The following is a 42,110-nucleotide window of genomic DNA, read 5'->3' on the forward strand; positions in this document are numbered from 1 at the left end:
CGGCCGGGCCGTCATCGACCGGATCTGCGCCAGGGCCCCGGCGCTGCTACGGGCCGGCGGCTCCCTGCTCATGGTGCATTCGGGGATGTGCGGGGCCCAGGAGACGGTGGACCGGCTGTCCGGGGCCGGCCTGACCGCCGGGATCACGGCGCGGACCGCCGTGCCGTGGGGTCCCGTCCTGCGCGGGCGGCGCGCTTGGCTGGAGCGGCGGGCGCTGGCGTCCCCGCACGAGGAGTGGGAAGAGCTGGTGATCATCCGTGCCGTGTCCGTCTGACAGCGCCGCGACCCCCGCCCGGCGGGTGTCCGTGGACCCCCGGGGCCCCGTACTCGTCGAGGGCCCGGTCGAGGTCGTCCTCGACGACGGGACCGTCGTGCGGTCCGACCGCTTCGTCGTCGCGGTGTGCACCTGCCGTCGCAGCCGCACCTACCCGTGGTGCGACACCAGCCACCGGCCCAGGGGACGAGCCGTGCCGCCGACCGAGGACGGGAACCCGCGATGACAGGCCACGACCGGAACATCCCGACGGCTACGGCTACGGCTACGGCTACGGCTACGGCTACGGCTACGGCTACGGCTACGGCGACGTCTGCGGCTACGGAGACTGCTGCGGCGGCCGGACCCGGCCTGGTCGAGGCGCGCGGCGAGCTGTCCCGGGCCGTGACCCGGGCCCTGCGCTCGGACACCGCCCCCGCCTGCGCCCCCGGTGCCGTGCTGCGGGCCGACCCCTGGGGCGAGGACCTGCACCTCGCCCTCTACCTGCTCTACGAACTGCACTACGCGGGCTTCGACGGCGTCGACGACGAACGGGAATGGGACCCCGACCTGCTGCGGCTGCGCCAGGCGATGGAAGCCCGGTTCCTGCACGCCCTGCGCACCGAACTGGCCGACGGCCCCCGCTCGGTCGAGGACGCCTTCGCCCCGCTCCTCGTCGAGCCCGTCGACCTCTCGGACAGCCTCAGCCACCACCTGGAAACCGAGGGCGAACTCTGGCAGTTGCGCGAGTACGCGGCCCTGCGCTCCCTCTACCACCTCAAGGAGGCCGACCCGCACGCCTGGGTCATCCCCCGGCTGACCGGCCGTGCCAAGGCCGCGATGGTCGCCATCGAGTACGACGAGTTCGGCGCCGGCCGCGCCGACCGCGTCCACGCGCGGCTCTTCGCCGCACTCATGGCCGACCTCCGGCTGGACCCCGCGTACGGCCGGTACCTGGACCGGGCGCCCGCGCCCCTGCTGGCCACCGTGAACCTGATGTCCCTGTTCGGCCTGCACCGGGCGCTGCGTGGCGCGCTCGTCGGGCACTTCGCGTGCGTCGAGGTCACCTCCTCACCCGGCTCCCGCCGCATGGCCCGGGCCATGCGGCGCTGCGGGGCGGGCCCGGCCGCGGAACGCTTCTACACCGAGCACGTGGAGGCCGACGCCGTCCACGAACAGGTCGTACGCCACGAGGTGATCGGAGGCCTGCTGGCCGACGAACCGCACCTGGAGGCGGACGTCGCCTTCGGCTGCGCGGCGACCGTCCTGCTGGAGGACCGGCTGGCGACGCACATCCGCAGCGCATGGACCCGCGGCGACAGCGCCCTGCGTACCCCGCTGCGGCTGCCGTGAGGCGCCGCGGGCCCGCCAGGACCTGCCTTCGGCCGCCGAGGCACACGCCTTCGGCCGCCGAGGGACACGCCTTCGGCCGCCGAGGGACACGCCTTCGGCCGCCGACCGGTCCCGGTCGGCGGCCGCTGTGCGTTCCGGCGAGAACCGGTCGGCGGGTCAGCCCTTGAAGGTGTCCTTGATCTTCTCCTTGGCCTGCCGGGCGTTGCCCTTGGTCTTCTCGGCGCGACCCTCGGCGGTCAGGCGTTCGTTGCCCACCGTGCGACCGGCGGTCTCCTTGACCTTGCCCTTGATCTGTTCGGCCTTGGCCTGGCTCTTCTCCTTGTCGGACACGGCTGATCACTCCCTGGAGATCGGGGTGGAGATGCGTCGTACAAGGGGGCTTCTGACCGCGATCCCGGGCGGCAAACGCCGCGAGCTCTTCGGCAGCAGGACCGGTGACGACACCGACAAGTTCGAACACCTGGCCACGCCACCCGCCCGAACCACCCCTGATTGCGGCCCGCACCGACCGCGCCGAGACTGGATCCGCGTGTGATCGGCAGCCGTGTGTGAGCGGCCTCCACGCGTGATCAGCCAAGCAGCGAACGGACGACGGGAGCAGACATGTCTGGATACGAGAACGGATTCGCCTGCGAAGCCGGTGCTCAGGACTTCACCGCCACGGCCCACCGGTACGGCAAGGGCAGGCGCACGGTCACGGTGAAGGGCACCTGCCAGTGCCGGACCCCCGGCTTCGAACTCAAGCTGGCGCCGGCGTCCCCACCGCTCGTCCCCGACGAACTCCACCTGGATCTGGTCGAAGTCGCGCCGAGCGGCACCGTCGCCCAGGTCATCACACCCACGGATGTGGAGGGCGAGTTCGAGGTCGGTGACGAGGTCGAACGGGTCCTCATCGTCAACCGGAACATCACCGTGCTGGTCAAGGAAGGCTGATGAAGGCCGACCGGACCGCCGTACCGTGACCCCGCCTCACCGCTGACATCCGGTCAGGCGGGACCACCACCATGCCGCGCCGGCTTCCGAATTCACCCGCACGGGTGAAAATGGGGGCCGGCCACGGACGTGTGTGGGGGGCGGCATGCCGGTGTTGCTCGTACGGGAGAACAGCCGCGTGCGCGGCTGGCCGGCCTACGTCGGGGCCGTCGGCCTGGGCGCCGCGGCCCTGGCCCTGGCCTCGCTGTGGACCAGCGGGGCGTGGGCCACGGGAATCGGCGCCGCCGTCACCACGTTCTCCGGGCTGGTCGCCGAGCGGCTGCGACCGCAGCGCGGTGCGGCAGGAGACGGGGACGCCGCCCCGGCCGGAGCAGCCGCCCTGCTGCGCACGGCGGCGGGCCGGATCCCCACACTGCGGCAGGTCGACCGCCCCGAGTCGGCCGGCGCCCATTCCGCGGACGGACACCTCGCGGACGGACACCCCGCGGACGGCGGCCGGACCCCCGGCGCGCCTCCCGCCTACATCCCCCGCGACGTGGAGCCCCGGCTGCGCGAGGCCCTCGGCCGGGCCGGGTTCGTCCTGCTGGTGGGGGAGTCCACCGCCGGCAAGTCCCGGCTGGCGTACGAGACGGCCCGCACGCTCTTCCCCCGTCATGCCTTCGTCCGCCCGCTGGGCCGGGCCGCGCTCCCGCAGGCGCTGCGCGTGGCCGGCACCCGGCGGCGGGCCGTGCTGTGGCTGGACGACCTGGAGGAGTTCCTCGGCGCGGGAGGGCTCACGACCGCCATGCTGGCCGCCCTGTCGGGCCCCGCGCCCGGGCGCCGGGTGGTCCTCGCGACCATGCGCACCCAGGAGTACCGGCGTTTCGACGCCCGCGAGGAGAGCCGGCTGACGGGCTCCGACCGGGACGCCTGGCGCACCCAGCGGGACGTGCTCCGGATGGCGGAGGTGGTACGGCTGGCCCGGCACTGGTCGGCCGGGGAGCGCCGGCGGGCCGCCGCCCACGTGCAGGACCCGCGGATCGTCGCGGCGTTACGGGCGGGTGAGCGCTTCGGCATCGCGGAAGTCCTCGCGGCCGGGCCTGAGTTGCTCGCCTCCTGGCACAACGCCTGGACCCCCGGCGCCAATCCGCGTGGCGCGGCCGTGGTCGCGGCCGCCGTGGACTGCCGACGGGCCGGACTGCGCAGCCCGGTCAGCCGGGACCGGCTGCGCGAACTGCACCGACCGTACCTAATGGAGCGCGGCGGCGGCGACCTCCAGCCGGAACCCTTCGACGAGGCGATGACCTGGGCCTGCACGGCGGTCTACGCCACCAGCGGCCTGCTCGTCGGCAACTACACCCAGGGCTATACGGCCTTCGACTACCTCCTCGACGCGCCGGGCCTGGCCCCCGTACCGGAGCACCTGTGGCAGGGGCTCGTCGGCCGGGTGACACCGGCCGAGGCGTATGACATGGGCCTGCTGGCCCACCAGGTGGGGCGGCCGAGGCGGGCCGCCGAGGCGCTGTCCCGGGCCCGGCTCGGCGGCGTCCCCGGCGCGGACTTCCTGCTGGCCATCACGATCGGCGACGCCGGGCGGCCGCGCCGGGCCGCCGCCGACCTCGCCGGGATCGTCCGGCGGCGCCAGGACCGGCTGGGTCCCGGCCATCCCGACACCCTCGCCGCCCGCCACCAGCTGGCCTTCTTCACCGGGGAGGCCGGCAACCCGCACGCCGCGGCCGGCCGGTTCGCCGCCCTGGCCGCCGACGCGGCGACCGTCCTCGGTGCCGACCACCCCGACACCCTGGCCGCCCGACACGAACTGGCCTACTTCACCGGCGAGTCGGGCGCCCCGGCCGAAGCCGCCAGGCAGCTGGCCCGGCTGCTCGCCGACCGGCTGCGGGTGCAGGGCCCGGACGACCCCCAGGTACTGGCCACCCGGCGCAGCCTGATCTGGTACCGGGCCGGTGCACCCGCCGGCACCGAGGCGCAGTTGGCCGAACTGCAGGCCGACGCGGAACGCTGCCTCGGCCCCGACGACCCGCACACCCTCGCCGTCCGCAGCAGCCGCGCCGCCTTCGCGGCCCGGGCGGGCCGGACCGCCGAGGCGGTGACGGCCTGGGAGTCGCTGGTGGCCGACCGCACCCGGGTCATGGGCCCCGACCACCCGCACACGATCTACGCCCGGCTGGAATGGGCCCGGGCGCTGGCCTCCTCGGCCCGTACCGAGGAGGCCAGCTCCCTGCTGACCCGGACCCTCGGCGACGCCCGCGCCCTGCTGGAGCCGGGCCACCGCCATCTGCGCCTGGCCCGGGAGCTGCTGGCCGCCCTCCCGCCGGCCGGCCGGCACCCGGGGTGACCCGGGGCCGCCCGCGCCGGGGAAGGCCGGCCAGCCGGGGACGGCCACGGCAGGACGGGCGTGGCCGCCGCCGCGGAGAAGCGGCAGGAAGGTGCGTCCGGCCCGGTGCGGGCTCGCATGCTCGGGAAGAGGTGGTGCTCGATCTGGTGGTTCAGGCCGCCCAGGACGGCTCGGTGGCGCGCCGGCCCCGTACCTCGCGGGAGGTCAGCCCTGGCGGCGCGGGAAGTCCGGGCGGTCGGCGTCCCTCAGCCGAGCATCGCGGATGCCTGCTGCAGGGGGGTGAGGAGGCGAGCGGGCGCGGCGGCCCGGGGAACGGCGTGGCAGGTGAACCCGAGCTGGGTCATCGCGCGGACGACTTCGCCGGCGCTGAAGTCGCGGCGGTCCTGGCGGGTGATGACCTGGCCGACCTGCTTGACGGGGTAGGTGCGGCGGCCGACGGTTACGGACGCGCCGAGGACCGGCTCGGGTTTGATGCCCTTCATCGATTCCAGGACACCGCTCTTGGTGAGATCGAACGGGAAACGGGCGATGACGCAGCGCATGGGACCTCACGGGGAGAAGGAGGGGACGGTCGTGCCGCAGGGGAAAGGAGGCGGTCAGCGTGCGAGGGCGAGGACGCCCGGAGCACCCTTCTGTCCGTCGGCGACGGGGAGGGCGTCACGTCGGCGGTGGCGCGTCCCGGCCCCGGCCGTCATCGCCACGGGGGAGGTGGCCGGCGCGTGGTCACCGAGGACGTCGCGGAGCCGGACCCGGTCCGTGTACGCGTCACCGTCACGGACGGCGGCGAGCTGGGCCGGGGTCACCAGGCCGGTGCACAGGCCGTCGTCGTCGCAGACCAGCAGATGTCGTGCACGGGCGCTGGCCATGACGGACAGGGCCACTTCCACCGTCATGTCGTCGGAGACCTGGGGGGAGGCGGTCTCCGGGGCATCGTCCGCCGTCCGGTGCCCGGAATCGGCGACGGCCGCGCGGGGTTGCATCTGGACCAGCGTCAATAGGTGCCTCCTGCAGAGATGGGTCAGTGTGCGGATCACGTGGGGTCAGGCCGCCGCGCCGCTGGGGCTCCGGCGACCGCCCACGCGCCGGGCGGCCGAACCGGAGCCGCGCCGGCCGCGGGAGGCGGTGCCGCGCCTGGGCCGGTCGGACGCCGGGGCGGTGATGACCACGGGGACACCGGAGGGGGTCTGGGCTCCGGTGATCCTGCTCAGCGCCGCCTCACCGGAGCGGACCTGGGTGGTCCGCGGGGTGATGCCGGCAGCGGCCATGAGTCGGGTCATGTCACGGCGCTGGTTCGGGGTGACGAGGGTGACGACGCTGCCGGACTCCCCCGCGCGGGCGGTGCGGCCGCCGCGGTGGAGGTAGTCCTTGTGGTCGGTCGGCGGGTCCACGTTGACGACGAGGTCGAGGTTGTCGACGTGGATGCCGCGGGCGGCGACGTTGGTGGCGACCAGGACGGTGACGTGCCCCGCCTTGAAATGGGCCAGGGTGCGGGTGCGCTGGGGCTGCGACTTGCCGCCGTGCAGCCCGGCCGCGCGTACTCCGCTGCCGAGGAGGTCCTGGGTGAGGCGGTCCACGGCGTGCTTGGTGTCCAGGAACATGATCACCCGGCCGTCGCGTGCCGCGATCTCCGTCGTCATCCGGTGCTTGTCGGCGCCGTGGACGTGCAGGACGTGGTGTTCCATCGTCGTGACCGCGCCCTGGGAGGGGTCCACGGAGTGCACCACGGGGTCGGAGAGGTAGCGGCGGACCAGCAGGTCGACATTGCGGTCGAGGGTGGCGGAGAAGAGCATCCGCTGGCCTTCGGGGCGGACCTGGTCCAGGAGGGCGGTGACCTGGGGCATGAAGCCCATGTCGGCCATCTGGTCGGCCTCGTCCAGGACGGTGATCGCGACCTGGTTCAGCCCGCAGTCGCCACGGTCGATGAGGTCCTTGAGCCGGCCGGGGGTGGCGACGACGACCTCGGCGCCGCCCCGCAGCGCACTCGCCTGCCTGCCGATCGGCATGCCGCCGACGACGGTCGCCATACGCAGCCTGACCGCACGGGCGTACGGGGCGAGGGCGTCGCTGACCTGCTGGGCGAGCTCACGGGTCGGGACCAGGACCAGGGCCAGCGGCCGGCGGGGCTCGGCGCGCTGCCCGGCGGTGCCGGCCAGCAGTGCGAGGCCGAAGGCCAGCGTCTTGCCGGAGCCGGTGCGGCCGCGGCCCAGGACGTCACGGCCCGCCAGTGTGTTGGGGAGGGTCGCGCCCTGGATCGGGAACGGGACGCAGACCCCCTGAGCGGTGAGCGCGGCGAGGAGCTCGGCGGGCATGTCGAGGTGCGCGAACTCCTCGACGGGCGGCAGTGCGGGAGTGATCGTCTTCGGCAGGGCGAACTCACCCTGCACCGGGGCGGACCGCCGGCCGGGGCCGCCCGAACGGCTCGGGGCGGACGAACCGGAGCGACCGCCCCGGCCCGAGCCGGTGGCATACGCGAAACCTGTGCCGCCGGTGCGGCTTCGGTTGCGGGATGAACGGTTGTTGGTGCGTGTGGGGTTCATTCAGAACCTTCCTTGATACGGCACGCATCAAGGAATTTCCGCCGCGGAAGGACATCGCAGGGAATCGCAAGAACGGACCGAATGGAATGCGAGATCGAGCCTGGGACGCAGAGAATTCGCGTCGGGCAGGCACGGATTGAGCTGCCCTCGGGCAGATGCGAGGGCAGGTGAACCACTGCGGACGAATGTCCGCAGCTGGGGCCCGCACCCCGAGGGATGCGGGCCCCAGCTACAAATGGTGCGTGAGTGTCAGGCGGGAACGATGTTCTCGGCCGTCGGGCCCTTCTGGCCCTGCGCGACGTCGAAGGTGACCTTCTGGCCTTCGGTCAGCTCACGGAAGCCTTGTGCGGCGATGTTCGAGAAGTGGGCGAACACGTCTGCGCCGCCACCATCCTGCTCGATGAAGCCGAAACCCTTTGCCGCATTGAACCACTTAACGGTACCGGATGCCATGTCAAATCTCCTTTGGGGCAGTACATCGGCATCCGCAGCGGACGGACGCCGTGTCGCCGCGATGATGCCCCGGCCGGAAATCAACCCGGAAATGTGAAATACGGGAACCACAACTGCAACCGAGATCGACGATAGCACGCCGTAGCGGGCCGTGTACGTGAAATCAATTCACCCTGGCCGCCGCACCAAAAACCCTCTACGCGTGGACCGCTAAATCCTCGCCCCGCCGCGACAGATATCGGCGGTGGGCGCAGGCGCAGGCGCCGTCGCGGCATCGGCGGAGGAGGGCGGCAGCGGTGTGGTGCGCGCCGCCGCGCTCCGTGCACCCCGTGCGCGTCGAGCCGACCGATCAGGAGCAGAGCCCGCCAGAGCAGCACCGGCGGACTCCGGCTCCTCCGGAGCCGCGGCGCCCCGGTGGACGACCGAGCCGCGGCCACGCCGTGATCCAGGCCACCGCTTCGCCGGCGACGGCGGGCCGCGCCACGGAACGGCTCGAAAGAAGCAAGGACCCGTCGGCGCGCGGAGGGCCGTACGATGATCCCGTGATCGACCACACCTGCCGCCCGACGCACCGGCGCCCCTCGGCGCGCGGTGCGTCGCTGCTGGTGTTGGTCCTGGCGGTGCTGGCCGGGATTCTCGGCATGCACGCCCTCGGTCCGGCCCCCGCCCGTGCCGCCGTGCCCGCGGGCGCCCACCACGCGACGGCCGGGCACCACGGCGCTCCCGCCGCCGGGCAGCCGGGCGAGGACTGCTCGCACCCCGCCGGCGGCTCGGGCCACTCCGAGCACGCGGACGCCACCTGCGCCGCCACCGGAATCGCCTCGTCGTACGCGCCCCCCGCACTCGCGGAGGCGCTCGGCGGCCTCCCGGCGGTGTCCCCGGCGGACGCCGCCGAACCGGTCGCCGCGGTCGGCGCCCGCGCTCCCCCCGATCTGGCCGAACTACAGCTGCTGCGGATCTAGAGCCGCCCGCACGGCCCGTCCCACCCGGCACCCGCCGGGCGGCCGGCCGTGCTCCGGGCCCCCTCTCCATCCGTTCTTCCCGCACGCCCGGAAACGGGCCGCGGATCAAGGAGCAGCATCATCATGACCAGCACGCGTTCCCTCTTCCGTCGCGCCGCCGTCGTCGTCTCTGCGGGCGCGGCCGCCCTCGTGCTCGCCGCCTGCGGTGGCGGCGGCACCGCGAGCGAGCACGACGGCCACGCCGCCCCGTCCGCCCCGGCTTCCCCGTCCGCCCCGGCCTCGGCCCCGGCCGGCCAGGGGCAGCGCAACGCGGCGGACGCCGCCTTCGCCAAGGGGATGATCCCCCACCACCGCCAGGCCGTGGAGATGGCCGATCTGGCCCCCTCCCGCGCCCGGTCGGCGGAGGTGAAGAAGCTCGCCGAGGACATCAGGAAGGCACAGGACCCGGAGATCAGGACCATGTCCGGGTGGCTGGCCTCGTGGGGCGAGCAGGTGCCCGCCGAGGGCGCCATGGACCACTCCGCGCACGGCATGGCCGGGATGATGACCGCGGAGCAGATGGACAAGCTGAAGAACGCCTCGGGCGCGGCGTTCGACACCGCCTTCATGGAGCTGATGATCGAGCACCACGAAGGCGCGGTGGCGATGGCGAAGACGGAACAGGCGCAGGGCGCCTTCCCCGCCGCCAAGACCATGGCCGAGGCGATCATCACCTCCCAGACGGCGGAGATCGCCCAGATGAACAAGCTCCTCGGCAAGAGCTGACCCTCCGCGGCCGACCGGGCCGGGGCGCGCACGAGCGCCCCGGCCCGGTCCTGGCCCGTACCGCGTGTTCCTTCCGCAACCGTTCATTCCGATGGGGGTACGGCACACATGCAATCGAAACCGGACAGGATCCTGGTCGTCGGCGGGTACGGCGCCGTCGGCGCGACGGTGGTTTCCGCACTCGGCGGATGGTTCCCCGGACGGGTCGTCGTCGCCGGACGCGACGAGGCCCGGGCACGCAGGCTCGGCGGGGTGCGCGCCGACGTGGCCGATCCGGACGCCTTCCGGCGCACGCTTGCGGAACTGGGCGACATCGCGGCCGTCGTGCTGTGTGTGGAACCGCCCGACACCCGCGTCGCACGCGTCTGTCTGGAACGCGGCGTGCACCTCGTCGACATCGGTGCCACCAGACGGCTGCTCGACGGGGTGGCGGACCTGCACGACCTGGCGGCCGGCTCCGGGGCCACGGCCGTCCTCAGCGTGGGCGTCGCCCCGGGCCTGACCAACCTCCTCGCCCGCCGGGCACACGAGGCCGTGGGCGGCGCCGAGCACATCGACCTCACGGTGCTGCTGGGCGCCGGCGAGCGGCACGGCGCCGACGCCGTGCGCTGGACGGTCGAGGGCCTGGCCGAAGAGCCGCCCGGGGCTCCGCTGCGGACCACCCTGCCCGGCCACGGCCTGCGCACCGCGCACCCGTTCCCCTTCTCCGACCAGCACACGCTGCCCGTCACGCTCGGCGTGGAGCGGGTGACCACCCGGCTGTGCCTGGACTCCAAGCCGCTGACCGCCGCCCTGTTCGGGCTGCGGGCGGCCGCCCGCCGGCCCGCCGTGCGGCGGACCCTGACGGCCGCCTTCAGCCGCGTCCACCTCGGCGGCGACGGCTTCGCGGTCCGGGCCGACGCCCGACGCGGCGACCTCCACGCCGCTTGCGCCGTCACCGGACGGGAGCAGAGCCGGGTCACCGCGCTGGTCGCCTCGTACGTCACCCGGGAACTGCTCACCGGCTCCGTGCCGCCGGGGGTCCACCACATCGAGCAACTGCCTTCCCTGGCCGGCCTCCCGGAGACCCTCGCCGCCCACGGACTCTCCGTCTGGCAGCGCGCGGACACGCCCCGCTCCTGACCGTCGGCCCGCCTCCGGCTCCGCGCGCGGAGCCGGAGGCGGGCTGTCGCCCGGCGCATCGGCTCCCCTACAGTGCGTGATGCCGACACCGGTCCGTGACGACGCAACAGCCGCCGAACAGGAGCAGACCCGTGGCCACCCACGCCCGCCCCGGCCCCCTCCCGATCCCGCCCCGGTCGGCCCGGCCCGTCCCCGAGCTGGACCCCGCCCTCGTACGGGACTGGCAGGCCGGGGAGGGCGAGCTCATCGACCTGTTCGCCCAGGCACACGCGCGGCTCGGCGGCGTCGCCGCCCTCCGGCTCGGCTCGCACCCCACCGTCCTGGTCACCGCCCCCGAAGCCGTCCAGCACGTCCTCGCACGACGGCCCGACCTGTACGTCAAGCGCTCGCACCGCGCCCGGCTGCTGATCGGCGACGGGGTCCTGGCCGCGACCGGCGCTGCCTGGCAACGCCAACGGCGGCTGCTCCAGCCCCAGTTCACGGGGCACGGCATGCGCCGCTGGGAACGGCGGATCACCGAGGCCGCCCGGACCACCGCGGCGCGCTGGGCCGCGTACGCCCGCGACGGACAGGTCCTCGACGTCGGCGAGGAGATGCGCCGCTTCGCCCTGGACGTCATCTGGCGGTCCCTGACCGGGCATCCCCTGGACCCCGGCACGGAGGAGGAACTGGCCGCCGTGCCGGCCGTGGTGGCCGCGCTGCCCGGCCTGCCTGCCGACGGCGTCGCCGCGCGGGGGGCCGTCGCCGGTGAACTGGCCCGGATCGACGCCCTGTCGGGCCGCGCCATCGCCGCCGCCCGCTCCGCCGGGGCGGGACCTGACGGCCCCGGTCTGCTGCACGTCCTGCTGGAGGCGGCCGAAACCACCCCCGAGTACACCGACCGGCTGATCCGCGACGAGCTCGTGACCCTGCTGGTCGCCGGGCACGAGACCACCGCGGTCACACTGACCTGGCTCCACCTCCTGCTCGACCGTCACCCGCACGCGCGGGAACGGGCCCTCGCCGCCGGCCCGGACGGCTCCCCCGAACGGCGCGCGGCGGTGCAGGCCCTCGTCCACGAAACCCTGCGCTTCTACCCGTCCGCCTGGATCCTGCCCCGCCACGCCGCCGCCGACGACGTCCTCACCGGCTACGCGATCGAGGCCGGCACCGACGTCCTGGTCTGCCCCTACCTCACCCACCGGGACCCGGGGACCTGGGAGGACCCCGCCCACTTCGACCCGGACCGCTTCCTGACCCCGGGACGGCGGCCCACCCGACCGGGCAGCTACGCCCCCTTCGGCCTGGGCCCCCGTGCCTGCCTGGGCCTGCAGTTCGCCCTCCGGGAGTCGACCGCCCTCCTCGAACTCCTGCTGCCCGCCTTCGTCCCGCACTTCCACAGCGTCCCGGCCGGGGCCGCCTACGGCATCACGGTCCGCCCGGACGGCCCGACCCCCGCGGCGCTGGCGCGGTGATGCCGCGCCGGGCCTCGACCCTCGCCGATCAGGCGGTCAGGGGGGGCAGAGGGTCTGCGGTCAGCAGACCGGCACGCCCGGCACCTGGTTCTCCGGCACGCTGAGATAGATGTTGGTCATGTAGCCGCCGTACTGCGGCAGGTGGGCCCACCAGTCGTTGACGTAGGGCGGTTGGCTGACCTGCTGCCCGCGCTTCTGGCAGCCGACCAGGACCTCGACCCCGGCGGGCAGCGTGGTGATCGCGCCGGACGTGGTCGTCGCCTGGGTGCGGACCCGGACCCCGCTGCCCCAGGTGCCGACCCACGTGCCGGCGGGGCGGGTGGCGCCGGGGACGTTCAGCGAACGGGTCAGCCGCCCGATGTCCGTGTAGGCCTTGCCGTAGGACGTTCCGCCGGGGTGCAGGGTGAAGACCGCCACGACGGACCGGTCGCCCTCGCCCACCAGACCCGTCGTGTGCAGTGCCGGACGGGAGAGGTCCACGGCATCGGCGCCCGCCGGCGTCCGGGCATCCGCCACCACCTGTTCCCCGGCGGCCCCGGCGGCCCCGGCGGCTCCGGTGTCCTTCGCGGCCGCAGTGTTCGCTGCTGTGCAGCCGCCCGAACTGAAGCCCGACCAGCCCTGCTTGACGGCCCAGGGGCGGTTGAAGGATCCGGCGATGCCGAAGTGCTGGTCGTATCCGTCGGTGGCGCAGCGCGTGGACTGCCGCAGGCCGCCGAGGAGGTAGTCGCGTGTCGCCGCCGGGGCGGAGTCCAGCAGATGGCGGTAGATCTTCACGGTGTCACGGGCCGAGAGAGCCGTGTAGCCCCAGTAGCCGGGGTGCGTGGACGGCGGCCGGGCGGTGTCCGTCAGGCCGAGCCGGGTGACCATCCGGTCGACGATCGCCCCCGAGCCGTTGTTCGACCAGAAGGTGCTCGCGGCCGCGTCGTCGCTGCCGCGCAGCATGGTGTCGATCCGGGCCCGGTCGGCGGCCGACAGGGCATCGGGGCTGCGGTTCCAGAGCACGTCCAGGGCGATCAGCAGCTTCACCACCGACGCGGACCTGAACTGCGTGGAGGCGTTCAGCTGTTCGGTGAAGGTGCCGGTACGGCGGTCGAAGACCGCGACACCGGCCGTCACCCCGGCGGGCACTTCGGCTTGAACCGCCGCCGGACGAGCCGCGGCGGAGGCGACGGGCTGGGCGTTCGCGGTGGTGCACAGGAGCGCGGCGAGGGCGGCGGTCAGCACACCCGCCCGCACCCCGCTCCGTGCGCTGCTCAAAGTCATCGTGGTCGTCCTCGGGATCGGTGGAAAGGGGAGGTGGCGGTGGGGCGCCGGATGCCCCCGGGACCGGCGTGGTCCCGGGGGCATCCGGTCGGTGCGGGCCGTCGTTCAGCAGGTCGGCAGCCCCGAGTCCGGCTCGTCGTTGCCGCCTCCGACGAGGAAGATCTCGCTCATGTACGCGGACCGGGCCATGCCCACTGCCGGAGTCTTGGCCCACCAGGTGTGCCAGGGGTCGCCTTACGTCGCACGACCGCCCTTGACCTGGCGCTCCACCCTGAGCACGCCAACGGAGGGCGACGTGGAGCGACGGTCAGCATGTACCGACGCCCGGCAGCCAGGCGGCGGGGTGGTCGATGTAGATGTTGGAGACGTAACCGCCGAGCGCCGGGATGTAGGACCAGGCGTCGTTGGTGTACCCCTCGGCGGTGACGGAGTCGCCGCGCTTCTGGCACTGCACGTACACCGGCGTCGGGCCGGTCAGCGTGCGCACGACCGCCGCGCCGAGCCGGGCGTCGGCGCGCACCCGGACCGACGTGCCCCAGGTGGTGAAGTTCGTGCCGGGCGTTCCGCTGCCCGGCGTGCACGGCAGGCTCACACCGCGCTCGGCCAGATAGGCGACGGGGTCCATGCCCCGGGTGCTGGCCGTGGAGGAGTGCGCCTCGAAGTGCAGGTGCGGACCGGTGGACTGGCCCTCGGAGCCCATGCGCGCGATCAGCTGACCGCTGCTCACCCGCTGGTTCACGGAGACGAGACGCTCGTACATGTGGCCGTACTCGGTGACGGTGCCGTCGTCGTGCCTGATGCGGATCCACTGTCCGTAGCCGCTGGCGGTGCCGGAGACGATGACGGTGCCGGGCCCGGTGGAGTGGATCGGCGTACCGCGGTTGTTGGCGATGTCGACGCCGTCGTGGCCGGAGTGCCACCCCTGCGTCACCGTGCCGGCCGTCGGGCAGGAACCGGCGTAGCCGGCGGCCTTGGCGGGCGGGGACGCGGCGGCCTGGCCGGCGGCGAGCGGAACCAGTCCGGCCGCGGTGACCGTGGCGACGAGCAGGCCGATGGACTTGGTGCGCTTGAGTGTGCGCATGGCGGAGTCTCCTCTGTGAGCGATGTGAAAGGCGTGAAGGGTGTGAACGGTGCGGGGGACGCGGTGGGTCAGCAGTTGGGAACCCCGGGCAGCCAGGCCGCCGCGTCGTCGATGTAGATGTTCGAGATCCACGCCTTGTACTTGGGCAGGTACGACCAGGCGTCGTTGGTGTAGCCCTCGGCGGTGACCCGCTCCCCGTGCACCTGGCAGAGCACGTCCACGGCCGTGGGGCCGGGCAGCCGGCCCACGGGAGGCCGCTGGGTGCCGGGGTCGGGACGCAGGCCCACCTGGGTGCCCCAGGTCATGAACCGCTTGGTGTTCGTGGGCGGCTGCTCGCTGCCGGCGATGCGCAGGGCGCCCGCGTACTGGGAGTTCAGCCGTACGTCGCTGACCATCACGAGCGTCCCGGACTCCCGGGCCTCGACCATCCTGCCGTTGCCGAGATAGACGGCGATGTGGTGGACGCTGCCGAGGTTGGCCGGGTCCGACCCCCACAGCAGCAGATCGCCCGGCTGCAGCGGGGCGGTCCCCTGGGAGGGCGTGAACCGGGCGGTGGCGCCGCTCCACCGGGCCTGGTTCCACGTCCCCTCGGGCAGGGCGATGCCCGCTCCCTGCCAGGCCGCGTACTGCACCAGGTGCGAGCAGTCGAAGCCCTTCACCCGGCTGTCGTGGGCGCCGGGGCCGCCACCGGGATAGTCCTGACCGTACGTCGGCCCGTGGATGGAACCGCCGCCCCATGAGTACGGCACCCCGATCTGTGAGCACGCGGCGTTGACGATCGCCTGCGCCTGGGCCGGCGCGTTCGCCAGGGGACGGCAGTCGGCGGCGGCCACGGCCGCCGAGGAGACCGGCGCCGAGGCGGCCATCGCCGTCCCGGTACAGGTCAATGCGGTGGCGAGCAGCAGCCCTCCCGCCGTCGCGAGTGTGCGGTTGGCGCGGTGCATGGTTCCCCCTCGGGTGGTCGGTGCGATGTGCGCAGGTGCTGTACGGGTCTTCGGTGGCCGGTGGCCGGTGGCCGGCCGCTCCTATGCGGCGAGCGCGGCGCGGATCTTGGCGAGGCCGCGCATACGGTTGCGCTGCACGGTGCCGCGGTGCGCGCCGAGCCGTTCCCCCGCCATGTCGTGGGTCAGGCCCTCGATGTCGACCAGGATCACGGCCGCCGCCTCCTTGGGGGACAGCCCGCGCAGCAGCGCGGCCGTCACCGCCTCGGCCTCCCTCCCGGCGAAGCCGCCGTCCCAGCCGTGTTCCGGCAGCCGGTCGGTGCACCGCTCCTGGCGCGAGGGGTGCCGCCACAGGTCGCGCAGCAGGTTCAGCGCCGCCGCGCAGGTGTAGGCGTACGGCTGCTGCTGGCGCGTCAGGGTCTGGGCACGTGCCCGGCGGGAGAGTCTCAGGTACGTCTCCTGCAGCAGGTCGTCGGCGTCGTGCGGATTGCCGGTCAGGGCCAGCAGCCGGCGCCGCAGCCTCGGCATCACGGCGGTGAACGCCTCGTCGAACTCGGCGGCGGTCATGTGGTCGGTGAATGCCGTCGTGCCCGTGCCCGTGCCCGTGCTCGTGCTCGTGCTCGGCGTCGTGATGCAGGTGTTCTCCACGGTGTTCCCCCGGGGTCCGGCTGTCTCAGGCTGTCGTTGGGCTCAGGGAGGCGGGACCGTACTTGGCCGCCGGCGCATCGGTCAGGAGCGCCCAGTACCGGTCCCCGTACGACCAGTGCCACCACTCGGTCGGGTAGTTGACGAACCCGGCGGCGGTCATGGCCCGGCCCATCGCCGCACGGTTGGCCCGGGCTTCGGCGCCGACGTTGGGCGCGGCGGTGCGGCAGCCCCCCTCGCTCTCCTCGGGGGTGGCGTTGACCTCCGTGCCGAGCGGCAGTTCGGCACCGTCGGCGGTGCACAGCGTCAGATCCACCGCACCGCCGCTGACGTGCGGGGCGACCTCCGGGGGCGAGATGTACGCGCTGGCCAGCTCGCGGATCCGGTCCGGTCCGGCGTCCGGATGCGCCGTGCGCAGCGTCGCTGCGTACTCGTCGAAGTAGCGGCGCTGCAGCGCGGGCGGCCGGAAGCCCTCCACCACCAGCAGGCGGATACCCGCGGGCAGTGCCTCCTGTGCGAGCAGGAGCCGGCGCAGCACGTCCGCCCGCAGATGTGCATACGAGCCGTCGTGGTCGGTCTGCCGCCTGTCGACCCGTAGTGCGGCGACCCCCCGGGCGTCGACCAGGGGTTCACCGTTCTCGGTGACACGCGTGGCGGCGACCCGGGGGTCCGAGAGCAGGATGATGTCCGTCACGCTCACAGCGTCGAGGCGGACGGTGCAGGATCGATGCAGATCCTCTGCAGGACCCCTGCACCGCCTGCACCGCCGGGAACGGGCCACCCGCATCGCCGGACCGGACGGGTTTCGGTCACCCCTGCGCCACATCTGGCATCCGTGAAACCGGAGGCCCGGTGCCGGACGTACACCTCAATGGGGGCCGACGCGTTGTCCCCGGATGCGGAACGTGAAATCGGGGGACGCGGTGGACGTTTGCCTTCTGGGTCCGGTCGAGGTGTTGAGCGGGGGACACCGGATCGCGCTGAAGGGTGCCAAGCCGACCGCGATCCTCGCGGCCCTCGTCGTCCATCTCGGAGAGGTGCTGTCCGCCGAGCGGCTGGTCGATCTGGTCTGGGAGGAGGAGCCGCCCGCCACCGCGCGGGCGCTCGTCGCCTCGCACGTCTCCGGGCTGCGCCGGGCCCTGGCCGGTACGGAGGGCGCGGAGGCCATCCGTACCCGCACCCCGGGTTACGTCGCCGAGTTCCCGCCCGCCGCCGTGGATGTCCGTCGTTTCGAGAAGGCGTTCGCGGCCGGCCGGAGGGCGGCCGTCGAAGGGCGGGCCGAGGAGGCCGTCGAGACCCTGCAGGCGGCGTCGCGGCTGTGGCGCGGCCGGGACGCACTGGAAGGGCTCGGCCAGTCCTTCGCCCGGGTGGAGGCCCTGCGGCTGACGGAACTCCGCCTGGAGGCGCAGGAGTTCCGCTTCTCCGCCGAACTTGACCTGGACCGCCGTACGGATCTCGTCTCCGAACTCGTCGCCCATGTCGCCGCCCACCCGCTCAGGGAGCGCCCGCGCGGCCTGCTGATGACCGCCCTGTTCCGCACCGGCCGGATGCCCGACGCGTTGCGCTGCTACGACGAGGGGCGCCGGCTGCTCCGTACGGAACTGGGCGCGGACCCCGGCCCGGAACTGCGCGCGCTGCACGAGGCCCTGCTCCGGACGGACACCACGGTGCTGGGAGCGCCGGCCGCCCGAAGGCCCGCGCCCGCCGGGAAGAGACCCCAGCCCGCACCGGCCGCGGCTGCCCCGCGCCCGGACGAGGACACCCCGGCAACCCGCCGTGCCGAGCGGCCCCACGACGGCGCCGGTCATCCGGTTCCCACCCAACTCCCGCCCGACGCATCCGACTTCATAGGCCGCACCGAACAGACGGCCTGGGCGACCGCCCTGCTGGAGAACGTGCGCAACCCGCTGCGCACCGCGCCGCCCATCGGGGTGATCTCCGGCCGGTCGGGCACCGGCAAGACCGCCCTGGCCGTCCACGTGGGCCATCGCACCGCCGCGCTCTTCCCCGACGGACAGCTCTTCGTGGACCTGCGCGCCTCGGACTCCGAGCCGGTACGGACCGTGGACGCCCTGGCCAGACTGCTGCGTGCCCTCGGGGTCGACCCGCAGACCCCGGCGCGCGACGAGGACCTCCTCGGGCTGTACCGCACGCACATCGCGCGCCGCCGGGTCCTGCTCGTCCTCGACAACGCTGTCAGCGAGGCCCTGCTGCGCCCGCTGCTCCCGCCGGGCGGCGGCTCGGCCGTGCTGATCACCGCCCGCCGCCGGCTCGTCGCGCTGGAGGGCGCCGCCCACCTCGATCTGGGGGTGCCGTCCGAAACGGAGGCGCTCGACCTGCTGGCCCGCGTGGCCGGTCCGACGCGGCCCGCGCTGGATCCCGACCGGGCCGCCGAGATCGTCGCGCTGTGCGGCCGGCTGCCGCTCGCCGTCCGGATCGCCGGTGCCCGTCTCGCCGCCCGGCCCCACTGGACACCGGCGCGGCTCGTGTCGCGCCTGGGGGACGAGCACCGTCGGCTGGACGAGCTGCAGGCCGGCGACCTGGAGGTGCGCGCGAGCCTCGGCATGGGCTATGCGGACCTGGACGAGCAGGAGCAGCGCGCCCTGCGCCGTCTGGCCCTGATGGATCTGCCCGACTTCGCCGCGTGGGTCGCCGGGCCGCTCCTGGAGGTGAGCGAGGACGACGCGGAGGACGCGGTCGAACAACTCGTGGACTGCCACTTCGTGGAGGTCGTGGGCACCGACGAGACGGGCAGAACGCGCTACCGGATCCACGACCTGGCGCGCGAGTACGCCCGGGAGCGCTGCCTGTCCGACGAGCCCCGGGAGGACCGGGAGACGGCGGTGCGCAGACTGGTCGGCCGCTGGCTGACCATGGCCCGCATCGCGGCCGCCCACGGCCCGGGCGGCGCGTCACGGCTCCTCCCCGTCCCCGCCACGGACGGGCCGGCAAAGGCCTCGGGCGGGCCGGCACGGACATCGGGCGAGCCGGTCCCGCCGGCGGACGTACCGGCCCACCTGACGGACGAGCCGGCCGCGTGGTTCGCCGCCGAGCAGCCGTGCCTGCTGGCCGCCGTCATCCACTGCGCGGACCACGGAATGTTCGACGCCGCCCGCGAACTCGCCGCCACCCTCATGGCCGCCTCCGCGGCCCTCTACAACCAGTTCGACGCCTGGTCCCGTTCCCACGACGCGGCCCTGGCGGCGGTACGCCGGGGCGGGGACGTCGAGGGCGAGGCCTGGCTGCTGAACGGCCTGGGCCAACTCCGCCTGGAGCAGGACCGCTTCGACGAGGCCTACGCGTTCTTCGCCCGCGCGCTGCGCCTGTTCGAGGAGCGGTCCGTACGCACCGGCTGCGCGGGCGCGCGGGCCGGCATGGGCGCCGCCCGCCGCGAACAGGCCCGCTTCGACGAGGCGCTGCCCCTGCTGACCTCGGCGCTCGAACAGTACCGGGAGCCGGAGGACATCTCGTCCATGGCCCATGTGCTGTACGGCATCGGATACATCCACCGGGAGCAGGGCCGCGACGACGAGGCGTGGGAGGCGCTCTCCGACGCCCACCGCCTGTACGTCACCGCCCGGGACCGGCACGGTGAGGCGCTCGCGCTGCGCTCACTGGGCCTGTGCCACCGGGCGCGGGGTGACATGGCCGGTGCGGAGGCCCTGCTGCGGGAGTCCCTCGCGATCTTCGAGGAGACGGACGACGCCTACGGCGTCATGTACGCGAGCCTGTCGCTGGCCAAGGCCGAGTTCCGGCAGGGCCGGATGACCGAGCCCCGGCAGCGGCTCGGCCGGTGCCTGGAGATCACCCGCAAGCGTCAGGACATGTTCGGCGAGGCCCTCGTCCTGCGCACCCTCGGCGAGTGGCATCTCGCCGCGTCCGAGTGGGAGGCGGCGACCGAGACCCTGCGACAGTCCCTCGGGCTGTGGGACAAGCTGCAGCTGCCGCTGTGGCGTGCCCGCACCCTGCGGGACCTGGCCCGTGCCGCACGGGCCCAGGGCGGGACCGGCACGGCCCGAGAGTGCGAACAGGAGGCGTACGAGGTCTTCCGCCGGCTCGGCACCCGCGAGGCCCTGGAACCCCCGGAGCCGGGTGGCGCTCCGGAACGCTGAGGCAGCCACCGCAGACGTCGGTGCAGAGAGAAAACGCGTGGACCCCCCCGGCGCCCGTACGGGACACTCCGACTCCTGTCCTGCTGGTCCGACAACACAGGGTTTGGGATGGGTTCGCCAAAACCGCACGAAAACATGCCGAGCAGGGGTTCGGTTCTCCTCGCACTTCGCTACTACGGACGGGAACTGGCGCGTCTGCGCCGGTTCACCGGTCCGGCCATGCTGCTCCCGGCGCTGGGCAACATCGGCATCTTCTACATCGCGCCACTGATCGTCGCGAAACTGGTCGGCCGGGTCGCCGGGGGCGGCTCCGCCGGCGTCGACGCCATGCTGCCCTACGTCCTCGGCTTCGCCGGGGTGCTGCTGCTCGGCGAGACGCTCTGGCGGATCGGGCTGCACTGCCTGAACCGCCTCGACGCCCACGGCGTCGAGCACCTCTACATCATCGGCATGGACGAACTCTTCGCGAAGGACGCGGCGTTCTTCCACGACAACTTCGCCGGGTCGCTGACCAAGCGGGTCCTGAGCTTCGCCTCCCGCTTCGAGGAGTTCGTCGACACGCTGGCCTTCTCGGTCATGGGCAGCTTCGTACCGCTGCTCTTCGCGTCGGTGGTGCTGTGGCAGTACGACCCGCTGCTCGTGGCCGGCCTCCTGACGCTGATCACCCTGACGGCGGTGTGCGTCACGCCCCTCATCCGCCGCCGCCAGATCCTCGTCGCCCGGCGCGAGGAGGCGATCGCCCGGGTCTCGGGTCACGTCGCCGACAGCCTGATGAACATGGACACGGTCCGGGCGTTCGCCGCCGAGGACCGTGAGGCGGCCGAACACCGGTCGCGGGTCGCGCAGTCGCGGCGGCTGATGCTGCGTTCGTGGGACTACGGCAACCTGCGCATCGACACGCTGGTCGCGCCTCTGTCGGTACTGACCAACGTGCTGGGCCTGGTGCTCGCCGTCGCCCTCGGCGCGGGGGAGCACGGGGTGGAGGCGATCATCGTCGCTTTCACCTACTACGCCAACGCGACCCGCATCATGTTCGAGTTCAACCAGATCTACCGCCGTCTGGAGAGCTCGATGACGGAGGCCGCGCAGTTTACCGAACTGCTGCTGCAGCCGCCCACGGTGCTCGACCCGGAGACGCCGGAACCGCTGCGGACCGAGGGCTCGGGCGTCCGGTTCGAACAGGTGAACTTCACCCACGGTGGAGGGCGGCCGCTCTTCGAGGGGCTGGAACTGGACGTGCCCAGCGGGTCGAAGATCGGTCTCGTGGGCCGCTCCGGCGGCGGCAAGACCACCCTCACCCGGCTGCTGCTGCGGATGACGGACGTGGACGGCGGCCGGATCCTGATCGGGGGTCAGGACATCAGCCGCCTGAGCCAGGCGGACCTGCGCAGCCGGCTCGCCTACGTCCCGCAGGACCCGGCGATGTTCCACCGCACGCTGCGGGACAACATCGCGTTCGCCCGGCCGGGCGCCACCGAGGCCGAGATCCGGCGGGCTGCGGAGGCCGCGCACGTCACCGAGTTCGCCGACGCCCTCCCGGACGGATTCGACACCATGGTGGGTGAACGCGGCGTCAAACTGTCCGGCGGGCAGCGCCAGCGGGTCGCCCTCGCCCGGGCCGTCCTGCGCGACGCGCCGATCCTGCTGCTCGACGAGGCGACCAGTGCGCTGGACTCCGAGAGCGAGATCCTCGTCCAGGAGGCGCTGTGGCGGCTCATGGAGGGCCGGACGGCCCTGGTGGTGGCGCACCGGCTGAGCACGGTGGCGGGCATGGACCGGCTGGTCGTCCTCGACCGCGGCCGGATCGTGGAACAGGGCTCGCACCAGGAGCTCCTCGCCGCCGAGGGCGCGTACGCGAAGCTGTGGAAGCACCAGTCGGGAGGCTTCCTGCACGACAGCGACAGCGACAGCGACAGCGACACCGGCAGCGACACGGGTGTCCTGCGGAACCAGGCGATGAACAGTGCATAGTTTGTCCCGATGTGAGTGTCGAAGCTGAAGGTCGAGAGCTCCCGGGACGGCGGCGGCTGGCCCGCGCGGTGCTGACGGGCGTGGCCGCCGTCGGGGCCGGGCTGGTCGCCGGCTCCTCCCGCGTGCCCATGGCCACGCCGCCCGGGGGAGGGGCCGGATCGCGGCCGACCACCCCCGAAGCGGCGCTCCGCGAACTGGTGACGGGGAACGGGCGCTGGCGGACCTACCACGAGCGGCACCCCGACCAGACGCGGACCGTGCGCCGCACACTGGTCGCCGGCCAGCACCCCTTCGCCGTCGTCCTCGGCTGCGTCGACTCCCGGGTCCCGCCGGAGCTGGTCTTCGACCAGGGCCTCGGCGATCTGCTGACCGTGCGCTCGGCGGGCGAGGTCCTGGACGAGGCGGTCCTCGGGAGCATCGCCTACGGGGTCCTGGAGCTGCGCATCCCGCTTGTCGTGATCCTGGGGCACCAGTCGTGCGGGGCCGTCGGCGCGGCCGTGCGGGCGGCCGAGGGCGGGCCGCCCCTCCCGGGGCACATGCAGTACCTGGTCGACCAGATCCGCCCCGCCATCGACCGCGGGCTGCGGGGAGCCGCGCGGATCGACGCCGCGATCACCGCGAACGTACGGCTGGTACGGGGGAGGCTGGCCGCGGAGCCCGAGATGGCCGCCCGGGTCGCCGCGGGGACGCTGGCCGTGGTGTGCGCCCGGTACGAACTCACCAGCCAGCGGGTGCGGCTGGTGCGCTGAGCGCACGCCGGCGTACGAATGCCCGTGCGTCAGCGCGGTGCGCGCCGGACCGCACGTCCGGGTGATCATTTACGGGCGGGGCGGCTTTCGGCGTCCGAGGCACCCGGGGGCCGGGAGAGTTGCCCCATGATCATCGACTCTTCCCCGATGCCCGACCCCGACCCCGGCGCCGGCAGCGACCCCGACCCCGGCGCCGGCAGCGACCCCGGCGCCGGCGCCGGCTCCGGGCCCGCGGCGGACCCCGCCCGCCGGCCTTCCCGTCGCACGGTCATCGCAGGCGCCGGAGCGGCCGTGGCCGCGGGAGCCGGCGCCCTCACCGTCGCCACCGCGTCCGCCGGCACCCCGCAGGCGCCGTCCGGATCCGCGCGCCCCGACTGGGAGACCTGCCTCACCGTCGCGCGGGCCGTCCTCGTACGGGGTGACGACGACGAGCCCCTGGTGCCCGGTTACGCGGACATCCTCCTCAGGAACGGCCTGCCGCGCTCCCGCATGCCCCGCCGGAAGGTACTGGTCGTCGGCGCCGGGCCGGCCGGCCTGACCGCCGCCCACCTGCTGCGCGGGGCCGGGCACGAGGTCACCGTCATCGAGGCCAACGGCAACCGCGTCGGCGGCCGGATCAAGACCTTCCGCACCGGCGGGCACGAGAAGTCCCCCGCCGCCTTCGCCGACCCCAAGCAGTACGCCGAGGCCGGCGCCATGCGGATCCCCGACAGCCACCCCCTGGTCACCGGCCTGATCGACAGCCTCGGCCTGAAGCGCAGGCGCTTCCACCTCGTCGACGTCGACGGCTCAGGCCGTCCCGCGTACCGCACCTGGATCTTCGTCAACGGCGTCCGCGTCCGCCGCGCCGACTACGCGCGCGCCCCGCAGACCCTGAACCGCTCCTTCGGGGTGCCGGCGGCGTACGAGGGGATCCCCGCCGCGCAGATCGTCCGGAACGCCTTCGCCCCCGTGCGCAGGGAGATCGAGGGCAGGAAGGACAAGGCGCTCGTGGAGGGCTGGGCCCGCATCATCCAGCGCTACGGCCACATGTCGATGTACCGCTACCTCACCGAGGAGGCGAAGCTCGACGAGCGCACCATCGACCTGATCGGAACCGTCGAGAACCTCACCTCCCGGCTCCATCTCGCCTTCGTGCACAGCTTCATCGGGGCCTCGCTCATCAGCCCCGACACCGCCTTCTTCGAACTGCCCGGCGGCACCGCCACCCTGGCCGACGCACTCTACGCCCGCGTCGAGGACATCGTGCGGCTCGACCGCCGCGCCACCCGGATCACCCACGGGGAGGGCAGGGTCACCGTCGACACCGTCTCCGAGGGCCGCGGCGGCCGCCCCGTGCAGCGGGAGACCTTCACCGCCGACGCCGCGATCATCACCGTCCCCTTCTCCGGACTGCGCCACATCCCGGTCACCCCCGCGCTCTCCTACGGCAAGCGGCGCGCGATCACCGAACTGCACTACGACGCGGCCACCAAGGTGCTGCTGGAGTTCAGCCGACGCTGGTGGGAGTTCGACGAGGCCGACTGGAAGCGCGAACTGGAGGCCGTACGGCCCGGCCTGTACCGCGCCTACCAGCTCGGGCGGACCCCGGAGGACGGCGCGCTGCTGGGCGCGCACTCCTCCGTACCGCGCAGCGGGATCTCCGGCGCGCAGCGGGCGCACTACGCGGCCTGCCGAAGCCTCGGCCGCGACCAGCCCGAAGCCGCCAAAGTCATCGGCGGCGGCTCGGCCACCGACAACCCCAACCGCTTCATGTTCCAGCCCTCCCACCCCGTCGAGGGCAGCCCGGGCGGGGTCGTGCTCGCCTCCTACAGCTGGTCGGACGACGCCCTGAAGTGGGACTCCCTCGACGACGACGAGCGTTACCCGCGTGCGCTCGCGGGCGTCCAGGAGGTGTTCGGGCAGCGGATCGAGGTGTTCTACACCGGCGTCGGCCGTACCCAGTCCTGGATGCGGGACCCGTACGCCTACGGCGAGGCCTCCGTACTGCTGCCGGGCCAGCACACCGAACTCTTCCCGCACGTGCGCGGCGCCGAGGGGAACCTGCACTTCGCCGGCTGTCACACCTCCGTCAAGCCGGCGTGGATCGAGGGCGCCCTGGAGTCCGCGGTGCGCACCGCGCTGGAGGTCCACACCTCGGGGTGAGCACGGGCCCGGCCGGCCCGGGCCCGCGTCTCAGCTCTCGGCGAGCACGATCACCCAGTCGTGCTCGCCGAAGCGGACCCGCTGCCGCTTGTCGGGATTGAGCCGCACCCCGTAGGCGGGGGCGGTGCCGGCCTCCGCCCGCAGGCGGTAGCCGACCGCGCACTCCCGGCGGCGGCGCGCCGACTCGACCAGCGTGGCGAACGCGACCTCCCGGTCGGTCCCGACGTAGTCCGCCACGGGCCTCAGGTAGAACTCGCTGCCCTCCGCCCTGAACAACTCCTCGAAGACGGCGGCGAGATGTCCGCTCTCCGAGATCTGTGTCATCAGCAGGCTGATCAGGCGGCCGCTGACGATGAAGTCGGCGCCGGCCCGCGCAGGGGCGAGCAGGCGGTTGGCGTCGTCCGACATCTCGGTGGTGAGCGGGAGTTCGCGGCCCGCGGCCTCCCCGATGGCCCGCAGGTGCAGCAGCGTCACCAGCGTCCGGTCGTCGTCCGTGCCGCTCCCGGACTCCGGGGCGAAGGCGGGCGGGACCGTGTCGGGCGGCGTGGCCGGGGCGGTGCTCTCGCGGCCCGTCTCCCCGATCACGATCACGCTGTCGTACCCGGGCACGTCCAGCTTGGCGAGGACGTCCGGGTCGGTGATGTCCCCGCAGTGGAAGGCCACGTCGAGACGGCTGCGGGCCGCCGCGACCTCGGCGGCGGCCCGCAGTGTCGACTCGTCTCCGAGGGCCACGACGTCCAGGGTGGTGCCGGCGCTGACGAACTCGTCGAGCTGCTCGACGACGAGCGGGGCGCGCCGGTTCCAGCCGAGGAGGAGCAGGCGTTCGGCGAAGCGGGGCCGGGGGCGGGCGGTGACGATCGCGTCCTCGTCGACCCAGGGGCCCGCCGGCTCCGGCACGGCCGTGTCGTCGTCCTCGGAGACCAGGACGATCAGGTCGCCCGCGCCGATCTCCGTACCGGGGTCCGGATTGAGCGCGACACGGCCGTCGGGATGCAGGAGGCCGACCACCGAGGACGTGGTGAACGCCAGGAGGGACTCGCCGAAGGTGCGGCCGGTGAGCCCCGCGGCGGCCGCGGTGTAGAACTCGTCCCCGGCGAAGTCCAGCAGGTCCTGGTAGACGAGGGAGAGTCCGGGCTGCCGGGCGGTCTGGACGAGGAGCCGGGCGATGATCTCGTCGGCGCACAGCACGTGCCCGCCGGGTCCGGCCGCCAGCCGGGCCGTGAGGTGGTTGCGGGTGTCGCGGACCGCGGCGACCACCACCGCTTCGCGCGGGCGGGGGAGCGCGGCGTCCAGGGCGAGCAGGGTCTTCACGACGTGCGCGTCGCCGCGGTCTCCGTCGGGCGGCAGCACGAGGACCGCCTTCGCCGTCTGCGGGCTCACCCGGGCCAGTACCGTCGGGTCGGTGGTGGGGCCGCTGCGGCAGATGATCCGTGTGGCGCCCGCGCCCGCGCCCGTCCGGGTTCCCGTGTCGTCGAGGCCCGTGGTGATCTCGTCCTCCATGTCCACCTTGTCCTTGGGGGCGAGGACGGCGATGGCGGACCGGCGCTGGTTGGCGTTGGCCCTGGCGAGCTCGGCCACCACCGGGAAGATCTGGTCGGACCAGCCCAGGACGACGGTGTGCCCCGCCTCCAGCACCGTGGAGTGCCCGCGCCGCAGCGACATGAGGCGCTGGTTGATACCGGTGGTGATCAGACTGACCAGCGTCGACACGAACAGCAGGGCGACCAGGGCGAGCGTCACCGAGGCCAGCACGTACAGGGGCGAGCCGACCGCGCCCCCGAGCTTGAGGGTCTGCCCGACGCTGACCCATACGGCCGTGAGCCGCCCCGGCAGGGTCGTCGGGGCGGCCCGGTCGGCCCAGACGAGCACCGCGCTCGCCGGGACCACGACGGCCAGGCAGCCGAGTGCCAGCCATCCGATGAGCGGGGCGGTTCCGCCCGCCACCAGGGTGTCGAAGCGGTACCGCAGGCGCAGCCGCAGGGACGTCGTGTGCTGCTGTGCCATGTGTACTCCCTCGTCGCCCGCGCTGCTAACCCGCGGGAGCCCCGGCGGTTACGGCCTGAACGGCCCTGCGCGCGCCCGTCCACGGGACCGGGCGGCCCGTGCGAGCGAGCGTGAGCGGGGCTGGTCCGAGCGGGCGGTCAGGGGCGCAGGGCGGCGATGACCTCGTCGGTGGTGCTCACCTTGCCGATGCGCGGGAAGATCTTGCCGAAGGTGTGGGCGTGGGAATCGGGGTCGGTGTCGGCGGTGGCGTCCTCGGGGAAGACCAGGTCGTAGCTGAGCTCCCACGCCGTACGGGCGGTGGACTCGACCCCGACGCTGGTGGAGATGCCGGCCAGGACGATGCGGTGGATGCCGCGCCGCCGCAGCTGCAGGTCCAGCTCGGTGCCGGTGAAGGCGCCCCAGTGGCGCTTGGTGACGACCACGTCCCCGAGGGCGGCCAGCTCGGCGGGGATCTCGGAGAACGCGGCGGGCGGGGCGGCGGCCGGACCGGGGCGGTCCACGTTCGCGGTGGGGAGGTCACCGCCGTCCGGCGACCAGGCCACCTTGACCAGCACCACGGGCAGCCGCCGCGCGCGGAACGCCTCGGCGAGCGCGACGCCCCGCCCCAGGACCTCGGGGGCGGGCCGGGTGGTGGGCAGGGCCAGGATGCCGGACTGCAGGTCGATGAGGACCAGGGCGGTGTCCTCGCCGAGGACGAGGCCGTTCGGGTCGGCGGGCATGTGCTCTCCTTCGGAGCCGGGTGCGGTGGGGTCACCCCGGGCGCTCGGTCAGAGAGGAAAGCCTGTCAGACGGGGCCGGGCGCACCCCGGCTGCGCTCCCGCATGTCGCGCACCACGTCGCGCACGACGTCGAGGACCCGGCAGGACCCGGCGGGACCTGCGAACCCCCTAGAATGCGAACATGAGTACGAATATGGGGGAGGACCGCCCCCTCCTGTCGACGGCGCTGACCGGGGCAGAACTGCTGCGCTGGTACTGGACCCTGGCCGAACTGACCGTACTGGCACGGCAGATGGGCGTACCGGTCCGGGGCGGGAAGGCCGCAGTCACCGCCCGCCTCGCCGCCGCGCTCGACGGCCTGCCCGTGCCGGGGCCCCCGGCGCCCGCCACGCCCCGCCGTGCGGCGGGACGCCGGCTCGCCGCACCCGTCGACGGCACGACGGTGATCCCGCAGGGGCAGCGCTGCAGCCAGGTGCTGCGGGAGTACTTCGTCCGCGAGATCGGCCCCGGCTTCCACTTCGACGCCTTCATGCGCGAGTACATCGCCGGACACGCGGGACACACCCTCGCCGAGGCAGTGGAGCACTGGCACGCGACCCGGGCCCGGGCGGCCGAACCCCGAGAGGTCGGAGCCCAGTTCGAGTTCAACCGCTTCCTGCGCGACTGGTACGCCCGGCACCCCGGCGGCGCCCGCCCGGACGCCCTGGCCGCCTGGCGCACCCACCGGTCCCGGCCCCGCGACGCACGGCACCGGACCCCGCTCCCTGATCCGGCCTGACCGACAGGACACCCCCTGGGGGCGCCCGGGCCGTCGCCCGGCGTCGCGGACATACTGATCGCCGTGAAGACCGTATCCGAGACCGACACCCACGACCCTTCCGCCGACGACTCCGTCCTGTTCCGCGTCGAGGGGCGGACCGGCGTGGTCACCCTCAACCGGCCCCGGGCCCTCAACGCCCTCACCCACCCCATGGTGCTCCGGATCGCCGAGGCCCTCGACGGGTGGGCGGACGACCCCGCCGTGGAGCAGGTCCTCATCCGCGGATCCGGCGAGCGCGGGCTGTGCGCGGGCGGCGACATCCGGGCCATCCACGACGACGCCAAGGCCGGGAACACCGCCTCGGCCGGCTTCTGGCGCGACGAGTACCGGCTCAACGCGCGCATCGCCCGCTACCCCAAGCCCTACGTCGCCCTCATGGACGGCATCGTCATGGGCGGCGGCGTCGGCGTCTCCTCCCACGGCAGCGTCCGCGTCGTCACCGAACGCTCCCGCGTCGCCATGCCGGAGACCGGCATCGGCTTCGTCCCCGACGTCGGCGGGACCTGGCTCCTCGGCCGCGCCCCCGGCCGGCTCGGCACCCATCTCGCCCTCACGGGCACCTCCGTGGGCGCAGCGGACGCGCTGCTGTGCGGGCTCGCCGACCACTTCGTACCCGCCGAACGCCTCCCGGAGCTGACCGCCGCGCTCGCCGGGGCCCCCGCCCAGGAGGTGCTGCCGCGGTACGCCGCCACGCCCGCCCCCGGGGTGCTCGCGGGCCGGCGCTCCTGGATCGACCACTGCTACGCGGCCGACACGGTCGAGGAGATCGTGGAACGGCTGCTCGGCCAGGGCGAGCCGGAGGCGAAGGAGGCCGCCGAGACGATCCTGGCCAAGTCCCCGACCGCGCTGAAGACCACCCTCGCCGCCGTGCGCCGGGCCGCGGCCCTCGGCACACTGGAACAGGCGCTGGCCCAGGAGTTCAGGGTTTCCTGCAACGCCCTCACCTCGCCCGATCTGGTAGAGGGCATCCGGGCACAGGTCGTCGACAAGGACCGCGCCCCCCGCTGGTCCCCGCCGACGCTCGCCGAGGTCACCGAGGCCGACGTGGAACGCTTCTTCGCCCCGCTCGGCGAGGACCGCGAACTGCACCTGCCGTAGCCCTCCCGGGGACGGGCGAGAGGGGCGGCCCCGGCCGGCACGGGCCCGCCCGCGGAGAGCGCGGCGGGCGCCGCCCCGCACCGCCCTATGCGTTGCTGCCCACGTACTCGCGCAGGTGGCGGGCGGTCAGGGTGTCCCCGTCGGCCACCAGGGCCGCCGGGGTGCCCTCGAAGACGACCTGGCCGCCGGAGTGCCCGCCGCCGGGACCGATGTCGATCAGCCAGTCGGCGTGCGCCATCACCGCCTGGTGGTGCTCGATGACGATCACCGAGTTGCCGTCGTCGACGAGCCGGTCCAGCAGGGCCAGCAGCTTGTCGACATCGGCCATGTGCAGTCCGGTCGTCGGCTCGTCCAGGATGTAGGTGGAGGACTTCTCCGCCATGCTGATCGCGAGCTTCAGCCGCTGCCGCTCACCGCCCGACAGGGTGTTGAGCGGCTGGCCGAGCCGTACGTACGACAGGCCCACGTCGGCCAGTCGCCCGAGGACGGTCCGGGCCTGGCCGGTGGCGAAGAACTCGTGCGCCTCCGCCACCGGCATGTTCAGCACCTCGCTGATGTTCTTGCCGCGCAGCCGGTACGTCAGCACCTCGGTGGTGAAGCGCCTGCCCTCGCACTCCTCGCACACCGTGGCCACCCCGGCCATCATCGCCAGGTCCGTGTAGACGAGCCCGAGACCGTTGCACTTCGGGCAGGCTCCTTCCGAATTCGCGCTGAACAGCGCCGCCTTGACGCCGTTGGCCTTGGCGAAGGCGGTCCGGATCGGCCCCAGCAGTCCGGTGTAGGTGGCCGGGTTGGACCGCCGTGAGCCGCGGATCGGCGACTGGTCGGCCACCACCACCCCTTCGCGCCCGGCCAGGTAGCCGTGGATCAGGGAGCTCTTGCCGGAGCCGGCGACGCCGGTCACCACGGTCAGCACGCCGAGCGGCACGTCCACGCTGACGTCCTTGAGGTTGTGCAGGTCGGCGCCCTTCACCGACAGGTGGCCGCGCGGGCCGCGCACCGACTCCTTCAGGCGCGCCCGGTGTCCGAGATGGCGTCCGGTGAGGGTGCCGGAGGTGCGCAGACCGGTCACGTCCCCGCTGTAGCAGAGCTGTCCGCCCGCCGTGCCCGCGCCCGGGCCGAGGTCGACGACGTGGTCGGCTATGGCGATGACCTCGGGCTTGTGCTCCACGACCAGCACGGTGTTGCCCTTGTCGCGCAGCCGCAGCAGGAGGTCGTTCATCCGCTGGATGTCGTGCGGGTGCAGGCCGGTGGTCGGCTCGTCGAAGACGTAGGTGACGTCGGTGAGGGAAGAGCCGAGGTGCCGCACCATCTTCACGCGCTGGGCCTCGCCGCCGGACAGCGTGCCGGAGGGGCGGTCCAGGCTGAGGTAGCCCAGGCCGATCTCGACGAGGGAGTCGAGCAGGCCCCGGAGGTTGGCCAGCATCGGCGCCACCGAGGGGTCCTCGATCCGGCGTACGAATCCGGCCAGTTCGCTGATCTGCATCGACGCGCACTCGGCGATGTTCACGCCGTGGATGCGCGAGGACAGCGCGGCCGCCGAGAGGCGGGCACCGCCGCAGTCCGGGCAGGCGGTAAAGATCACCGCGCGGTCCACGAAGGCCCGGATGTGCGGCTGCATGGACTCGCGGTCCTTGGCCAGGTAAAGGCGGGTGATCTTGGTGATCAGACCCTCGTAGGTGAAGCCGTTCGAGCCCGACTTCACCTTCACCGAGCCCTTGTGGAGGAAGTCGGCCCACTCCTGCTCGGTGAAGTCCTTGAGCTTGGTGTCGGGGGAGTAGAAGCCGGAGTTCGCCATGTTCTGCCAGTACCAGGAGTCCACGGCGAAGCCGGGGACGGTGATCGCGCCCTCGTTGAGCGAGAGTTCGCGGTCGACGAGCTGGTCCACGTCGATGTCGGAGACCTCGCCGACACCCTCGCAGCGGGGGCACATCCCCTCGGGGTTGTTGAAGCTGAACGCGCTGGACGTGCCGATGTGGGGCGTACCGACACGGGAGTAGATGATGCGCAGCATGGTGTAGGCGTCGGTGGCGGTCCCCACGGTGGAGCGGGAACCCGCGCCCATCCGCTCCTGGTCGACCACGATGGCGGCGCTGAGGTTGTGCAGCCCGTCCACGTCCGGCCGGCCGAGGGCCGGCATGAAGGACTGGACGAAGGCGGTGTACGTCTCGTTGATCATCCGCTGTGACTCGGCTGCGATGGTGCCGAAGACGAGGGAGGACTTCCCGGATCCGGAGACACCGGTGAAGACCGTCAGACGACGCTTGGGGATGTCCAGCGAGATGTCGGCGAGGTTGTTCTCGCGGGCTCCTCGTACCTGGATGACCTGGTGGTTGTCGGCGGCGATGTGCACGGAACTCCTCGAGGTGCGGCGTCTCGGCTTACTCTCTGCGCTTTACTCTATACGCTGTACTCTGTACGGTGTAGTCAATTAATGGCGAATGCTCGGAGGTCGCGGCATGGTGAAGGACCGGAGCGGGGCGGGCGACCCCGTCCGCACGCTGGAGCTGCTGTGGCGCGAGCCGGGGCAGCCGCCGCACGCCGGGCGGCGCGGCCCGCGGCAGGGCCTCAGCGTGGACGCCGTCGTGCGGGCCGCGACCGTCCTCGCCGACGAGGAGGGGCTGGCCGCGCTGACCATGCGGGCCCTGGCGCAACGCCTCGGCGTGACCCCGATGACCGTCTACACGTACGTCCCCGGCAAGGCCGAGCTGCTCGACCTGATGCTCGACGACGCGTACCTGCACATGGAGCGCCGGCCGGCCGGCCAGGACGAACCCTGGCAGGTCCGCGTCACCCGGATCGCCGAGGACAACCGGGACCTGATGCTGCGCCCCCCCTGGATCGCGGACCTGGCCGTCCCCCGCCCGCCGCTGGGCCCCGGAGTGATCGGGAAGTACGAGTACGAACTGGCGGCCTTCGACGGCATCGGCCTCACCGACACCGAGATGGACGCCGCCCTCACGCACCTGCTCGGCTTCGTGCACGCCAACGCGCTGGCCGCCGCCGACGACGCCGACCACAACCGCCGCCAGAGCCAGGAGGACTGGTGGGCCGTCAGCGCCCCGCTGCTGGAACGCGCCCTGGACCCGGACCGCTACCCGCTCGCCGGCCGCGTCGGCGCCGCGGTCGGCGGCTACCACCCCGGAACGATCTGGACCTTCGGCCTCCAGTGCGTGCTGGACGGCCTCACCCACCGCCTCGCCGCCCGCGCCACCCCCTTCTAGTGCCGTGACCCGGTGAACCTTTCCGGTCACAGCACTAGCGGTAGCCGGTGGGGTCGGCCGGGTGGCCGGGGTCCTGGACTTCGACCAGGTAGCGCCAGGCGTCGGGGCGGCTGCCGTCCAGGTCCGTGAAGCCGTAGACCTGAGCCAGCCGGCCGCTGGAGAGGGACCGGCCGTTCCAGCGGGAGACCTCCGGGTCCGCGGCGAGGGCCGCGACCGCGCGGCCCACGTACGCCGGGGTCTCGGAGATCGCGAAGTGCGGCACCGTGGTCAGCGCGTCCCGCCAGTTCTCCTCCGTCACACCGAAGGCGTCGAGCATCATCTCCGAGCGCAGCCAGCCCGGGGTCAGCGCCACGGCCGTGGCCCCGCGCGGGCCCAGCTCGTGCCCGAGCGCGAAGGCCATCCGCAGCACCGCCGACTTGGCGATGTCGTAGAAGAAGGAGACCCGGTAGCGGGTCGCGTTGTAGTCGGCGGTGCCGTCCGTCATCTCCACCACCAGACCGCCCGGCTCGCGCAGCAGCAGCGGCAGCGCGCAATGGCTCGTGATGGCGTGCGTGTCCACCGCCAGCCGCAGCAGCCGCAGCCCCTTGTCCAGGTCGTGTTCCCAGACCGTGCTGTCCCACTCGAAGAGCAGCTCACCGCCCCAGATGTCGTTCACCAGGACGTCCAGCCGGCCCTGTTCCGAGTCGATCCGCCCGACCAGCGCCTCTACCTCCGCCGGCACCAGATGGTCGGCGACCACCGCGATCCCCCGGCCACCCGCAGCGGTGACCAGCTCGGCGGTCTCCTCGATCGTCTCGGGCCGGTCGTACTCCGACCGCCGGCCCCGCGTGCTGCGCCCCGACACGTACACGGTCGCGCCCTGCGCGCCCAACTCCACCGCGATGCCCCGCCCCGCGCCGCGCGTCGCCCCCGCGACGAGGGCCACCCTGCCTTCGAGAGTCATACGCCGACCCTACGACGGTTCGCCCGCAGCCCGCAGCCCGCAGCCCGCAGCCCGCCGGACACGGCGACCGCCGGCCCGAACCGGGGGCGGGTCCGGCCAGAACCAGGTGACGGTGAGCGGGAAGCGGGCCGTGACGGTCGCGCGGGGGCGGTCCGTCAGCCCAGGGTGAGCGGGCGCTCCGGCGCCAGGTGAGCGGCGATCGCGTGGAGCACGTTCGAGCTGGCGTTCTGGATGGTGCTGCCGAGGCCCTGGGTCGCCACCGTCGCGATGGCGAGCTTCCGGGACGGCAGATAGGCGACCGTGCCCGCGTAGCCCGCGAACGACGGGTTCTGGACGATCCAGGTGTTCTCCACCGGCAGCCCCAGGGCGAACCAGGCGTTGTCCTTGATCTTGACGACGGGCGTGACCTGGAGCTTGTGCGACTCGGGTGTCAGCAGCTTCCCCTCGCCGATCGCGGTGAAGGACTTCGCCATGTCCTCCAGCGTCGCGGTCATCACCGCCCCCTCCGCCACCGTCCACGACGGATTCCAGTACGTGGAGTCCTCGAACACGCCCCGCTCGTTGTCGAAGCCGTGCAGCACCGGCGCGGGGATCTCGGCCCTGGACGAGATGGAGGTATGGGTCAGGCCCATCGGTTCGAGGACGTTCTCGCGCATCACCTCGCCCAGGGGCCGCCGCTCCACCCGCGAGATGATGTCGCCCAGGAGCACCCAGTTGGCGTGCGAGTAGGCGAATCCCGAACCGGGCGGCCGGGCCATGGGACGGGAGACCGCGATCCGCACCAGCTCCTCCCCGGTCCAGTGCCGGAAGGGGTCCTTGTAGAGGGCGGCGATGAAGGCCTTGTCCGTGACGTAGTCCGCGTACCCGGAGGAGGCGGACGCCAGCATCTTCAGCGTGATCGCGTCCGCGTGCGGGAGGTCCGGGCGCCAGCGCGAGAGCTTGTCGTCGAGCGTGACCCTGCCCTGATCGACCAGCTTGAGCAGCTCGGTCGTCATGTAGGGGATCGCCACCGAACCGATGCGGAACCGCATGTCCGTCGTCGCGGGGAAGCCCGTCATCGTCTCCCCGGCCGCGGCGGCCGTGACGCGTTCGCCGTCGACCCACACCCCGGCCATCGCCGCGGTGAGCTTGTACTTCGCCAGCGCCTGCGTCACCTGCCGCGCGGTGAATTCCTCCGTGTCACCCGGCAGGCACGTGCCGCCCTTCGAGATCTGGCCCGCCGGGCACTGCCGCGCGGCGCTCCGGGCGTCCGCGGAGGGATGGCCGCCCGCGAGCGTGGAACCCAGCAGCAGGGCGCCCAGACAGGTGAGGGCGAAGGTCCTGGGGTGGCGCACGGCGTGCCTCCATGCGGGTCGAAAGGCGAAGTCCCCCGCCTCGCGAGGGCAGGCCTCGTCCCGGCAGGCTAACCAGCGGCCCCACCCGTCGCACGCGGGAGACGTTCCACGGGTGACACCGATGACGGCCGCCCGCCTACGCCGCCATTCCGCCACCCGCCGCTGCCCCGGCGCCGGCGCCGGGGCTCAGCCCAGCGCCCGGACGTTCACCCGCACCGTGTGCCACCCCGTCGCCCCGTCCGGCACGGTGCCGCGGCGGACCCCCGTCTGGACGGTGCCCGAACCGTCCGTGGCGCGGACCTCAAGGGTGTGCGGTCCGGCGGTCGCCTCCCAGAGCCACACCCACTGCCGCCATGTGTCCACGCCGTCCGCGTCACCGAGCCGCGCCTCCTGCCACGGGCCGCCGTCCACCCGTACCTCGACCCGCCGGATGCCCCGGTGCTGCGCCCACGCCACCCCCGCCACGGCCACCCGGCCCGGCCGCAGGGCCGCGTACGGGCGCGGTGTGTCGATCCTCGACTGGGTCTTGACGGGGGCCTGCTGCGCCCAGGACCTGCGCACCCAGTAGGCGTCGTACGCGGCGAAGGTCGTCAGCCGCAGCTCGGCGAGCCATTTGCAGGCGGAGACGTAGCCGTACAGCCCCGGTACGACCATCCGGACGGGGAAGCCGTGCGCGAAGGGGAGCGGTTCACCGTTCATGCCGACGGCCAGCAGCGCCGCCCGGCCGTCCATGACCGTCTCGACGGGGGTGCCCAGCGTCATGCCGTCGACGGACCGGGCCACGAGCTGGTCGGCCGGGCCGCCCCGGGACGGCGGCCGCACCCCGGCCTCGCGGAGCAGGTCCGCGAGAGGTACACCGAGCCAGCGGGCGTTGCCCGCGTACGGGCCCCCGACCTCGTTCGACACGCAGGTCAGGGTGATGTCGTGCTCGACCAGCGGGCGGGCGAGCAGCTCCCGCAGGCCGAGACTGAGGGGCTGCGGCACCCCCTCGCCGTGGATGCGCAGCCGCCAGGTCCCGGCGTCCACCCGGGGCACGACCAGGGCGGTGTCCACCCGGTAGAAGTCCCGGACGGGGGTGAGGAAGGGGGAGAGCCCGGGCACCCGCAGGTCCGCGCCGGACGGCACCGGCGGCGCGGGGACGGCGGGCCGGGGAAGGACGAGACCGGCCCGGGAGGCGGTCGCTCCGGCCGAGCCGTGGGCGCTCAGGCGCCGGCCGGCCAGACCGGCGGCGGACGACACCGCCAGCACGCCGACGACCAGCCGGCCGAATCCGCGCCGGTCCATCGCCCAGGCACCCCCGGGCGGCGACCCGGCGGGCCGGGGCCGCCCGGCCACCGTGACCAGCAGCCCCAGCACCGCGGCCGCGGTCAGGCCGCCGGCGAGCGACGGCAGCGCGTCCTGCCAGGACGCCTCCGGCCGGCTGAGCGCGGCCACCGCCCCCAGCAGCCCGAACCCGCCCGCGACCGCGGTCCCCGCGGCCGGGCGGCGTACGGCGAGCAGCCCGGCCCCGGCGGCGACCGCGGTCAGCACGACGAGGATGCCGAGCGTCAGTACCGCCTTGTCGGCGGTGCCGAACAGGCCGATGGCCCACTCCCGGACGGCCACCGGCGTCAGGTCGACGGCCGCCGCGCCGACGGCGGTGACCGGGGAGGACTCGGGCCGGACCGCGGCCGTGACCAGCTCCGCCACCGCCAGCCCGGCGACTGCGGCGGCGATTGCGCAGACGGCACCCACCGCTCGCCGCGGCCTCCCGGAACCGCTCGGGTCTGCCCTCACACCGCCAGTGTGCCCCGCGCCCCCGGGCGGTGCGTCGTCGCCTCGGGGCGCGGCGCCGGTCAGTGCATGGGCGACGGCGGCACCCAGCGCCCGGTGCGCGGCGGCTTCACCCCGTAGTCGCTCTTCAGCTCCGCGGGGATGGCGTGGTGCATCACCCGGCCCCGGGTGAGGGAGGCCAGCTCGAAGCCGGAGAGCAGCGAGCCCGCCTTGTCGAGGGCCCACTCCGCGTACGGGCTGCTGTCCTCGATCGTCTCCAGCAGCCCCAGGAACACCGGCACCGCCTTGGCCGCCGTGTCCCAGGCGGTGCGCGGGATCTCCAGCCAGTCGCCGATGGTGTCGCCGACGAGGAACCGGACGGTGGCGGGGACCATCGGGTCGAAGAAGGTGCCCGGGACCACGTCCTCGTACATGCGCATCAGCTGGGCGTTGAGGCGGACGCCCTCGGGGGAGGGGCCGAGGTTGCGCAGGAGGTAGAGGTCGCAGTAGTCGCGGGCCTCGGTGAGGCTCTCCGGTACGGCCGACATGTCGCAGCCGAGCATGGCGCCCACGACACGCCAGGCGTAGAAGTAGGCCTCGGCGCCTTCCTCGCTCATGTGGATGCCGAGCCGGTGCATGGCGTCCAGGACCAGCAGGGAGAAGCAGATCTGACCTCCGATCATGTCCTCCTGGCAGATCGGCACTCCGTCCTTCTCGACGTCCCAGTGGCCGCCGTGGCGCAGGTGGTGGCGGACCGCCGCGTGCAGCAGCCGGACCTTCTGCGCGGCGGGGATGAACTTGCTGCCCTCCGCGAAGGAGTTGGTCTGCATCAGGTAAGTGACGAACTGCCCGGTGTTGGCCATCCGCCGGGAGGGGTACGCCATGGAGTGCGTCGAGGCCAGCAGGCGGGAGAGCCGGGGGATGGCGTAGGTCGCGGGCATGGCCGCGAAGGACAGGCCGGTGTTGATGTGGGCGGCGTTGTCCATGAAGAACAGCCTGGCCTGTTCCATCACGTCCCAGTCCACCCAGCTCGGGGGCATGGACGTGGCCTCGAAGTAGGCGCGTGCGGAGGCCGGGAGCTGCTCGGGGAGCTTGTCACCGGTGGTGGTGAAGAACCGCATGAGGGTGTTGAGGTCGCCGACCTCCCCGCGGCGGAACATCTCGGCGACGGTCTCGTCGGCGAGCGGATCACCCTGCGTGCTCAGGGCGTCGAGGGCGGCGTGGTCGTAACGGGCATGCGCGGGTGCGGTCTTGGTGGCGTTGGCGTTCACGGCGGTCGTCCTTGTCGTGTCTTGGGGTGCGGGCGGCCGGCCCGGGGCCGGACGGGCCGGGGCGGCCGCATGGGCTGGCGCGGCTACAGGGAGCGGTCGGCGGCCGTCGCGGCCAGCCCGCTCAGCGCGGACCGGGCCTCCGCGGGCAGCGCGGCGAGCTCCAGGGCGGCCCCGGCCCGGCCGATGCGTTCACGGATCATGTCCTCGACCTGCTGTCTGGCCCCGCACCGCTCCATCAGCTCGCGGACCGAGGAGGCCTCCTCCTCGCCCAGCTCCGGGTTCCCGACCAGCTTCGCCAGCAGCCGGCGCTCGTCCGGCCCGGCGGCCGCCACGGTCAGCGCGAGCAGCGCCGTGGGCTTGGCGTCCCGCAGGTCGTCCAGGTTGGACTTGCCGGTCCGTGCGGGGTCGCCGAAGGTCCCGAGCAGGTCGTCGCGCAGCTGGAATGCCTCCCCGAGCGGGAGGCCGTAGCCGGAGAAGGCGTCCAGCAGGGCGCGGGAGCCGCCGCCGAGGGTGGCGCCCAGGTGCAGCGGCCGCTCCACCGTGTACTTGGCCGTCTTGAAGCGGGCGACCTCCAGGGACTCCGCCACCAGCGGTGTCCGGTCGGCTCTCGCCTCGGTGCGCAGCACCTCCAGGAACTCGCCCGCCATCGTCTCGCGGAGCAGGGTGGACCACAGGGGGACGGTCCGGGCCAGGTAGGCCCCGGGCAGCCCGCAGGAGGTGAAGACGTGCCCGGCGTACCCCATCAGCAGGTCGCCGAGGATCATGGCGAGGGCGGTGGAGCGCTGCCCGTTCGCGGCGAAGGCGGCGTGCGCGGTGAGCTGCCCGTGCCGCATCCGGCTGTCGTCGATGATGTCGTCGTGGGTGCAGGCCGCCGCGTGGACGAGTTCCATCGCGGCCGCGGCCCGGATCACCCCCTCACAGTCCGGCTGGCCCGCCGCCCGCCACCCCCAGTACAGGAACGCGGCCCGGATCCGCTTGCCGCACGCCAGGGACCGGCGTAACTGCTGCGAGAGCGGGCTGAGTTCGGCGTGCAGGCCGAGCAGGGCCCGCTCCTCCTCGTCGGCCAGCCGGACCAGCACCTCGTCGATGCGCTCCTTGAAGCCGGTGTGGTCATGCACAGGGCCGTCCCTCGGAGGTGTGCTGTGCCGCGGCGCGCCGGGCCATGGTCTCCAGGTAGTTCTCCTCGCCCATGCCCGCCCGGCGGGTGGCGAGTTGACCGCGCTTGCGCAGCTCCACCACACCGTCGGTGAGCAGTTCGCGCAGGTCGGCCCGGCGCAGCGCGTCCTGTGCGCGGTCCGCGGTCTGCCGCAGCTGGTCGAGGGCCAGGTCGGCCACTCCCGCGGCGAGCAGCGTCAGCAGTTCCAGGGACGCGGCGGCGGAGCCGGCCCCCGGGGACCGCTCCTGCCGTTCCTGTTCCCGCTGGCAGGTGGGCTGGTCGTGTTCGGTCTGGGACATGCTCGGTGCACTCCTGGTCGCGTCGCGCCGCATGGCATCGCCAAGGGGCGGCCACCGGATCGCTCCGGTGGCCGCCCCTTGTCTCTTCCGGGCCAGTCAACCCAGTGCCGTTCCCGTGCGGCCATCCGCGGCCGGTGATCTCCCCCGCACGAGCACCGACTTTCCACCGCGAGGGTGATCGTCCCCGCGAGGGGCGATCCCCGCCGCCACCGGTGGTGTAGGCCGCGCCCCGGTCAGCGGGCGGGTGCCGCCGGGAGGGCCGCCGCGACCGCCGTGGCCAGCCGGTACGGGTCCCCGCTCGGCCGGTCCGGGTGCCGGGTGGTCCGCCGGGCCCACTCCTCCTCGAAGGCGTGCCAGTCGATCTCCCGCGGGGCGGTCCCGCGGACCAGCGCCTCGTCCAGCGCGGCGAAGTGGGCGCTCCACCGCCGGGCGTACAACTCCGAGATCAGGCCGCTCCATTCGCGGTTCGCGTAGTCGTGCAGGAAGCCGCCCTCGCTGGTGCTGCGCCGGCCCCACACGCTCAGCAGCGAGCGGGCGTCGTACTCGTACCGGTCCTGCTCGGCCCGGTCGGCGCCCCAGGACCGGGCCCGGGACAGCCAGGTGCCGAGGAGGAGGTTCGGGTCGGCTCCGGTCACCTGGTCCAACAGCCGCATCCCGTCCTGCCATTCGGCCGTCAGCGCGCGGAACCGGGCCAGGTCCTTCGCCTCGTAGGCCGCCTTGATCCTCGGCAGCAGGACCCGCGAGTGGTTGGCGAGGGCCTGCCGGGCGGTGTCCACGAGGTCGAAGCGGTAGGCGCTGGAGCCGCGCAGCGCCGGGTCCACCTTCAGGAGGTGGTCCAGCGCCCGGCGCACCGAACCGGCCGGATAGCGCATCGACTTGGGACTCCAGTACGCGGCCCCCGCCGCGGACAGGCTGGGCCGGGCGCTGAACAGGCTGTCCTGGGACTCCGACCACAGCCCCGAGGAGGTGCTGTACGGCCCCTTGCGGAGCTCCTCCCAGGCCGCGGCCGCCTCGGCGTCGGGCCGGCCGTAGCGGCGGGCCGCGAAACCGGCGAACCAGGCGCGCTGGTCGATCGGCCCGGGATCCCAGGCGAGGTCGGTGAAGAGGTCGAACGCCGCCGGGTTGGTCCCCGTGGCCTCCGGCAGGTAGGCGATGCCCGCGAGCGCGCTGTTGCTCTTCGCTCGCCAGGGGCCGAAGCGTTCGAGCCACACCGAGGTGTTCGCGCCGATCGTCGTGTGCCCGCCGAAGTTGTAGATGGTGCCCATCGCGTACGGGGTGCCGCCCCAGCGGGTCTCGCGGTCCAGCCGGTTGTACCGGTCGGACAGTCCGTCCAGGATCAGCAGCTTCGAGGTGTCCACCCCGGCCAGCAGTTCCGCGGTCGGGTCGTCCTGCCAGCCCAGTACGGCCCACAGCGCGCCGGGGTGGGCGGCGTGCAGGGCGTCCTGGACGGCGCCCGCCGCCGCGCGGACGTCGACGGACCCGGTCTGCCCGCCCTCGTGCAGCGGGCTCATCCGGTACATCGTGCTGTCCCCGAACACCGCGCGCTGTTCCGCGTAGTAGGCGGCGGCCAGCTTCGCGAAGACCGGGGAGGCGGGATCCAGCCAGTCGGGGCGGTCGAAGCCCGCCCAGTCGCCCTGCGCGACCGTGGCCGCCCCCGGGTTGCGGGTGGCGAAGCCGGGCGGCACGGTGCCGAAGTAGCCGGGCAGCACCGGCGTCATGCCGAGCCCGCGCAGCTGGTCGGCGATCCGCCCGCCGAGCTCGGCGCGTTCGCGCATCAGCCGTTCGGAGACCGGGCCGCCGAAGCCGCTGAGGTTCTGCAGCAGCCACCAGCTCTGGTGACCGGGGCCGGGGATCCACTGCCGCAGCTCCTCGGCGGAGTACCCGAACCGCTGGAGCGCCTGGTGGTAGGGGTACTCCGCCCCGACCTGCACGAACACCTCGTTGATGCCGTGCAGGGCGAGCAGGTCGATCTGCCGCTGGTGCTCCTCGAAGGTGCGGTACGGGCCCGAGTACCCGTCGTCGGTGTCGTTGAGCGCGTACCGGTGCGGGACCTGGGCGCTGCGGGTGACCGGTGCCGGTACGGCCGGCAGCCGGGCGGGCAGCATGCCGATGCTGTCGCCGGGCCAGCCGATGTCGGCCCCGGCGACGTGCTGGAGGTACCAGCCGACGCCCGTGAGCAGGGTGGCACCGGTGCTGCCGCGCACGGTGACCGCGCCGGCGGTCCCGGACACCGTGAAGGTGTCGGCCCCGGTGGCCGGGTCGGGCACCAGGGTGAACTGCCCGGCGTGCCGCGGGAGCAGCCGCTGCAGGGCGGCCCGCGCGGGTGCGGTGTCGAAGGTCGCGGCGCGGGGCGGGCCGGGGTCCGCGGACATCCGTTCCAGGGGCCGTACGGCGGCGGGTGCGGGCGACCCCGCGC

At 73.6% G+C, this 42,110-nt stretch carries 36 protein-coding genes (1 of these 36 running past the window's edge); 16 read left to right on the top strand and 20 right to left on the bottom strand.

Annotation, left to right across the window (positions count from 1 at the left end):
• The 3 genes from AAT21_RS11495 to AAT21_RS11505 form a co-directional block, all read left to right on the top strand.
• On the top strand, nucleotides 1-274 hold the end of the coding sequence (locus AAT21_RS11495; RefSeq protein WP_046776538.1) for a HemK2/MTQ2 family protein methyltransferase. 416 nt of this gene lie to the left of the window's left edge; only the last 274 of its 690 coding nucleotides appear in the window; its start codon lies off the left edge, out of view; its stop codon occupies nucleotides 272-274.
• Nucleotides 275-305: 31 nt separating this feature from the next.
• Nucleotides 306-500 carry a CDGSH iron-sulfur domain-containing protein gene (locus AAT21_RS11500; RefSeq protein ID WP_235438742.1) on the top strand — a complete coding sequence of 65 codons (195 nt, stop codon included), beginning with the start codon at nucleotides 306-308 and terminating at the stop codon, nucleotides 498-500.
• Between the two features lie 158 nt (nucleotides 501-658).
• The gene (locus AAT21_RS11505; RefSeq protein ID WP_235438743.1) at nucleotides 659-1,606 is read left to right on the top strand and encodes an iron-containing redox enzyme family protein; all 948 of its coding nucleotides are present in this window, start codon (nucleotides 659-661) and stop codon (nucleotides 1,604-1,606) included.
• Between the two features lie 156 nt (nucleotides 1,607-1,762).
• Here the strand turns inward: AAT21_RS11505 and AAT21_RS35345 are convergent, their stop codons facing one another.
• Nucleotides 1,763-1,936, bottom strand: coding sequence for a CsbD family protein (locus tag AAT21_RS35345; protein ID WP_079025565.1), 174 nt, complete (start codon nucleotides 1,934-1,936; stop codon nucleotides 1,763-1,765).
• Between the two features lie 273 nt (nucleotides 1,937-2,209).
• Here AAT21_RS35345 and AAT21_RS11510 point away from each other — a divergent pair, with 273 nt between their 5' ends.
• Both AAT21_RS11510 and AAT21_RS34400 read left to right on the top strand, forming a co-directional pair.
• The gene (locus AAT21_RS11510) at nucleotides 2,210-2,539 is read left to right on the top strand and encodes a hypothetical protein (RefSeq protein WP_046776540.1); all 330 of its coding nucleotides are present in this window, start codon (nucleotides 2,210-2,212) and stop codon (nucleotides 2,537-2,539) included.
• Nucleotides 2,540-2,684: 145 nt separating this feature from the next.
• Entirely contained in the window at nucleotides 2,685-4,874 is a 2,190-nt protein-coding gene (locus AAT21_RS34400) for a tetratricopeptide repeat protein (RefSeq protein ID WP_052757712.1), read from the top strand.
• 245 nt (nucleotides 4,875-5,119) lie between these two features.
• Here AAT21_RS34400 and AAT21_RS11525 read toward each other — a convergent pair whose 3' ends face one another.
• The 4 genes from AAT21_RS11525 to AAT21_RS11540 all read right to left on the bottom strand — a co-directional run bounded on the left by AAT21_RS11525 (nucleotide 5,120) and on the right by AAT21_RS11540 (nucleotide 7,864).
• Complete coding sequence (locus AAT21_RS11525) at nucleotides 5,120-5,416, bottom strand: SCO5918 family protein (RefSeq protein ID WP_046776541.1); 297 nt, start codon at nucleotides 5,414-5,416, stop codon at nucleotides 5,120-5,122.
• Between the two features lie 54 nt (nucleotides 5,417-5,470).
• Nucleotides 5,471-5,869 carry a CBS domain-containing protein gene (locus AAT21_RS11530; RefSeq protein ID WP_046776542.1) on the bottom strand — a complete coding sequence of 133 codons (399 nt, stop codon included), beginning with the start codon at nucleotides 5,867-5,869 and terminating at the stop codon, nucleotides 5,471-5,473.
• 45 nt (nucleotides 5,870-5,914) lie between these two features.
• Nucleotides 5,915-7,411 carry a DEAD/DEAH box helicase gene (locus tag AAT21_RS11535; RefSeq protein WP_046776543.1) on the bottom strand — a complete coding sequence of 499 codons (1,497 nt, stop codon included), beginning with the start codon at nucleotides 7,409-7,411 and terminating at the stop codon, nucleotides 5,915-5,917.
• Nucleotides 7,412-7,660: 249 nt separating this feature from the next.
• The gene (locus AAT21_RS11540) at nucleotides 7,661-7,864 is read right to left on the bottom strand and encodes a cold-shock protein (RefSeq protein WP_046776544.1); all 204 of its coding nucleotides are present in this window, start codon (nucleotides 7,862-7,864) and stop codon (nucleotides 7,661-7,663) included.
• Between the two features lie 542 nt (nucleotides 7,865-8,406).
• Between AAT21_RS11540 and AAT21_RS11545 the strand changes: the two genes are divergently transcribed.
• From AAT21_RS11545 to AAT21_RS11560, 4 genes are all read left to right on the top strand, one after another.
• On the top strand, nucleotides 8,407-8,826 hold the full coding sequence (locus AAT21_RS11545) for a DUF6153 family protein (RefSeq protein ID WP_327152730.1): 420 nt from the start codon (nucleotides 8,407-8,409) through the stop codon (nucleotides 8,824-8,826).
• Nucleotides 8,827-8,949: 123 nt separating this feature from the next.
• Complete coding sequence (locus tag AAT21_RS11550) at nucleotides 8,950-9,591, top strand: DUF305 domain-containing protein (RefSeq protein WP_046776545.1); 642 nt, start codon at nucleotides 8,950-8,952, stop codon at nucleotides 9,589-9,591.
• Between the two features lie 108 nt (nucleotides 9,592-9,699).
• The gene (locus AAT21_RS11555) at nucleotides 9,700-10,713 is read left to right on the top strand and encodes a saccharopine dehydrogenase family protein (protein ID WP_235438744.1); all 1,014 of its coding nucleotides are present in this window, start codon (nucleotides 9,700-9,702) and stop codon (nucleotides 10,711-10,713) included.
• A gap of 131 nt (nucleotides 10,714-10,844) precedes the next feature.
• A complete protein-coding gene (locus AAT21_RS11560) occupies nucleotides 10,845-12,167 on the top strand; it encodes a cytochrome P450 (RefSeq protein WP_046776546.1) in 1,323 nt (440 codons plus the stop codon).
• A gap of 60 nt (nucleotides 12,168-12,227) precedes the next feature.
• Here AAT21_RS11560 and AAT21_RS11565 read toward each other — a convergent pair whose 3' ends face one another.
• From AAT21_RS11565 to AAT21_RS11585, 5 genes are all read right to left on the bottom strand, one after another.
• A complete protein-coding gene (locus AAT21_RS11565) occupies nucleotides 12,228-13,430 on the bottom strand; it encodes a hypothetical protein (RefSeq protein WP_046776547.1) in 1,203 nt (400 codons plus the stop codon).
• 307 nt (nucleotides 13,431-13,737) lie between these two features.
• Nucleotides 13,738-14,511 carry a M23 family metallopeptidase gene (locus AAT21_RS11570; RefSeq protein WP_046776548.1) on the bottom strand — a complete coding sequence of 258 codons (774 nt, stop codon included), beginning with the start codon at nucleotides 14,509-14,511 and terminating at the stop codon, nucleotides 13,738-13,740.
• A gap of 68 nt (nucleotides 14,512-14,579) precedes the next feature.
• Nucleotides 14,580-15,455, bottom strand: a complete 876-nt coding sequence (locus AAT21_RS11575; protein WP_046776549.1) for a C40 family peptidase — start codon at nucleotides 15,453-15,455, stop codon at nucleotides 14,580-14,582.
• Nucleotides 15,456-15,536: 81 nt separating this feature from the next.
• Complete coding sequence (locus AAT21_RS11580; protein ID WP_046777264.1) at nucleotides 15,537-16,019, bottom strand: RNA polymerase sigma factor; 483 nt, start codon at nucleotides 16,017-16,019, stop codon at nucleotides 15,537-15,539.
• 106 nt (nucleotides 16,020-16,125) lie between these two features.
• A complete protein-coding gene (locus AAT21_RS11585; RefSeq protein ID WP_046777265.1) occupies nucleotides 16,126-16,791 on the bottom strand; it encodes a M15 family metallopeptidase in 666 nt (221 codons plus the stop codon).
• Between the two features lie 259 nt (nucleotides 16,792-17,050).
• On the opposite strand from AAT21_RS11585, the gene AAT21_RS11590 reads away from it, so the two are divergent.
• The 4 genes from AAT21_RS11590 (at nucleotide 17,051) to AAT21_RS11605 (ending at nucleotide 25,074) form a co-directional block, all read left to right on the top strand.
• Nucleotides 17,051-20,209 (top strand): AfsR/SARP family transcriptional regulator, encoded by a 3,159-nt coding sequence (locus AAT21_RS11590; RefSeq protein WP_235438828.1) that lies wholly within the window; start codon nucleotides 17,051-17,053, stop codon nucleotides 20,207-20,209.
• Nucleotides 20,210-20,344: 135 nt separating this feature from the next.
• On the top strand, nucleotides 20,345-22,180 hold the full coding sequence (locus AAT21_RS11595; protein WP_235438745.1) for an ABC transporter ATP-binding protein: 1,836 nt from the start codon (nucleotides 20,345-20,347) through the stop codon (nucleotides 22,178-22,180).
• Nucleotides 22,181-22,191: 11 nt separating this feature from the next.
• Nucleotides 22,192-22,929, top strand: a complete 738-nt coding sequence (locus tag AAT21_RS11600; RefSeq protein WP_235438746.1) for a carbonic anhydrase — start codon at nucleotides 22,192-22,194, stop codon at nucleotides 22,927-22,929.
• 126 nt (nucleotides 22,930-23,055) lie between these two features.
• The gene (locus AAT21_RS11605; RefSeq protein ID WP_235438747.1) at nucleotides 23,056-25,074 is read left to right on the top strand and encodes a flavin monoamine oxidase family protein; all 2,019 of its coding nucleotides are present in this window, start codon (nucleotides 23,056-23,058) and stop codon (nucleotides 25,072-25,074) included.
• A gap of 30 nt (nucleotides 25,075-25,104) precedes the next feature.
• Here AAT21_RS11605 and AAT21_RS11610 read toward each other — a convergent pair whose 3' ends face one another.
• Both AAT21_RS11610 and AAT21_RS11615 read right to left on the bottom strand, forming a co-directional pair.
• Complete coding sequence (locus AAT21_RS11610; protein ID WP_046776552.1) at nucleotides 25,105-27,078, bottom strand: CASTOR/POLLUX-related putative ion channel; 1,974 nt, start codon at nucleotides 27,076-27,078, stop codon at nucleotides 25,105-25,107.
• Between the two features lie 137 nt (nucleotides 27,079-27,215).
• Nucleotides 27,216-27,797, bottom strand: coding sequence for a hydrolase (locus tag AAT21_RS11615; RefSeq protein ID WP_046776553.1), 582 nt, complete (start codon nucleotides 27,795-27,797; stop codon nucleotides 27,216-27,218).
• 181 nt (nucleotides 27,798-27,978) lie between these two features.
• Here AAT21_RS11615 and AAT21_RS11620 point away from each other — a divergent pair, with 181 nt between their 5' ends.
• Nucleotides 27,979-28,575, top strand: a complete 597-nt coding sequence (locus tag AAT21_RS11620; RefSeq protein ID WP_046776554.1) for a DUF6434 domain-containing protein — start codon at nucleotides 27,979-27,981, stop codon at nucleotides 28,573-28,575.
• A gap of 63 nt (nucleotides 28,576-28,638) precedes the next feature.
• On the top strand, nucleotides 28,639-29,715 hold the full coding sequence (locus AAT21_RS11625) for an enoyl-CoA hydratase/isomerase family protein (RefSeq protein ID WP_046776555.1): 1,077 nt from the start codon (nucleotides 28,639-28,641) through the stop codon (nucleotides 29,713-29,715).
• An 85-nt stretch (nucleotides 29,716-29,800) separates the two neighbouring features.
• Here the strand turns inward: AAT21_RS11625 and AAT21_RS11630 are convergent, their stop codons facing one another.
• Complete coding sequence (locus tag AAT21_RS11630) at nucleotides 29,801-32,068, bottom strand: ATP-binding cassette domain-containing protein (RefSeq protein ID WP_200904374.1); 2,268 nt, start codon at nucleotides 32,066-32,068, stop codon at nucleotides 29,801-29,803.
• Between the two features lie 106 nt (nucleotides 32,069-32,174).
• Between AAT21_RS11630 and AAT21_RS11635 the strand changes: the two genes are divergently transcribed.
• Nucleotides 32,175-32,939 (top strand): TetR/AcrR family transcriptional regulator, encoded by a 765-nt coding sequence (locus AAT21_RS11635; protein WP_046776556.1) that lies wholly within the window; start codon nucleotides 32,175-32,177, stop codon nucleotides 32,937-32,939.
• Nucleotides 32,940-32,973: 34 nt separating this feature from the next.
• On the opposite strand, the gene AAT21_RS11640 is transcribed toward AAT21_RS11635, so the two are convergent.
• The 7 genes from AAT21_RS11640 to AAT21_RS11670 form a co-directional block, all read right to left on the bottom strand.
• Complete coding sequence (locus AAT21_RS11640; protein WP_046776557.1) at nucleotides 32,974-33,882, bottom strand: SDR family oxidoreductase; 909 nt, start codon at nucleotides 33,880-33,882, stop codon at nucleotides 32,974-32,976.
• Nucleotides 33,883-34,037: 155 nt separating this feature from the next.
• Nucleotides 34,038-35,216: a serine hydrolase domain-containing protein gene (locus AAT21_RS11645; RefSeq protein WP_052757714.1), complete on the bottom strand. Its 1,179-nt coding sequence runs from the start codon at nucleotides 35,214-35,216 to the stop codon at nucleotides 34,038-34,040.
• Between the two features lie 186 nt (nucleotides 35,217-35,402).
• Nucleotides 35,403-36,992 carry a molybdopterin-dependent oxidoreductase gene (locus tag AAT21_RS11650; protein WP_412180308.1) on the bottom strand — a complete coding sequence of 530 codons (1,590 nt, stop codon included), beginning with the start codon at nucleotides 36,990-36,992 and terminating at the stop codon, nucleotides 35,403-35,405.
• Between the two features lie 59 nt (nucleotides 36,993-37,051).
• The gene (locus AAT21_RS11655; RefSeq protein WP_046776559.1) at nucleotides 37,052-38,239 is read right to left on the bottom strand and encodes an oxygenase MpaB family protein; all 1,188 of its coding nucleotides are present in this window, start codon (nucleotides 38,237-38,239) and stop codon (nucleotides 37,052-37,054) included.
• An 83-nt stretch (nucleotides 38,240-38,322) separates the two neighbouring features.
• Nucleotides 38,323-39,357, bottom strand: coding sequence for a polyprenyl synthetase family protein (locus AAT21_RS11660; protein WP_046776560.1), 1,035 nt, complete (start codon nucleotides 39,355-39,357; stop codon nucleotides 38,323-38,325).
• Complete coding sequence (locus AAT21_RS11665; RefSeq protein WP_052757715.1) at nucleotides 39,350-39,694, bottom strand: hypothetical protein; 345 nt, start codon at nucleotides 39,692-39,694, stop codon at nucleotides 39,350-39,352. The genes AAT21_RS11660 and AAT21_RS11665 overlap by 8 nt, the downstream gene beginning before the upstream one ends.
• A gap of 233 nt (nucleotides 39,695-39,927) precedes the next feature.
• The coding region (locus tag AAT21_RS11670) for an alpha-N-acetylglucosaminidase (protein WP_235438748.1) at nucleotides 39,928-42,110 on the bottom strand (2,183 nt) is incomplete at its 5' end.

This window comes from Streptomyces yangpuensis (genome assembly GCF_001005295.1).
Classification (GTDB): Bacteria; Actinomycetota; Actinomycetes; order Streptomycetales; family Streptomycetaceae; genus Streptomyces; species Streptomyces yangpuensis.

Coding starts and splice junctions, on each gene's coding strand:
- AAT21_RS11510 (WP_046776540.1), top strand. CDS start 2,210: ATGTCTGGATACGAGAACGGATTCGCCTGCGAAGCCGGTGCTCAGGAC.
- AAT21_RS34400 (WP_052757712.1), top strand. CDS start 2,685: ATGCCGGTGTTGCTCGTACGGGAGAACAGCCGCGTGCGCGGCTGGCCG.
- AAT21_RS11525 (WP_046776541.1), bottom strand. CDS start 5,416: ATGCGCTGCGTCATCGCCCGTTTCCCGTTCGATCTCACCAAGAGCGGT.
- AAT21_RS11535 (WP_046776543.1), bottom strand. CDS start 7,411: ATGAACCCCACACGCACCAACAACCGTTCATCCCGCAACCGAAGCCGC.
- AAT21_RS11540 (WP_046776544.1), bottom strand. CDS start 7,864: ATGGCATCCGGTACCGTTAAGTGGTTCAATGCGGCAAAGGGTTTCGGC.
- AAT21_RS11550 (WP_046776545.1), top strand. CDS start 8,950: ATGACCAGCACGCGTTCCCTCTTCCGTCGCGCCGCCGTCGTCGTCTCT.
- AAT21_RS11555 (WP_235438744.1), top strand. CDS start 9,700: ATGCAATCGAAACCGGACAGGATCCTGGTCGTCGGCGGGTACGGCGCC.
- AAT21_RS11565 (WP_046776547.1), bottom strand. CDS start 13,430: ATGACTTTGAGCAGCGCACGGAGCGGGGTGCGGGCGGGTGTGCTGACC.
- AAT21_RS11570 (WP_046776548.1), bottom strand. CDS start 14,511: ATGCGCACACTCAAGCGCACCAAGTCCATCGGCCTGCTCGTCGCCACG.
- AAT21_RS11575 (WP_046776549.1), bottom strand. CDS start 15,455: ATGCACCGCGCCAACCGCACACTCGCGACGGCGGGAGGGCTGCTGCTC.
- AAT21_RS11580 (WP_046777264.1), bottom strand. CDS start 16,019: ATGACCGCCGCCGAGTTCGACGAGGCGTTCACCGCCGTGATGCCGAGG.
- AAT21_RS11595 (WP_235438745.1), top strand. CDS start 20,345: ATGCCGAGCAGGGGTTCGGTTCTCCTCGCACTTCGCTACTACGGACGG.
- AAT21_RS11605 (WP_235438747.1), top strand. CDS start 23,056: ATGATCATCGACTCTTCCCCGATGCCCGACCCCGACCCCGGCGCCGGC.
- AAT21_RS11610 (WP_046776552.1), bottom strand. CDS start 27,078: ATGGCACAGCAGCACACGACGTCCCTGCGGCTGCGCCTGCGGTACCGC.
- AAT21_RS11615 (WP_046776553.1), bottom strand. CDS start 27,797: ATGCCCGCCGACCCGAACGGCCTCGTCCTCGGCGAGGACACCGCCCTG.
- AAT21_RS11620 (WP_046776554.1), top strand. CDS start 27,979: ATGAGTACGAATATGGGGGAGGACCGCCCCCTCCTGTCGACGGCGCTG.
- AAT21_RS11635 (WP_046776556.1), top strand. CDS start 32,175: ATGGTGAAGGACCGGAGCGGGGCGGGCGACCCCGTCCGCACGCTGGAG.
- AAT21_RS11640 (WP_046776557.1), bottom strand. CDS start 33,882: ATGACTCTCGAAGGCAGGGTGGCCCTCGTCGCGGGGGCGACGCGCGGC.
- AAT21_RS11665 (WP_052757715.1), bottom strand. CDS start 39,694: ATGTCCCAGACCGAACACGACCAGCCCACCTGCCAGCGGGAACAGGAA.